This is a genomic window from Saccharopolyspora oryzae, from assembly GCF_027853915.1.
GTDB classification, from domain to species: Bacteria; Actinomycetota; Actinomycetes; order Mycobacteriales; family Pseudonocardiaceae; genus Saccharopolyspora; species Saccharopolyspora oryzae.
The window spans coordinates 1-43,491 of record NZ_JAQGLA010000069.1 but is presented as its reverse complement, the minus strand read 5'-3'; the positions used below and the strand labels follow the sequence as shown (position 1 = coordinate 43,491).

The 43,491-nt window shown below is 70.5% G+C and carries 42 protein-coding genes, 1 tRNA gene, 2 pseudogenes and 1 riboswitch; of the genes and pseudogenes, 25 read left to right on the top strand and 20 right to left on the bottom strand.

What is annotated here, in order from left to right:
- Window positions 1–3: 3 nt before the first annotated feature.
- The gene (locus OU415_RS29160; protein ID WP_270952549.1) at window positions 4–363 is read right to left on the bottom strand and encodes a hypothetical protein; all 360 of its coding nucleotides are present in this window, start codon (window positions 361–363) and stop codon (window positions 4–6) included.
- A gap of 67 nt (window positions 364–430) precedes the next feature.
- Complete coding sequence (locus OU415_RS29155; protein WP_270952548.1) at window positions 431–1,129, bottom strand: class I SAM-dependent DNA methyltransferase; 699 nt, start codon at window positions 1,127–1,129, stop codon at window positions 431–433.
- A 294-nt stretch (window positions 1,130–1,423) separates the two neighbouring features.
- Between OU415_RS29155 and OU415_RS29150 the strand changes: the two genes are divergently transcribed.
- Window positions 1,424–2,050, top strand: a complete 627-nt coding sequence (locus OU415_RS29150) for a LysE family translocator (RefSeq protein ID WP_270952547.1) — start codon at window positions 1,424–1,426, stop codon at window positions 2,048–2,050.
- Between the two features lie 54 nt (window positions 2,051–2,104).
- Here the strand turns inward: OU415_RS29150 and OU415_RS29145 are convergent, their stop codons facing one another.
- Window positions 2,105–2,311, bottom strand: coding sequence for a YbdD/YjiX family protein (locus tag OU415_RS29145; RefSeq protein WP_270952546.1), 207 nt, complete (start codon window positions 2,309–2,311; stop codon window positions 2,105–2,107).
- Window positions 2,308–4,449, bottom strand: a complete 2,142-nt coding sequence (locus OU415_RS29140) for a carbon starvation CstA family protein (protein WP_270952545.1) — start codon at window positions 4,447–4,449, stop codon at window positions 2,308–2,310. Before OU415_RS29140 ends, OU415_RS29145 begins: the two co-directional genes overlap by 4 nt.
- A 368-nt stretch (window positions 4,450–4,817) precedes the next feature.
- On the opposite strand from OU415_RS29140, the gene OU415_RS29135 reads away from it, so the two are divergent.
- The 3 genes from OU415_RS29135 to OU415_RS29125 all read left to right on the top strand — a co-directional run bounded on the left by OU415_RS29135 (window position 4,818) and on the right by OU415_RS29125 (window position 7,146).
- Complete coding sequence (locus tag OU415_RS29135; protein ID WP_270952544.1) at window positions 4,818–5,360, top strand: SigE family RNA polymerase sigma factor; 543 nt, start codon at window positions 4,818–4,820, stop codon at window positions 5,358–5,360.
- Complete coding sequence (locus OU415_RS29130) at window positions 5,357–6,388, top strand: hypothetical protein (protein WP_270952543.1); 1,032 nt, start codon at window positions 5,357–5,359, stop codon at window positions 6,386–6,388. Before OU415_RS29135 ends, OU415_RS29130 begins: the two co-directional genes overlap by 4 nt.
- 107 nt (window positions 6,389–6,495) lie before the next feature.
- Window positions 6,496–7,146, top strand: coding sequence for a hypothetical protein (locus tag OU415_RS29125; RefSeq protein WP_270952542.1), 651 nt, complete (start codon window positions 6,496–6,498; stop codon window positions 7,144–7,146).
- Here the strand turns inward: OU415_RS29125 and OU415_RS29120 are convergent.
- The gene (locus tag OU415_RS29120; protein ID WP_270952541.1) at window positions 7,130–8,371 is read right to left on the bottom strand and encodes a hypothetical protein; all 1,242 of its coding nucleotides are present in this window, start codon (window positions 8,369–8,371) and stop codon (window positions 7,130–7,132) included. The genes OU415_RS29125 and OU415_RS29120 overlap by 17 nt on opposite strands.
- 382 nt (window positions 8,372–8,753) lie before the next feature.
- Between OU415_RS29120 and OU415_RS29115 the strand changes: the two genes are divergently transcribed.
- Together OU415_RS29115 and OU415_RS29110 are read left to right on the top strand one after the other, a co-directional pair.
- Window positions 8,754–9,269, top strand: a complete 516-nt coding sequence (locus OU415_RS29115; protein ID WP_270952540.1) for a DUF3145 domain-containing protein — start codon at window positions 8,754–8,756, stop codon at window positions 9,267–9,269.
- A 58-nt stretch (window positions 9,270–9,327) separates the two neighbouring features.
- Window positions 9,328–9,900 carry a hypothetical protein gene (locus tag OU415_RS29110; RefSeq protein WP_270952539.1) on the top strand — a complete coding sequence of 191 codons (573 nt, stop codon included), beginning with the start codon at window positions 9,328–9,330 and terminating at the stop codon, window positions 9,898–9,900.
- On the opposite strand, the gene OU415_RS29105 is transcribed toward OU415_RS29110, so the two are convergent.
- Window positions 9,838–10,830, bottom strand: coding sequence for an AraC family transcriptional regulator (locus OU415_RS29105; RefSeq protein WP_270952538.1), 993 nt, complete (start codon window positions 10,828–10,830; stop codon window positions 9,838–9,840). The genes OU415_RS29110 and OU415_RS29105 overlap by 63 nt on opposite strands.
- A gap of 46 nt (window positions 10,831–10,876) precedes the next feature.
- Here OU415_RS29105 and OU415_RS29100 point away from each other — a divergent pair.
- A pseudogene (locus OU415_RS29100) lies at window positions 10,877–11,455 on the top strand (SDR family oxidoreductase); the annotation flags it as partial.
- Between the two features lie 96 nt (window positions 11,456–11,551).
- Here OU415_RS29100 and OU415_RS29095 read toward each other — a convergent pair.
- The 5 genes and pseudogenes from OU415_RS29095 to OU415_RS29075 all read right to left on the bottom strand — a co-directional run.
- Window positions 11,552–12,715 (bottom strand): annotated as a pseudogene (locus OU415_RS29095) (beta-ketoacyl-[acyl-carrier-protein] synthase family protein); the annotation flags it as partial.
- Entirely contained in the window at window positions 12,712–12,951 is a 240-nt protein-coding gene (locus OU415_RS29090; protein WP_270952537.1) for an acyl carrier protein, read from the bottom strand. The pseudogene OU415_RS29095 and the gene OU415_RS29090, both read right to left, overlap by 4 nt.
- A gap of 63 nt (window positions 12,952–13,014) precedes the next feature.
- A complete protein-coding gene (locus OU415_RS29085) occupies window positions 13,015–13,995 on the bottom strand; it encodes a beta-ketoacyl-ACP synthase III (RefSeq protein WP_270952536.1) in 981 nt (326 codons plus the stop codon).
- The gene (locus OU415_RS29080) at window positions 13,992–14,912 is read right to left on the bottom strand and encodes an ACP S-malonyltransferase (RefSeq protein WP_270952535.1); all 921 of its coding nucleotides are present in this window, start codon (window positions 14,910–14,912) and stop codon (window positions 13,992–13,994) included. The genes OU415_RS29085 and OU415_RS29080 overlap by 4 nt, the downstream gene beginning before the upstream one ends.
- 195 nt (window positions 14,913–15,107) lie before the next feature.
- Complete coding sequence (locus OU415_RS29075; RefSeq protein ID WP_270952534.1) at window positions 15,108–16,322, bottom strand: PucR family transcriptional regulator; 1,215 nt, start codon at window positions 16,320–16,322, stop codon at window positions 15,108–15,110.
- Between the two features lie 218 nt (window positions 16,323–16,540).
- On the opposite strand from OU415_RS29075, the gene OU415_RS29070 reads away from it, so the two are divergent.
- Window positions 16,541–17,272, top strand: coding sequence for a mechanosensitive ion channel family protein (locus tag OU415_RS29070; RefSeq protein ID WP_270952533.1), 732 nt, complete (start codon window positions 16,541–16,543; stop codon window positions 17,270–17,272).
- A 132-nt stretch (window positions 17,273–17,404) separates the two neighbouring features.
- Complete coding sequence (locus OU415_RS29065; RefSeq protein ID WP_270952532.1) at window positions 17,405–18,298, top strand: peptidoglycan recognition protein family protein; 894 nt, start codon at window positions 17,405–17,407, stop codon at window positions 18,296–18,298.
- Between the two features lie 74 nt (window positions 18,299–18,372).
- Here OU415_RS29065 and OU415_RS29060 read toward each other — a convergent pair whose 3' ends face one another.
- Window positions 18,373–18,606, bottom strand: coding sequence for a DUF3263 domain-containing protein (locus OU415_RS29060; RefSeq protein ID WP_270952531.1), 234 nt, complete (start codon window positions 18,604–18,606; stop codon window positions 18,373–18,375).
- Between the two features lie 79 nt (window positions 18,607–18,685).
- Window positions 18,686–19,867 carry an MFS transporter gene (locus tag OU415_RS29055; protein WP_270952530.1) on the bottom strand — a complete coding sequence of 394 codons (1,182 nt, stop codon included), beginning with the start codon at window positions 19,865–19,867 and terminating at the stop codon, window positions 18,686–18,688.
- 172 nt (window positions 19,868–20,039) lie between these two features.
- A riboswitch (FMN riboswitch) is annotated at window positions 20,040–20,173 on the top strand.
- Window positions 20,174–20,267: 94 nt separating this feature from the next.
- Between OU415_RS29055 and OU415_RS29050 the strand changes: the two genes are divergently transcribed.
- Complete coding sequence (locus tag OU415_RS29050; protein WP_270952529.1) at window positions 20,268–20,915, top strand: nicotinamide mononucleotide transporter family protein; 648 nt, start codon at window positions 20,268–20,270, stop codon at window positions 20,913–20,915.
- Window positions 20,916–21,002: 87 nt separating this feature from the next.
- Complete coding sequence (locus tag OU415_RS29045; protein ID WP_270952528.1) at window positions 21,003–22,274, top strand: M14 family metallopeptidase; 1,272 nt, start codon at window positions 21,003–21,005, stop codon at window positions 22,272–22,274.
- Window positions 22,275–22,387: 113 nt separating this feature from the next.
- On the opposite strand, the gene OU415_RS29040 is transcribed toward OU415_RS29045, so the two are convergent.
- Entirely contained in the window at window positions 22,388–23,431 is a 1,044-nt protein-coding gene (locus tag OU415_RS29040; RefSeq protein WP_270952527.1) for an isocitrate/isopropylmalate dehydrogenase family protein, read from the bottom strand.
- Between the two features lie 39 nt (window positions 23,432–23,470).
- On the opposite strand from OU415_RS29040, the gene OU415_RS29035 reads away from it, so the two are divergent.
- A complete protein-coding gene (locus tag OU415_RS29035; RefSeq protein ID WP_270952553.1) occupies window positions 23,471–23,611 on the top strand; it encodes a hypothetical protein in 141 nt (46 codons plus the stop codon).
- 47 nt (window positions 23,612–23,658) lie between these two features.
- Here OU415_RS29035 and aceE read toward each other — a convergent pair whose 3' ends face one another.
- A complete protein-coding gene (aceE, locus tag OU415_RS29030) occupies window positions 23,659–26,427 on the bottom strand; it encodes a pyruvate dehydrogenase (acetyl-transferring), homodimeric type (RefSeq protein WP_270952526.1) in 2,769 nt (922 codons plus the stop codon).
- A gap of 296 nt (window positions 26,428–26,723) precedes the next feature.
- Between aceE and OU415_RS29025 the strand changes: the two genes are divergently transcribed.
- The 3 genes from OU415_RS29025 to OU415_RS29015 all read left to right on the top strand — a co-directional run bounded on the left by OU415_RS29025 (window position 26,724) and on the right by OU415_RS29015 (window position 27,910).
- Window positions 26,724–27,158 (top strand): DUF3052 domain-containing protein, encoded by a 435-nt coding sequence (locus OU415_RS29025; RefSeq protein WP_270952525.1) that lies wholly within the window; start codon window positions 26,724–26,726, stop codon window positions 27,156–27,158.
- Window positions 27,159–27,270: 112 nt separating this feature from the next.
- Window positions 27,271–27,735 (top strand): peroxiredoxin, encoded by a 465-nt coding sequence (locus tag OU415_RS29020; protein WP_270952524.1) that lies wholly within the window; start codon window positions 27,271–27,273, stop codon window positions 27,733–27,735.
- Window positions 27,736–27,838: 103 nt separating this feature from the next.
- A tRNA-Val gene (locus tag OU415_RS29015) sits at window positions 27,839–27,910 on the top strand.
- Here OU415_RS29015 and OU415_RS38400 read toward each other — a convergent pair.
- Window positions 27,899–28,216, bottom strand: coding sequence for a hypothetical protein (locus OU415_RS38400; protein ID WP_408641929.1), 318 nt, complete (start codon window positions 28,214–28,216; stop codon window positions 27,899–27,901). The two genes, OU415_RS29015 and OU415_RS38400, sit on opposite strands and share 12 nt — an antisense overlap.
- 192 nt (window positions 28,217–28,408) lie before the next feature.
- On the opposite strand from OU415_RS38400, the gene OU415_RS29005 reads away from it, so the two are divergent.
- Window positions 28,409–28,900, top strand: coding sequence for a TspO/MBR family protein (locus OU415_RS29005; RefSeq protein WP_408641928.1), 492 nt, complete (start codon window positions 28,409–28,411; stop codon window positions 28,898–28,900).
- Between the two features lie 9 nt (window positions 28,901–28,909).
- On the opposite strand, the gene OU415_RS29000 is transcribed toward OU415_RS29005, so the two are convergent.
- Window positions 28,910–30,268 carry a cryptochrome/photolyase family protein gene (locus OU415_RS29000; protein WP_270952523.1) on the bottom strand — a complete coding sequence of 453 codons (1,359 nt, stop codon included), beginning with the start codon at window positions 30,266–30,268 and terminating at the stop codon, window positions 28,910–28,912.
- Window positions 30,269–30,420: 152 nt separating this feature from the next.
- On the opposite strand from OU415_RS29000, the gene OU415_RS28995 reads away from it, so the two are divergent.
- Window positions 30,421–31,965, top strand: a complete 1,545-nt coding sequence (locus tag OU415_RS28995) for an SDR family oxidoreductase (protein WP_270952522.1) — start codon at window positions 30,421–30,423, stop codon at window positions 31,963–31,965.
- Here the strand turns inward: OU415_RS28995 and OU415_RS28990 are convergent.
- On the bottom strand, window positions 31,907–32,377 hold the full coding sequence (locus OU415_RS28990) for a YcxB family protein (protein WP_270952521.1): 471 nt from the start codon (window positions 32,375–32,377) through the stop codon (window positions 31,907–31,909). The genes OU415_RS28995 and OU415_RS28990 overlap by 59 nt on opposite strands.
- Window positions 32,378–32,854: 477 nt before the next feature.
- On the opposite strand from OU415_RS28990, the gene OU415_RS28985 reads away from it, so the two are divergent.
- Both OU415_RS28985 and OU415_RS28980 read left to right on the top strand, forming a co-directional pair.
- On the top strand, window positions 32,855–33,580 hold the full coding sequence (locus OU415_RS28985) for a Clp protease N-terminal domain-containing protein (RefSeq protein ID WP_270952551.1): 726 nt from the start codon (window positions 32,855–32,857) through the stop codon (window positions 33,578–33,580).
- 70 nt (window positions 33,581–33,650) lie between these two features.
- A complete protein-coding gene (locus tag OU415_RS28980; RefSeq protein WP_270952520.1) occupies window positions 33,651–34,103 on the top strand; it encodes a GreA/GreB family elongation factor in 453 nt (150 codons plus the stop codon).
- Window positions 34,104–34,323: 220 nt separating this feature from the next.
- Here OU415_RS28980 and OU415_RS28975 read toward each other — a convergent pair whose 3' ends face one another.
- Window positions 34,324–37,749: an indolepyruvate ferredoxin oxidoreductase family protein gene (locus tag OU415_RS28975; RefSeq protein WP_270952519.1), complete on the bottom strand. Its 3,426-nt coding sequence runs from the start codon at window positions 37,747–37,749 to the stop codon at window positions 34,324–34,326.
- A gap of 156 nt (window positions 37,750–37,905) precedes the next feature.
- On the opposite strand from OU415_RS28975, the gene OU415_RS28970 reads away from it, so the two are divergent.
- The 5 genes from OU415_RS28970 to OU415_RS28950 all read left to right on the top strand — a co-directional run bounded on the left by OU415_RS28970 (window position 37,906) and on the right by OU415_RS28950 (window position 41,406).
- Window positions 37,906–38,361, top strand: coding sequence for an Lrp/AsnC family transcriptional regulator (locus OU415_RS28970; RefSeq protein WP_270952518.1), 456 nt, complete (start codon window positions 37,906–37,908; stop codon window positions 38,359–38,361).
- Window positions 38,362–38,533: 172 nt separating this feature from the next.
- Complete coding sequence (locus OU415_RS28965) at window positions 38,534–38,866, top strand: hypothetical protein (protein ID WP_270952517.1); 333 nt, start codon at window positions 38,534–38,536, stop codon at window positions 38,864–38,866.
- Window positions 38,867–38,906: 40 nt separating this feature from the next.
- Window positions 38,907–39,767 carry an arylamine N-acetyltransferase family protein gene (locus OU415_RS28960; RefSeq protein WP_270952516.1) on the top strand — a complete coding sequence of 287 codons (861 nt, stop codon included), beginning with the start codon at window positions 38,907–38,909 and terminating at the stop codon, window positions 39,765–39,767.
- Between the two features lie 34 nt (window positions 39,768–39,801).
- A complete protein-coding gene (locus OU415_RS28955; RefSeq protein WP_270952515.1) occupies window positions 39,802–40,371 on the top strand; it encodes an NADPH-dependent FMN reductase in 570 nt (189 codons plus the stop codon).
- A 78-nt stretch (window positions 40,372–40,449) separates the two neighbouring features.
- Window positions 40,450–41,406 (top strand): DUF3048 domain-containing protein, encoded by a 957-nt coding sequence (locus tag OU415_RS28950; RefSeq protein WP_270952514.1) that lies wholly within the window; start codon window positions 40,450–40,452, stop codon window positions 41,404–41,406.
- A 50-nt stretch (window positions 41,407–41,456) separates the two neighbouring features.
- Here OU415_RS28950 and OU415_RS28945 read toward each other — a convergent pair whose 3' ends face one another.
- A complete protein-coding gene (locus OU415_RS28945) occupies window positions 41,457–42,371 on the bottom strand; it encodes an endonuclease/exonuclease/phosphatase family protein (RefSeq protein ID WP_270952513.1) in 915 nt (304 codons plus the stop codon).
- 160 nt (window positions 42,372–42,531) lie between these two features.
- Here OU415_RS28945 and mshB point away from each other — a divergent pair, with 160 nt between their 5' ends.
- On the top strand, window positions 42,532–43,356 hold the full coding sequence (gene mshB / locus OU415_RS28940) for an N-acetyl-1-D-myo-inositol-2-amino-2-deoxy-alpha-D-glucopyranoside deacetylase (RefSeq protein ID WP_270952550.1): 825 nt from the start codon (window positions 42,532–42,534) through the stop codon (window positions 43,354–43,356).
- Window positions 43,357–43,491: the final 135 nt, after the last annotated feature.

Genomic DNA, 43,491 nt, shown 5'->3' with positions numbered 1-43,491 from the left:
CTGTTACGCACTCACGACCCAGCTGCCGATCTTGCCGAGGCAGATGGGGGTGAGGGCCAGCGTTCCGTCGATCGCGGTCAGCGCAGCCATCCCCACCAGTCCGGCCGGCACCCGTCGGGCCCGGTAGCGGTCGGCGAGCACCAGGTTGAGCCCGGCTCGAACAGCCATCCACGGCCATCGGGGGCGTCCCAGCAGCAGGCCCGGGGCGAGGGCCAGATCGATGATCCCGATTCGCTTGGCGAACTTCGGGTCCAAGCCGAGCGCTTTGCCCGCTGGCCCCGGAGCGGCGGTCAGTCCGACGCCCATGCCCAGGGTCACCACCCCGACGACGTCGGCCAGCCGTTCCACCTCGATGCGTTTCACGGGCACATGATCGTCCGGCCTGGCGTGCGGGGGAAGGTCTGACGTCCTCGATCCGGCGGGACCGAGGTCAGCTGTCCTTGCGCCAGACGTAGGCGGCGGAGATCGGGTGGTTGCGGAAGCGCTCCCACTTCGGCTTCACCTCGAGCCAGGCCTCGTCGATCAGGCCCTCGTGCAGTTCCGCCAACCGCCAGCCGGCCGCCAGCGCGGCGGAGACGTGGTCGCTGATCAGGTGCACGTTCGTGGTGATCGCCAAGGACTCCCCGGCGTCGTTGGTGTAGTGGGTTGGCATCCCGGAAGCCATGATGAAGTGCGGGTGGAACGCGACGAGCACGAACGCGGCCTTCGGCGCCGCGATCCGCCAGGCCTCCCGGTAGAACGGTCCGAGATCGGCCAGGTGCTCGTCGACGAGCGAGGAGATCACCAGGTCGTAGGCGCCCTCGTCGAGCCCGGTGGCGGTGACGTCGGCTTCCGCGAGCCGGTCGTGCGCCCCGCGCCGCTCGGCCAAGGCCAGCATCTCCGGAGTCAGGTCGACGCCGTCGATCGCGGGAACTCCCTTGCCCCGCAACCACTGCCCGGTCCGCCCGGTCCCGCAACCGAGGTCGGCGGCGCGCCCGACGGCGCTCCAGTCCGGATCCCGCAACCGCTCCAGCAGCCGCAGATCCATGACGTCCTCGACGGTGTCCTCGTACTTGCCGACCCACTCCCCGTACCCGGTCCGAACATCGACGGTCCGATACCCGCGCGCGTCAAACCCGCTGAAATCCATGCGCCCGATTATTCAGCCACCCCAGCACCGCCGAAACTGATTTTCCGCCGCCCGATTTCCGCAGGTCAGGCATCGTGAGTGGAGTGGGGTGCCAGAGCACCCCGAAGTACTCACGAACCGGGCCCGCTGTCGGACCGCGGCCTTACGCTGCCGAGGCATTCCAAGTCGGGATGACGGCGTCTCGCAGGTGTGCCGCGGAGCTTCGAGCAGGCGCGCTCCGAGGTGCCGTGCGCTGGAAAGGAAGCCCCAACTGACGCGAACTTCCTCGTCCCTGCCACCGGATCGGAGGCTGAGGTGGATCTAGGAATCCTGCTGGCGTTCACCGGTGCGGCGTTGGTGATCGCACTGGTGCCCGGCCCGGACATGATGTTCATCCTGGCCAACGGGATCTCCTCCGGGCCGCGCGGAGGTGTGGTGGCCGCGGTGGGCATGTCCACCGGCGTGGTCGTGCACACCGCCGCGGCGGCTCTCGGCCTGACGGCGATGTTCCAGGCGGTACCCGCCGCGCTGGAGGTCGTCCGGATCGCCGGGATCGCGTTCCTGCTCTACCTGGCCGTGCAGTCGCTGCGGTCGTCGGCGCTGCCGGACGTGCGGGGAGCGCCGACCAGGTCGATGCGCCGGATCTACGTCCTCGCGGTGCTGACCAACGTGTCCAACCCCAAGGTGATCCTGTTCTACCTGGCGTTCGTCCCGCAGTTCGTCTCGGTGGCGGCGCCCTGGCCGGTCCCGGTGCAGCTGCTCGCCCTGGGCGGGCTGCTCGTCGCGGTGGGCATCTGCGTCGACGCCGGAGTCGGCCTGGCCTCCGGCTGGCTGTCGAGCCTCCTGGTCAGCCGGCCCGGCGTCCAGCGCTGGCTGGACCGAGCAGCAGCCCTCCTCTTCGGCGGCCTCGCCCTCCGCCTGGCCACCGAAGACCTGCGCTGAACACGGCGAAAGGGCACCCCCTGACGGTCAGGAGGTGCCCTTTCGCGCGATCGGTCAGCAGCAGCGGGAGCCGGGGGTGGCGTCCTGGCGATCGACGTGGCGCCGCCAGAACTCCCGCTCGCCGAGCGGTTCTTCGCCGGGGTGGTTGCGGCGGTGGTGGTCGAGGTAGCGCTCGTAGGCGTTCTCGCCGACCACGCCGCGCACGATCTGCCAGGCCGTGCGGGCGGTGCCGCGCAGCTTGGTCAGGACCGTGGTCGTCATGTGCTCGCCCCGGCCTTCTCCGCCTCCAGCTCCTGCTGGATGCGGCGTTCCTCAGCGGTCGGGATCAGACCGGACGGGGCCCACAGCTCCGACTTGACGTACGGGGCCTCGGTGGTCGGCAGCAGCTCGGTCGCGCGCAGCGCCTTGATCCAGACGCGGACCGCGTCCACCAGCACGATCACGATCAGCACCGCGAACAGGACGCTGAGCACCCCGTCCACCGTCGAGTTCACGACGACCTTCTGCATCTCCTCAGCGGTGTGCGCCGTGCCCTTGCTGGTCTCCCCGGCGTCCAGGGCCGCCTGGTAGGCCGCGCGCTGCGCGAAGAAGCCGATCTTCGGGTCGGCGGAGAAGATCTTCTGCCAGCTCGCGGTCAACGTGACCGCCACGTCCCAGGCCAGCGGGATCAGCGTGACCCACGCGTACTTGGCCCGCCCCGCCTTGATCAGCAGGGTGGTGGCCACCGCCAGCGCCACCGCCGCCAGCAGCTGGTTGGCGATGCCGAACAGCGGGAACAGCTGGTTGATGCCGCCCAGCGGGTCGTTCACGCCGGCCCACAGGAAGTAGCCCCAGGCGCCGACGATCACCGCGCTGGCGATCCAGTTGCCCGGCCGCCAGCTCACGTCGCCGAAGCGCTTCCAGACGTTGCCCACGGTGTCCTGCAGCATGAACCGGCCGACCCGGGTGCCGGCGTCCACGGTGGTCAGGATGAACAGCGCCTCGAACATCACCGCGAAGTGGTACCAGAACGCCTTCATCGCGTCCCCGCCGATGACCTGCGAGAACACCTCGGACAGCCCGACGGCCAGGGTCGGTGCGCCGCCGCTGCGGCCGACCAGCGTCTCCTCGTCCACCGCGGCCGCGGCCGCCGCCAGCTGCTCGGGGGTGATCTGGAAGCCCAGCCCGGCCACCGCCTGCGACGCCGACTCCAGGGTCGAGCCGAGGGCGTTGGCGGGCATGTTCATCGCGAAGTACAGGCCCGGGTCGATGATGCAGGCCGCGGCCAGCGCCATGATCGCCACGAACGACTCGGTCAGCATCGCGCCGTAGCCGATGATCCGGACCTGCGACTCCTTCTCCAGCATCTTCGGCGTGGTGCCCGAGGACACCAGAGCGTGGAAGCCGGACAGCGCACCGCAGGCGATCGTGATGAACACGAACGGGAACAGCGAGCCGGTGAACACCGGGCCCTTGCCGTTGAGCGCGAAGTCGGTGATCGCCTCGGTCTTCATCACCGGCAGTGCGATCAGCAGCGACACCGCCAGCATCGCCACGACGCCGACCTTCATGAACGTGCTCAGGTAGTCGCGCGGCGCCAGCAGCATCCACACCGGCAGCACCGAGGCGATGAAGCCGTAGATGATCAGCGCGAAGGTCAGCTCGTTGCCGGAGAGGGTGAAGAACCCGGCCAGCGCCGAGTTGGCCACCCAGCTGCCCGCGACGATGCTCAGCAGCAGCAGGGCGACGCCGATGACCGAGGTCTCGACGATCTTGCCCGGCCGCAGGTAGCGCAGGTAGAAGCCCATGAACAGGGCGATCGGGATGGTCATGCCGATGGAGAAGGTGCCCCACGGGGAGCCCTTCAGCGCGCCGACCACGACCAGCGCCAGCACCGCCAGCAGGATGATCATGATCGCCAGCACCGCGATCAGCGCCGCGACACCGCCCACCGGGCCGATCTCCTCGCGGGCCATCTGCCCGAGGCTGCGGCCGTTGCGGCGGGTGGAGAAGAACAGCACCACCATGTCCTGCACCGCACCGGCGAAGATGACGCCGACGATGATCCAGACGGTGCCCGGCAGGTACCCCATCTGCGCGGCCAGCACCGGGCCGACCAGCGGGCCCGCTCCGGCGATCGCCGCGAAGTGGTGGCCGAACAGCACCCGGCGGTCGGTGGGCTGGAAGTCGGTGCCGTCGTTCAGCCGCTCGGCCGGGGTCGCGCGGGTGTCGTCGGCCTTGAGCACCTTGTAGGTGAGGAACCGGGCGTAGAAGCGGTAACCGATCGCGTAAGAGGCCAGGGCCGCGAAGACCAGCCAGGCCGCGGAGATCTCCTCGCCCCGGCTGAGCGCGATGATGCCCCAGGCGACCGCACCGACGATCGCCACCACCACCCAGATGGCGATCTCCTTGGGAGTCATCCTGCGTTTCCGAGCTGTGCCACCGCTCGGCGCCGTGTTCGTTGCCACCGTCCTCGGACTCCATTCCTGCGATTCCGCCGCGCGAGTGTGAGGTGCGCAGCACGAACGAGGATCTGCGCGCGCGTGCGGAATGTCCAGTCCGTGGCCCGGAAGTAACCAGGATGTAAGCGACGCCTTGTCACCGCGCCCCCGGTGGGGCCTGCGTTGCCCCGTCTGGCGGCGGTGACCTGCGGGAAAGCGCCACGAGATGATCTTCGACGACTGCATCGGTAAACTCCGCCGCCGTTGGGGTGCCGCCGAGTCGGTAACAAGTGGGAACCCGGCCGCAACCATGGAGGGGGTCTTGCGCGTCGTGCAGAGATGTGACGGTGTCGATCGCATTGCCCGTGACCGCCTGGCCGGGCGACGGGCTGGCGGCAATGGATGAACTGACGAGCAAGCTGACCGATCTGTACCAGGAGCATTACAAGCAACTGCTGCGCATCGCCGTTCTGCTGGTGGACGACCGGGCCTCCGCGGAGGACATCGTCCAGGACGCCTACGTGCGGGTGTTCGACTCGCGAGCGCGGCTGCGCGACCCCGACAAGGCGCTGGCGTTCCTGCGGCAGGCGGTGCTCAACCGCGCGCGCTCGATGCTGCGGCGGCGGCTGGTGGCCAAGAAGTACCAGCCCAAGATCGCCACCGAGGACCGGCAGCCGGACGACACCGGGCGAGGCGTCGACCGCGCGGTGCTGGCCGCGGCGCTGGCGAAGCTCCCGCGCCGGCAGCGGGAGGCCGTGGTGCTGCGCTACTACTCGGATCTCAGCGAATCCCGCACCGCCGAAGTGATGGGATGCAGCCAGGGAGCGGTGAAGTCGTACTGCTCGCGGGGCGTTTCACGACTGTCCGAGCTGCTGGGGGAGCGGGTGTGAACGACAGCAACGGCACGCGGGACGTGGATCTGGTGCGCGCGCAGCTGCACCGGCTGGTCGACGACGTCGAGCCCAAGCCCGACGCGCTGCCCAAGATGCTCGCCAGCGCACGACGACGGCAGAAGTCCCCCCGGCGCCCCTGGTTCGCGGCGATCGGCCTGGTCGCCGCGGCGGCGGTGGCGCTCCTCGTGGCGGTGCTGGTCCTGCCGGGGCAGCAGACCACGCAGGTCAGCGCGCACCCGAACAGCTACCTGGCCGCGCCGGAGCCCGGCGTGATCGCCTCGTTCGACATCTTCTCCGGCCGGCAGAACGGCGTGCTCTCCGACGACGTCGCAGGGGCGGATCCGGCGGTGCTGGCCACCGACCGGAACCGGGTGCTCGCCCTGACGTCCACCGCGGACGGAGAACGGCTCGTCGAAGTGGTCCCGGGCGGCGAGCAGCGGGTGCTGCCGGTGCGGATCGGCGACGCGCGGCTGCTGACCGCCGGTGGCGGGAAGATCGCCTACCGGGACGGTGACGCCGTCGTCGTGCTGCGCGGTGAGCAGCAGCAACGCATCGCGCTGCCCGCAGGCACGCGGGTGGACGACCTCGCCCTGTCCGACGACGGCCGGCTGGCCCTGGTGGCCGCGGAACCGGGCCGCGATCAGGCCGGCGTCCTGGTGCTCGCGCCCGGGGCGACCTCGCTGGACGGGCGCGTCGAAGTGGTGCCCGACGGCTGCGGCCCGGTGGCGGTCACCTGGACGGGGCGGGACATCGCCGCGCTCGAGTCGCCGACCTGCGATGCCGGTCAGGCGCGGGTGGCCACCTTCGACGCCAACGGCCGCAAGCTCGGCGCCGGAGTGCCGTTCCACGCCCCTGAGCTGGCCGCGGGTGCTGTCCGGTTGTCCGCCGATCCGCTGGGGCGGTTCCTGGTCTCCACCAGCGGCCACGGGCAGTGGCTGGTCGACGGTTCCGAGGTGCGCCCGATCCCACCGGCGTGCAGCGCCGACGGGGTCTGCGCCGACGGACCGGGCACGTTCTGGAGCTGATCACGCTCCGCGATCCGGACACGCCCCTGATCTGATCAATACCGGCTCGCCCGGTCACCGCTGACCGACCATCGGTCCTGCCGCCGACACCGACGACAGGGGTGGATGTGCAAGCGCGACAAGAGGAACTGGCGCGGTTGTACCGAGCAGCGCTGGACCGCCCCCGGTGGCAGCAGGTGCTCGCGTTCGCCGTGTCGCTGTGGGCGCTGGTCTGGATCCTCGGCCAGTTCGTCCTGGCGGAGGAGAGCCCGAGCGCGCTGGACGTCCTCGGCCACTTCGTCGCGCGGCTGGGCATGACCACCGGTGAGTGGGCCGAGCGCCTGTCGGCGGCGTGGCAGAGCGGTGGTGGCGCGCTCGCGGTGCTCGGCGGTCTGCTGTGGGCGGCGACCACCGAGCGCGGCCAGGTGCCCGCCCTGCTCGGCTGGGTCGCGGTCATGATCGGTGCGGAACGCCTCGGCTACCAGCCCGCGGTGCTGCTGGCCGTGGCGACGATGGTCTGCTTCGTGGTGGTGCTGTGGGTGGCGTCGCTGACCAGCGTTCGGTTCGTGGACCGGCATGCGGTGCTGCTGCCGCGCGACGTCGTGCGCGCCGGGGTCACGGCGGCGGCGCTGTCCGCGGTGGTGCCGCTGTTCGCCCCGGCCTTCTTCCTCAACCGGCTGAGCAGCCCGTACGTCACGAAACCCCCGCACCGCCCCCGCATCCCCGAGCAGACCACGCCCGCGGACGCCCGCGAACCCGAGCTCAGGGGCGGGGAGTGAGGCGCAGGCCGCGCTCGGCCAGGGCGCGCAGACCCACGTCCTCCGGGGAGGAATCGCGGTGCCGCCAGATGGTCTGCACGATCCGGACCTCGTTCCCGCTCTGCTGCACGACCTGCGCGGCGTTGTCGAAGCTCTCCGGTCCGCCCGGCCAACCCCGGCCCTCGGCCACCAGGTCGGTGACCCCGCCGGTGCCGGGTTCGTCGGCCAGCGCCCGGAGCTCGCCGGCGGCCTGCTCGTCCGGCAGCTCGACGATGGTGACCGACACCGCGGCCGGCCGGCCGGACACCTCGGTGTCGAACACCGCGCGGGTCAGGTTCCGGCAGGGCCGCTGCTCGAACCAGCGCTGGACGTCGCCGAAGGCGTGCGGGGCGCAGGTCTTCTCCTGATCGGTCACCTGCTGCGCGAACTCCACCCCGTCGACCCGCTGGACCGCCGCGGCGGGCTGGTGCGGGGCGGCGGTCGAGCCGCCGACGACCCACCACGCGATCAGCGCGCCGCACAGCACGACCAGCACCGCCGCGGCCGCGATCAGGCCGGTGCGACGGGAGGTCGAGCGCGCGGTCGACGGTTCGGTGAGCTTCGGGATCAGCATCGTGTCCGCCGTGGCCAGGTCGGTCTCCGGCGATACCGGGAAGCCCTCCTCGACGAGCTCGTCGAGGCTGAACGGGCTGTTCCCGGCGAGCACCTGCAGCAACTGCTGGGCCGGTTCGACCGGGCAGGACCGCTCGTAGGTGGCCAGCTCGCGGGCGGCGGCCAGGATCGAGGTGGTGTTCGGCGAGACCACCCGGACGCCCCGGTGCAGGTCGGTGGTGGGCTGGGTGACCTGCCCGGCGTACGGGCCGACGACCACGACGGCGGCGACCGGCAGCGGTTCCAAGCCGCGGGACTGCAGGCTCCGCGCCAATGCGGCAGCGGACTCGAGACCTTCCAGCCCGGGGTTGACCGCGCCTTCCGCGCGCACCAGCGGCCAACCGTCCACAGTCCACGGTGTCTGCAGCGGGGCTTCGACCTTCAGCGCCGGTTCGGCCAGATCCACCCCGAGCACCACGACGATGCCGCGCGGCAGCACCACCACCGCGTCCAGCGCGCGGGGAGCACCCGGCGGCCGGGCGCCGAACACCGCGAAACCGCCCAGCACCGAGCTGCCGGCACCCCACGCGGAGATGGCCGCCCGGATGTCGGCGCCGACCTCGGTCGGATCCGTACCGAGCCGCACATGTCGCATGAGGACACCTCCCGTCCCGCAGTCCGGTGAGCACGCACCTGTTCGCGTCCCAGACGTTAGTCGGGCCGTCCCGGGGTTGTCGCGGAGATCCAAGATTCGTCCGATCGAGTGGTATCCGCCACGTGTTCGACGGTGCTCCGGCGCTGCCGCCGAGCGCTGCCGGAACTCGAGGAGACCCCCGGGATCTGCGGTTACGCCTGATCGGAGCAGCGTGCGACGGCCGGACCCCGGCGGCTCGAAGCGCCGCGCCTGCTCAGCCGGACGCGGTCTTCTGGTGGCGCAGCGCACGACGGGCGATGCAGAATGGCGCCGCAATCTGGTGATCGTCGGGTTCGCGAGGTCGTAGGGGAAGACGTCCCTCGTCGAACAGCGGAGGTCAGCAGTGAGCACCCGTGGCAGCGACCGTAACCACACCGCTGGTGTGGTCTACGTCCACTCGTCGCCGTCTGCGGTCTGCCCGCATGTCGAGTGGGCGATCTCTGGCGCACTCGGCATCCGGACGGAACTCCGCTGGACGGCACAACCGGCAGCCCCAGGGCAACTCCGCGCGGAGTGCAACTGGACAGGTGAGCCGGGTACCGGCGCGCGCTTGGTGACCGCGCTGCGAGCGTGGCCGATGCTGCGCTTCGAAATCACCGAAGACCCCAGTCCCGGGATGGACGGGCAGCGCTTCTGCCACGCCCCCGGTCTGGGCCTGTGGCGTGCCAGCACGAGCGCCAACGGCGACATCGTGGTCAGCGAGGACCAGCTGCGCACCCTCGCGGCCAACGCCAAGGGGTCGGAAGCGTTCGCGCACCGCGTGGAGCAGCTCCTGGGCGCGGCGTGGGACGACGCGCTCGAACCGTTCCGCCGGGCCGGGGACGGCGCCCCGGTCACCTGGCTGCACCGCGTCGGCTGAGCGCCGATCTGATCGGAACCGGTCTCGGCCCTGATCGGGTTGTGCGAAGCTTGTGGCCGTGCGTTCTTGGGTGAAGTGGGGTCTTCCTGTCTCTGTTCTCGCGCTGCTGGCCGGTGGTGGCGGCGGGGTGCTGCTCGCCGAGACGTACTACCGCGAGCCGGCACGACCGCAGGCGGAGCAGGGCGAGGACGTCGCCCAGTCGGTCGAGAGCCCGGAGGGCGTGGTCTACATGCCCGGGGCTCTCGAGCACCCCGATCAGCGCGAGGTCCAGCGGTTGCTGGACGACCACTTCCGGTCGATCAACACCCGCAACTACGACCTGTGGAAGTCCACAGTGGTCCGGAGCAAGTGGGACGAGCTGCCCAAGGCCAAGTGGCTCACCGCCTACGGCACCACCGACGACCTCGACATCGCCGTGCACCGGATCGACCCCGGCCCGGACGGATCGCTGCTCGCGCTGCTGACCTTCAAGAGCTACCAGACGCCCGACGCCGCGCCGCCGGACATGCCGGTGGGGTGCCTGGACTGGAACCTGGTGTACCCGATGGTCGTCGACGAGTCCGGCAAGTCACTGCGCCTGGACACCAGCAAGTTGCCCAACAGCGCCCTGCGCAAGCCCTGCGCCGGGTGACCCGCTCCGGCGGTACTCCTGCGGACTGGCGCCGTACCGCCGCTTGAACGCGTTGCTGAGCGCGAACGCGCTGCCGTAGCCGACCTGCCTGGCGACCGCGCCGATCGTCGCGTCCGATTCGCGCAGCAGATCTGCGGCCAGCGCGAGCCGCCAGTTCGTCAGGTACGTCATCGGCGGCTCGCCGACCAGCTCGGTGAAGCGCCGGGCGAAACCCGCTCGCGAGACGCCGCAGCGCGCGGCCAGCCCGGCAACGGTCCACTGGGTCGCCGGGGCGTCGTGCATGAGTTGCAGCGCTCGCCCGGCGATCTGGTCGCACTGCGCGCTGTACCAGGCCGGGGTGCGGTCGGGAGAACCGGCGAACCAGGCCCGCAGCGCGGCGATGAGCAGCAGGTCGAGCAGCCGGTCCAGCACTGCCTCCTGGCCCGGCGCGTTCTTGCCGATCTCCGCGGCGAGCAGGTCGACCAGCGGGGCGGCGAGGGATTCGTGCCGGACCACGGCGAGTTCGGGCAGCTCGGTGAGCACTCGGTCGCTGATCTCGCCGACCACCTGGTAAGTGCCGGTCAGCAGGGTCGTCGTGCCCGCGGTGCCCGCGCCCCAGGTGCGGACGCCGAGGTCGGAGAGCCCGTCGAGCGGTGCGCCGCTCGGGCTGGTGCAGCGCTGGCCCGGGTGGATCACGGCCTGCCACGGGGTTTTCGGATCGTCGGCGACGGTGTAGTGGCCCGGACCGCGCACCAGCGCGACGTCGCCGGGCGAGAGCAGCGCGGGCTCGGATCCGTCCGGCAGCACCCATGCCGAGCCGTGCACCAGTGCGACCAGCGTCAGCGGCGCCCGGTCCTGGATGCGCAGCGACCAGGGCGGTTCCAGGATCGAGCGGAGCAGGAAGGCGCCGTGCGCCCGCGGTCCGTCGAGCAGCCCGGCCAAAGTGTCCACGCCATGACCTTATGGCTCAGCACCCCGGTGCAGGTCCGCAAATTCAATGGAAATTGGAGGTCCGATTTCCATTGAATTTGCGGACCTCCGGAGCGGGGTTGGACGTTCGATTATGGGATCTAGCTCTTCGGCTATGGGGAGTCCAGTCGATCACGACTTTGCTGGGGGCATGTCCGACAACGAACTGAAGTCAGTGCTCGTCCTCGGTGCCACTGGCCGGACCGGTCGCCGGGTCCTCGATCGCCTCTCCGCCCTGGGACGGCCGGTGCGCGCCGGATCCCGCTCCGCCGCACCGGCTTTCGACTGGACGGATCCCGCCGGCTGGCCCGCCGTGCTGGCCGGCGTCGACGCCGCGTACGTGTCCTACCAGCCGGATCTCGCCGTTCCCGGGGCTGCCGAGGTGGTCCGCGAGTTCGCCGAGTTGGCCGTGCGCAGCGGGGTCCGGCGGCTGGTGCTGCTGTCCGGCCGCGGGGAGACCGGTGCGCAGCAGGCCGAGGCGGCGGTCCGCGCATCCGGTGCGGAGTGGACGGTCGTGCGCGCGGCCTGGTTCCAGCAGAACTTCTCCGAGGACTTCCTGGTCGAAGCCGTGCGGGCCGGGGAGGTCGCGCTGCCGGTCGGTGCGGTGGGGGAGCCGTTCGTCGACGCCGACGACATCGCCGACGTCGCGGTCGCGGCGCTCACCGCGGACGGGCACGCCGGGCAGACCTACGAGGTGACCGGGCCGCGGCTTGTCGGCGACCACGTCCACCTCGACCTTCGGGTCGAGCTTCTCGAGGTTCCGAGTAGCCGGGATGACACCGTTCTGCAGCGAGAGGATCGTCGCGATGCTCTCCACCGCTCCGGCGCCGCCGACCAGGTGGCCGAGGGAGCCCTTCGGCGCGGTCACCACGGCGCCGTCACCGATGGCGGCGCGCACCGAGTTGGCCTCGCCGACGTCGCCGACCACGGTCGACGTCGCGTGCGCGTTGACGTGCCCGATGTCCGACGGCTCCAGGCCGCCGGTGCGCATCGCCTTGCGCATCGCCGCGATCTGGCCGCGACCGTCCGGCGGGCTGCCGGTGATGTGGTAGGCGTCGGAGGTGATGCCCACGCCCGCCAGCCGGGCGTAGATCCGCGCGCCGCGCGCCTTGGCGTGCTCCGCGCTCTCCAGGATGACCACCCCGGCGCCCTCGCCCATCACGAACCCGTCGCGGTCGACGTCGAACGGGCGGGAAGCCCGCTCCGGGTCGTCGTTGCGGGTGCTCAGGGTCCGGGCCTGGGCGAACCCGGCGATGGTGACCGGGTGGATGCAGGACTCCGCACCACCGGCGACCACCACGTCGGCGTGCCCCTGCTGGATCATGTCGAAGCCCTTGGCCAGGCCTTCGGCGCCCGAAGCGCAGGCCGACGCGGGGGAGTGCACCCCGGCGCGGGCCCGCAGGTCCAGGCTGACCATCGCGGCCGGACCGTTGGGCATCAGCATCGGGACGGTCAGCGGCGAGACCTTCCGCAGCCCGTACTCCTCCAGCAGGTCGTCCTGCTCGAGGAGGGTCTTCGGGCCGCCGATGCCGGTGCCCAGCGCCACTCCGAAGCGGTCCGGGTCGACGTCCTCGGAGTCGTCGGTGGGCCGCTCGAAACCGGCGTCCGCCCACGCCTCGCGGGCGGCGATGACGGCGATCGCCTCGCAGCGGTCCATCCGCCGCAGCTGCACGCGCGGCAGGACCTCGGACGGATCGACCGCCAGCGGCGCGCCGATCTTGGCGGGCAGCTCGAAGCGGTCGACCCACTCCTCCTCGAGGCGCTTGATGCCGGTCGCGCCGGTCAGCAACCCGTCCCAAGTGGACGCGACGTCGCCGCCCAGCGGCGTCGTCGCGCCCAGCCCGGTGATGACGACTTCGGTCGTCATGCGTTCTTGGCGATGTAGTCCACCGCATCACCGACGGTCTTGAGGTTGGCCAGCTCGTCGTCCGGGATCTTCACGCCGAACTTGTCCTCGGCCTGCACGGCGATCTCGACCATGGACAGCGAGTCGATGTCCAGGTCGTCGACGAAGGACTTGTCGACGGACACGTCAGCGGCGTCGACACCGGCGACCTCTTCGACGATGCCGGCCAGACCCTTGGTGATTTCCTCGTTGGACACGGGTGTTTCCTTCCTGGTACTTGCGTTCCTCACCGCCGGCCTGCGGCCTGCGGCAGCTGGGGGTCAGGGGCAGACGGCGACCTGGGCGGAGTACGACAGCCCGGCCCCGAAGCCCACGAGCAGCATCACGTCCCCGCTGGAGATCTCCCCAGCACCCCGCATGTGGTCGATGGCCAGCGGGATGGACGCGGACGACGTGTTGCCGGAGTAGACGATGTCACGCGCGAGCACGAGGTCTTCACGCGCACCCTGGCTCTGCAGCTTCTTGGCGATGGCCTCCACGATCCGCAGGTTGGCCTGGTGCGGCACCAGGACGTCCACATCGGACAGCTTCAGACCAGCGGCTTCGACCGCGCGAGCGGCGACCGGAGCGATCTGGGTGGTCGCCCACCGGAAGACCGCCTGGCCTTCCTGGTAGATGTACTTGCCGTCGCGCAGGTAGATGGTGTCGACCAGGTCACCGGCGCTGCCCAGCGCGCTGGGGCCGATCTCGGGTTCGTCGGACGGGCCGACCACGGTCGCACCCGCGCCGTCGGCGAAGATGATGCAGTTCCCGCGGTCCTCCCAGTCGATCCACTCCTGGAACCGCTCGGAGCCGATCACCAGCACGTTCCGGGCCGAACCGGCGCGCACCGCGTCCGACGCGACGGACAGCGCGTAGACGAACCCGGCGCAGGCGGCGTTGACGTCGAAGGCGCCCTGGGCCTTGATGCCGATCTGGTCGGCGACCTGGGCCGCGGCGTTGGGGATGCCGCCCGGCATGGTGCAGGTCGCCACGATCACCTGGTCGATGTCGGCGGGCGTGAGACCCGCGTCGGCGACGGCCTTGGAGCCGGCCTCGGCGGCCATGTTCACCACGGTCTGGTTCTCGTCGCCGAGGCGGCGGTGGACGATCCCGACGCGCTGGCGGATCCACTCGTCGTTGGTGTCGACCAGCTTGGCCAGGTCGTGGTTGGTGACGATCCGGTTGCCCTGGGTGCTGCCGAAGCCGAGCAGGCGGGTGCCCGCCGGAGCGGCGTTCTGGGCGATGCGGGGCTTGGTCACTCGTCGCTCCCGAGCAGTTCGGCGACCTTGTCCAGGTCGGCGGGGGTCTTCAGAGCGACGGTCTTGACGCCCTTGAGTTCGCGGCGCACCAGGCCGCTGAGGGTGCCTGCGGGCGGGAGCTCCACGACGGCCTCGACGCCCTGCTCGGCCAGCGTCGCCATGCAGCTGTCCCAGCGGACCGGGCTGGTCACCTGGGAGACCAGGCGGCGCACGATCTCGGCCGCGTCGGTGACCACCGCGCCGTCGGCGTTGGACAGCAGCGGCAGCGCGGCATCGCTCGAGCTGACCTGCTCGGCGTGCTTGGCCAGGGTGTCCTGCGCGGGCGCCATGAAGCGGGTGTGGAAGGCACCGGCGACCGGCAGCGGCCGGACGCGGGCCCCGGCGGGCGGTTCGGCGGCGAGCTGCTCGAGCGCGGACAGGCGGCCGGCGGCCACGATCTGACCTGCGCCGTTGCGGTTGGCCGGGTCCAGGCCGAGGTGCTCCAGGTGGGTCACCACGTCGTCGGCTTCGCCGCCGAGCACGGCGGACATGCCGGTCGGCTCCAGCGCGCATGCCGCGGCCATCTCCCGGCCGCGGACCGCGGCCAGCGCCACGGCGTCATCGGAGCTCAGCGCACCGGCGACCGCTGCGGCGGCCAGCTCGCCGACGGAGTGCCCGGCGACCGGGGTGCCCTCCGGCACGGTCACGCGGCGGCGCAGCTCCTCGGCGGCGATCAGCGACAGCGCCACCACCAGCGGCTGGGTGACCGCGGTGTCCTTGATCTCCTCGGCCTCCGCGGTGGTGCCGAGTCGGATCAGGTCCAGGCCGGTCAGCTCGGACCAGGCGCCGAGGCGTTCGGCGACGCCGTCCAGCTCTAGCCACGGGTTGAACATCCCTGGGGTCTGGGACCCCTGTCCAGGGGCGAGAAGCGCGATCACCCTTGCTACTGAACACGCCGCGGTGCGATCGGAGTGATGCCGGGACGGACGAAGTCCGGAGCGCAAAGTTGTGGGGTGTCTACAAGCGCCGAACGTGCCCGGCCCGGTGCGGGGGTGAATCGTTGTCGGGCGTGTCCGGTCGGTGACTCGCCGGTCAACGGCGGTAAACCCCTGGTACCGGGCGTGACCGCGGTGTCACCAGAGGCCGTGCGCCTTGGCCAGCCTGCCGACCGCCAAGCCCACCCGCAGCACGTGCGCGTCGCGGGCGTTGGAGGGCGTGCGACCGGTGAGTTCCGCCACCCTGCGCAGCCGGTACCGGACGGTGTTGGGGTGCACGTACAGCTGCCGCGCGCAGTTCTCCAGCACGCCGCCGACCTCGAGGTAGGTGTCGACGGTCTCCATCAGGGAACCGCCGGCGTCCACCAGCGGCAGCACGATCCGCTCGACCAGCTGCCGCTCGGCCTCCGGGTCGCCGGCCAGCGCCCGCTCGGGCAGCAGGTCGCCGGAGGGCACCGGGCGCGGTGCGGTCGGCCAGGCCACCACGGCCCGCAGCGCGGACATCGCGTCCGCGGCCGAGCGGTGCGCCTCGGCCAGGCTCGGTGCGGTCGGTCCGACGACCACCGGGCCCTCGTCGAACGCCTCGGACAGCCGCAGCGCCGTCTCCTCGGTGGACCGGCCGTCTTCGGTGCTGCCGAAGACGAGCACCAGCCGGGAGCCCTGCACGCCGAGCAGCACCGGGCAGCCGACCCGCGCCGCGCGGCTGCGCACCTGGTAGACGATGGTCGGCGGGTCGTCGGACGGGGCGTTGCCGACCAGGACGGTCGCCTCCGAGGAGGGCTCCCAGCCCAGCGCAGCGGCCCGCGACAGCAGTGATTCCTCGGCGTCGCCGCGCACGATCCCGTCGACGACCAGCGCCTCCAGCCGCGCGTCCCACGCACCGCGTGCCTCGGCGGCGGCAGCGTAGGAGGTCGCGGCGGCGAAGGCGATCTCGCGGGTGTAGCGCAGGATCGACTCGGTCAGCAGGGTGCGCTCGTACTGCTCGTCGGCCAGCTCCGGGAGCTGCTGCTCGAACACGTCGATCGCAACCCGCACCAGCTCCAGCGTCTGCCGCAGGCTGACCCAGCGGGACAGGTCGCGCGGGGCGGCGCGGAACGCCTCGGCGGTCAGCCGGATCGCCTCGGTCGGGTCCTGCAGCCAGGCCACGAAGTTGGACACGCCGGTCTGGGTCACCAGCAGCACGCTGGCGCGCTGGTCGGCGGGCAACCGGCGGAACCACGGCAGCCGCTGCTCCATCGCGCTGACGCTGGACCCGGCCAGCCCGCCCGAAGCGCGCTCCAGGCGGCGGAGCGTGGCGGCCGAGATCTGCCGCTGCGTACCGGTATCCCGCTCACCTGCGCGTTCGGTACTCATGACTCCAGAATCGCACGCCGTCGATCAGCGGTGGCGGGCACCGGTTCGCCGGTGCGGGCGGGCTCACATCCCCGGCTGCGTTGACCCCGGGTGATTTTCTTTAATCCATTCGGGGAATCAATTCCCCCTTTCGAGTCGGGCTTTCGGTTTGTCGATTCGCCGACTAGAGGAAACGATCACCCACTAACGTCGCCCGTCGGCTTTTCCGAGGTGAAATCGTGGATACCTTGCAAACAGGGCTGGCCCAGGCCTGGGCCGCCATCGCCACATTCGTGCCGAAGCTCTTCATGTTCCTGATCATCCTGCTCATCGGATGGCTGATCGCCAAGGCGATTTCGAAAGCCATTCAGGTGCTCTTCGTGCGGCTCGGGTTCAACCGGCTGCTCAAGCGCGCCGGCCTGGCCGACATGACGGCCAAGTCGCAGGTCGATCTCGGCGGCCTGCTGATCAAGGTCGTCTACTACTTCGTCCTGCTGATCTTCCTGCAGCTCGCGCTCGGCGCCTTCGGCCCGAACCCGGTCAAGGACCTGATCGACCAGATCGTGCTGTTCCTGCCGCGCGTGCTCGTCGCGATCGTGCTGGTGCTGGTGGCCGCCGCGGTCGGCCGCGTGGTCGGCGACCTGGTGCGCGGCGCCCTGGGCGGCCGCCCGATCGGCGGCGTGCTGAGCAAGATCACCTTCGGCTTCATCGTCGCCCTCGGCGTGATCGCCGCGCTGAACCAGATGGGCATCGCGCTCACCGTGACCACCCCGATCCTGGTGACCGTGCTGGCCACCATCGGCGGTGTGATCGTCGTCGGTGTCGGCGGCGGTCTGATCGGCCCGATGCAGCAGCGCTGGGGGAAGTGGCTGAGCGGCGTGGAAGCGCAGTTCGGCACCGCCAACGGCAGCAAGAAGAACGGCGCGGAACCGGCCCCGGAGCCGACGAATCCGCACACCAGCGGACTCTGATCCGCCGGAAAGCCGAATGGTCGGGACTCACCCGTTGGGTGGGTCCCGACCATTTTCACGCACTTGGCCGTGGTCGCCCGGATTCGATGGCGACACCATGGAGGAACGGATCAAGCCAGGAGAGTGATCAGGTTGGCATTGCCCCTCGTCTGGCTGGCGGACGCGCTGCGCGCGGCAGGGCTGACGGTGGTCGAAACCGACGGCTGGCGGGAGCGCACCGCCACCTCGGGGCCGCAGCCGGCACCGGTCGGCGTGCTCGAGCACCACACCGCCACGCCTGCTTCTCGTGAGGACCCAGCACCGAGCGTTCAACTCTGCATCGACGGTCGCCCCGACCTGGCCGGACCGCTCTGCCACGCGGTGATCGGCTTCGACGGGGTGGTGCACATGATCGCCGCCGGCCGCGCCAACCACGCGGGCGAGGCGAAGGCCTCCGGTCCCAACCCGGAAGGCGACGGCAACACCCTCTACGTCGGCTTCGAGTGGGACTACCAGGGCGTCGACCAGGGGCCGAGCCCGGAGCAGTACTCGGCGGCGCTGAAGGCGACCCGCGCGGTGCTCGACCACCTGGGCCGCCCGATGGACGCCGCGCGCGGTCACAAGGAGACCAGCACCACCGGCAAGATCGACCCCGGTCACGTCGACATGGACCGGTTCCGCGCCGATCTCGGGAACAAGGACCAGGAGGACCAGATGACCCCGGACCAGGACGCGATCCTCCGGCGGCTGGAGCAGGAGCTGCTCGGCCCGCGCGGACCGAACGGCGAGATCCAGGGCTGGCACACCGAGGTCGGGCCGCGCACCGTCGTCGCGATGCTCGTCGACCTGGTGAACACCGTGGTGGGCAAGCAGCAGGCGCCGCAGATCCCGGCGCAGGCGGGGGCCGCGGACCCGGAGGCGATCAAGAAGGCGTTCCAGGCGATGCCGCCGGACCAGGCGGCACCGCTGCTGGCGGAGCTGGTCCGGATCCAGCAGGCCCGCCAGCTCACCCCGGAGCAGCACGCCGCCCAGCAACCCCAGCAGTAGGGATCAGGACGAGAGCCCCCGTCGTGCCGACCAGGTGCGGCGGGGCTTCTTCGTTCGGGGAGCCGCTCAGCGGATCAGACGTCGCGGGCGGTGCGGCGCTGGGCTCGCTTGTCCCGCTGGTCCAGCAGCCGCTTGACCAGCGCGGGCTGCTGCTTCAGGGCTTCGGGCTCGTCCAGCAGGCGGTTCAGCCGCTGGTAGTAGCGGTTCGGGGAGAACCCGAAGCGCTCCTGGATGACCCGCTCCTTGTTGCCCTGGTACTGCCAGTGCTCGAGCTCGAACGCGAGGATGGCGTGATCGGTGTCGTTCATCCGGCGTCCCCTCCTCGAGCTGCTGATCGAGTCTACCGGCGCCTGCACGCCTGTTCGATCGGCCATCCGAGGGCGTTGCTCACACCGCCGCTCCCGCACCCCTGCGGCGCATCGAGAGCAGGAGCCCGGCCAGCGCTGATCCGGACAGCAGCACCACCAGCCCGCACACGCCCGGCCAGCCGAAGTGCGCGAAAGCCCGCACCCCGAGCCAAGATCCGGCGCTGCCGCCGAGGTAGGCGCAGGTCATGTAGGCCGTGTTGAGCCTGCTGCGGGCTTCCGGGCGCAACGCGTAGATCCGCACCTGGTTGGCGACCATGCCCGACTGCATCGCGACGTCGAGCACCAGCGTGCCCAGTACGAGGGACACCAGTCCCACCGCCCCGCCGAAGCTGCCGACGGCGAGCAGCGCGGCCGACGTGATCGTGCCGATCGTGCACACCAGGTTGACGGCGTCCGGACCCCGCCGATCCGCTTGGCGACCGGCGATCGGAGTGCAGACCATGGTCGCCGCGCCGACCACCGCGAGCGCTCCGACGGCCGGTGCGCCGAGCCCGTAGACCGGACTGGTGAGCAGCAGGGCCACCCCGGTCCAGACGGCGGTGAAGCTCCCGAACACCATCGCCTGGTAGAAGCAGGAACGCCGCAGTTCGGGCTCGGTGCGGAGCAGCCGCAGCGATTCGCCGAGCAACGCCGGATAGCGCTGCGCCGACGGAGGTTCCGTGCTCGGCAGCGCGCACGCCAGGACGACGGCCACGATCAGGACGAGCGCCGCGGACACCAGGTACGGAGCCCGCCACCCGAGCCACTCGCCGAGCGAACCGCCGAACGCGCGGGATAGCAGCATCCCGCCGATCGACCCGCTCAGCAGCGTCCCGATGACCGCGCCGCGGCGGCGCTCGCCCGCCAAACCGGCGGCGAACGGGCTGATCAGGGGTGCGATCACGTTCGTGGTGCCGATCAGGGCGCTCGCCGCCACGAGCGGTGGCAGCGCGGGAGCCGCTGCGGCGGCCAGCAGGCCGAGGCCGGTGATGGCGAGCAGCGACGTGATCAGCAGCCGGTGCGGGACGCGGTCGCCGAGCGGCACCAGCAGGAAGATGCCGATCGAATAGCCGAACTGCACGGCCGTCGCGACCATGGCAGCCGCGTCGACGGGGACGCCCAGGCCGGTGGCGACCAGGGGGCTGATCGCCTGCGGGAAGTAGATGTTGCCAACGCTGATCCCGCAGGTCAGGGACAGCAGCAGGACGAGAGCGCGGTTCATCGGTCGAGCCCGTGGTCACGTGGGGCGTCGGATCTGCGCACCAGGAGAAGATCCAGGGCGCTTCGGTCGCCGTGCAACCGGTTTTCGCGCCAGGAGCCGATGTGACGCGACGCACGTATTGGCGCGGGAACAGATCAGCAGGCGCACGATGTTGCGCAGAACGAACGAAGTCGTGCGCTCCGGGGCTCGGTGAAAATCCGAACCGGCGGTAACAGTCCGCGAACCGGCGCCTCGCCCCGCGAGGTGTCGGCCGATCCGGTGGAATTCCGGAACCGACGGTGAAAGTCCGGATGAGAGGCAGCGCACGGGTCGACCGGAGTAGGGCTGTCGGTGTCGGCAGGTGTCCGCTCCGGGCTGCCCGCATACCCCGGTGCGCACGTCGCAGGTGGGAGGAGCGGGCGTGCAGGCTGTCGCGGAATGGGTGCTCGGCAACGGGATCACCGTGCTGGGCCAGCAGATCTCGTGGGCGGAACTCGTCGGGCAGCTGTGCGCCCTGGCAGTGGTCTTCCTCGCCCAGCGCAGGACCTTGGCTACCTGGCCGGTGCAGGTCTCGGCGACGGTGCTGCTGTTCGCCGTCTACGCCTCGGCGCACCTGGGCGGGCTGGCCGTCCGGCAGGTGATGATCCTGCTGATCTCGATCTACGGCTGGTGGGCGTGGAACCGCCGCAGCGACCCGGTCTACGGCGTCGTGGTGCGCAAGGCCTCCGCCGTGGAGCGGCTCGTGCTGGTCGGCGCGCTGGCCATCGGCACGTCCGCGTTCGCATTGCTGCTGTCCGCATTGGACGCCTCGTGGGCGCCGTGGCCGGACTCCTGGATCTTCATCGGCACTCTGGTCGCGTTCTGGGCGCAGGGGCGCGGTCTTGTCGAGTTCTGGCTGGTCTGGTTGGCCGTGGACGCGGTGGGCGTCCCGCTGCAGATCGCGTCCGGCCTGCACGTCAGCGCGGCGATCTACGTGGTCTTCGCGGCCCTGGTGATCCACGGTTGGTGGAGCTGGAACCGCACGGCCCGCGTGCAACGCGCTCGGCAGCGCGTCGCCGTGGAGGCCTGAAGGAACACGAAAGTGCCTTCACCGCTTGACTCCTGACGTTCGGCGGTGGTGGATGCGAGTCGTCGCACATCGCCGAAAGGGGTCGAAATGGGGCGTCTCGCGCGCAGCGCGGTGGTTCCGCTGGCGGTCGGTGCTCTGCTGGTGACGCCGGTGGCGTCCGCGCAGGAGCGGACCGCTGCACCGACGACGGGTTTCGAGCAGACCGACGGCAGCCGGTGGACGACACCGGAGGAGGAGACCGAGTTCCTGCAGGCCGTTGACGAGGCCAGCCAGCAGGTTTCGGTCGAGCAGATCGGCAAGACCAAGCAGGACCGCCCGCTGCGGTTGGTCCGCGTCGGCGCTCGGGGAGCGCGCACCGCAGTGCTGTTCACCTGCTCGCAGCACGGCGACGAGCCCTCCGGCCGCGAAGCCTGCCTGGGCACCATCCGCGATCTCGGGCTGTCCGAAGACCCGGAGGTGCGCAAGTTCCTGAGCACCACGAGCGTGCTGTTCGTGCCGAACGCCAACCCGGACGGCAACGTCGCCAACACCCGCGGCAACGCCGACGGCGTGGACATCAACCGCGACCACATCGCGCTGAACACGCCGGAAGCGCAAGCCGTGGCGGAGGTGATCCGCGACGAGCGGCCCGACGTGGTGCACGACCTGCACGAGTACGGCGCCAAGCCGCCTTACTACGTCAAGGACCTCCTCGCGCTGTGGCCGCGCAACCTCAACGCCGCCGAAGGCGTGCACGACGAGTCGGAGCGGTTGTCCGAGGAGTACGTCCGGCCCGCGGTCGAGGACACCGGGTTCTCCACCGGCATCTACGGCATCTGGACGGACCCGGAGACCGGTGAGCCGATCAAGCAGGTCGCCGGCGACGGGCAGGAGCGGATCCTGCGCAACACCATCGGCGTCAAGAACGCCCTCGGCCTGCTGGTGGAAACCCGCGTCGACCCGCTCACCGACGAGGAGAAGACCGATCCGGCGGTCAACAACCGCCGCCGCGTCGACTCCCACCGCACCGGGGTCGCGGCCACGTTGCGGATGATGTCCGAGCGCCGCGGTGAGATCGCGACCGCGACCGCCACCGCCCGGCAAGCGGGTCTGCTCGGCCAGGGGCCGATCTACTTCGACGGTGCGGACAACGAGGCTCCGAGCCAGGTCGACGAGAACCCGCCTTGCGCGTACGGCCTGACGGCGGACCAGTTCGGTGCGGTGCGCGACAAGCTCGACCTGCACGGCGTGCGCAGCACACCCGGCCCGGACGGCGGGCGAGTGGTGCCGATGCGCCAGGAGGCCCGCTCGCTGGTCGCCCTCCTGCTCGACTCCCGCGCGCAGTTCCACATCGCCGAAGGCCGACCGCTGTCCTGCTGAGCCGTCCGGTGCTCCGCCGAGCCGCAGTTTCAATTGAAACTGCGGATCTCGTGAGGGGCCAGGCGCAGTTTCAATTGAAACTGCGGTCCACGGAGTGAGATGGGCGGAGCCGGTCAGAGCCTGCTGATGACGGCTTCGGTGACGCCTTCGGTGCCGCATTCGGGGGTGCCGTCCGGCCGCACCCGCACGGCACCTCCGGCGTATGCGGACTCGACCGCCGCCTCGATCCGCCGTGCGGCGGCGGTGGCCCCGACGTGTTCCAGCAGCATTGCTGCGCTGCGGATTTGCGAGGTCGGGTTGGCCCGGCCGGTTCCGGCGAGCGACGGGGCGCTGCCGTGCACGGGCTCGAAGTAGGCCGCGGTGCCGCCGATGTTGCCCGACGGGCACATGCCCAGCCCGCCGACCGTCGCCGCACCCAGGTCGCTGAGCATGTCGCCGACGAAGTTCTCGGTGACCAGCACGTCGAAGTGCGCCGGATCGGCCACCAGGTCGTGCGCGGCGGCGTCGGTGTAGCGGTGGTCCGCTTCGACGTCCGGGTACTGCACGGCGATCTCGTCGAAGATCGCGCGGAAGAACGCGAAGCTGCGCAGCACGTTGCTCTTGTCCACGCAGGTCACTCGCTGCACGCCGTCCTTCGGCGCACCGGAGCGCTTGCGCGCCAGCTCGAAGGCGAACCGGACGATCCGCTCGACGCCGACGCGGGTCATGAGCAGCTGATCGCTGGCCGCGTGGTCGTTGCGCACCCCGCTGCCGCGCGAGAGGTACAAGCCCTCGGTGTTCTCGCGGACGATCACGTAGTTGATCGGTGAACCGGTCTCCCGCACGCCCGGCAGCAGCCGGACCGGCCGCACGTTGGCGTAGGTGTCCAGCCCGTTGCGCAGCACGCCGCCCAGCACACCGGCCTCCGTGCCGTCCGGATGCCGCACCTCGGGCAACCCGACCGGACCTTTCAGCACGGCGTCGTAGGTGGTCCGGAACCGCTCCAGCGCGCCTTCGGCCAGCGGTGCGCCGGTTTCGGTGAAGGTCCGCGCCCCGCCGGGTTCGTCGACGAACTCGATCGAAATCCCGTCGGCATCCGCCGCGGCGGCCAGGACCTCCCGTGCGCTGCCCACCAGTTCGGGGCCGATTCCGTCGCCGTCGATGCATGCCACCCGCATCCGGGCAGTATGGATCATCCGGACAGCAGTGTTCACCCGGTGGCCATGCGCGAGCTCCGGCCGCGACGGCTCCGACATGACTACCGGGTGCTGCCGTACGTCTCGAAGCCGGGCGCCCCGGCGACGACGGCGGCCAGCTTCGTCACCCAGGACCGGGACCCGGGCCTCCACGCGGTCTGACCCGCGGGGGCACCTCCGCTGCGGAGGTGCCCCCGCGTTCCGCTCGATCAGGCGAGGCCGGAGTCCGACGTCTGCGGTCCGGCGGCCTGGACGTCGTCCAGGCGGTAGCGGCGGGTCGCCTCGACGACCGCGGACCTGTCCACCTGGCCGGTGCGCGCCAGCGCGGCCAGCGTCGCGACCACAGTGGACTCCGCGTCGACCAGGAACACCCGTCGCGCGGCCGGGCGGGTGTCGGAGAACCCGAACCCGTCCGCACCCAGGCTCACCATGTCGCCCGGTACCCACGGCCGGATCAGGTCCGGCACCGCGCGCATCCAGTCGCTGACCGCGACGACCGGCCCTTCGGCCTGCGACAGCGCTCGCGTCACGTGCGGCACCTGCGGTTCGGCCTCCGGGTGCAGCAGGTTGTGCCGGTCGGCGGCCTCGGCTTCGCGCCGCAGCTGCGACCAGGACGTCGCCGACCACACGTCGGCCTGCACGCCCCACTCCTCGGCGAGCATCTGCTGCGCCTTCAGCGCCAGCGGCATGGTCACGCCCGAGGTGAGGATCTGGGCCTTCGGCCCCTCCCCGCCGGGAGCGGCCTGGTAGCGGTACAGGCCGCGCAGCAGTCCGTCGACGTCCAGACCGGACGGCTCGGCCGGCTGCTGGTACGGCTCGTTGTAGATGGTCAGGTAGTAGAAGACGTTCTCGGCGTCCTCGCCGTACATCCGCCGCAGGCCGTCCTTGACGATGTGCGCCACCTCGAACGCCCACGCCGGGTCGTAGGCGACCACCGCCGGGTTCGTCGCCGCGAGCAGCTGCGAGTGCCCGTCGGCGTGCTGCAGGCCCTCACCGGTCAGCGTGGTCCGCCCGGCGGTCGCGCCGAGCACGAACCCGCGGGCCATCTGGTCGGCGGCGGCCCAGAAGCCGTCACCGGTGCGCTGGAAGCCGAACATCGAGTAGAAGATGTAGATCGGGATCATCGGCTCGCCGTGCGTGGCGTAGCTGCTGCCCGCCGCGGTGAACGACGCGGTCGACCCGGCCTCGTTGATGCCCTCGTGCAGGATCTGCCCCTGCTCGCTCTCCCGGTAGGCCAGCATCAGCTGGTAGTCCACCGGCGTGTAGAGCTGGCCGAGCGGGTTGTAGATCTTCTGCGACGGGAACATCGAGTCCATGCCGAACGTGCGCGCCTCGTCCGGGATGATCGGCACGATCCGCGGCCCGATCTCGGGGTCCTTGGCGAGGTCCTTGAGCAGCCGGACGAACGCCATCGTGGTGGCGACCTCCTGCTTGCCCGAACCCCGCTTGATCACCTCGTAGACCTTGTCGCCGGGCAGCACCAGCGGCTTGGCCTTGGTCCGCCGCTCCGGCAGGTACCCGCCCAGCTGGCGGCGCCGGTCCTGCAGGTACTGGACCTCCGGCGCGTCCTGGCCGGGGTGGTAGTACGGCGGCAGGTAGGGGTCGAGCTGGTCGTCGGAGATCGGGATCCGCAGGCTGTCCCGGAACTGCTTCAGGTCGTCCAGGGTCAGCTTCTTCATCTGGTGGGTGGCGTTGCGGCCCTCGAAGTGCGGGCCGAGGCCGTACCCCTTGATCGTCTTGGCCAGGATGACGGTCGGCTGGCCGTGGTGCTCGGTGGCTGCCTTGTACGCCGCGTAGATCTTGCGGTAGTCGTGCCCGCCGCGGCGCAGGCCCCAGATCTCGTCGTCGGAGAGGTGCTTGACCATGTCCTTGGTGCGCGGGTCGCGGCCGAAGAAGTGCTCCCGGACGAACGCCCCGTCGTTGGCCTTGTAGGTCTGGTAGTCGCCGTCCGGGGTGGTGTTCATCAGGTTGACCAGCGCGCCGTCGCGGTCGGCGTGCAGCAGCGCGTCCCACTCGCGGCCCCAGATCACCTTGATCACGTTCCACCCGGCGCCGCGGAAGAACGCCTCCAGCTCCTGGATGATCTTGCCGTTGCCGCGCACCGGCCCGTCCAGCTGCTGCAGGTTGCAGTTGATCACGAAGGTGAGGTTGTCCAGACCGTCGTTGGCGGCCACCTGGAGCAGACCGCGCGATTCGGGCTCGTTCATCTCGCCGTCGCCGAGGAACGCCCACACCCGCTGCTGGCTGGTGTCCTTGATGCCGCGGTCGTGCAGGTAGCGGTCGAACCGGGCCTGGTAGATCGCGTTCATCGGGCCCAGGCCCATGGAAACGGTGGGGAACTCCCAGAAGTCCGGCATCAGCCGCGGGTGCGGGTAGGACGGCAGTCCGCCGCCGGGACCGGCGTGCGAGTACTCCTGGCGGAACCCGTCGAGCTGGTCGGCGGACAGCCGGCCTTCGAGGAACGCGCGGGCGTAGATGCCGGGGGAGGCGTGGCCCTGGATGTAGAGGTGGTCGCCGCCGCCGGGGTGGTCCTTGCCGCGGAAGAACCAGTTGAACCCGACCTCGTAGAGGCTGGCCGAGGACGCGAACGACGAGATGTGGCCGCCCACGCCGACGCCCGGGCGCTGCGCGCGGTGCACCATCATCGCCGCGTTCCACCGCATCCAGGCCCGGTAGCGGCGTTCGGTCTCCTCGTCGCCGGGGAACCAGGGTTCCTGCTCGGTGGCGATGCTGTTGACGTAATCAGTGCTGGTCAGCGACGGGACGCCGACGCCGCTCTCGCGGGCTCGCTGCAGCAGGCGCAGCATCAGGTAGCGCGCTCGTTGCTGCCCGTGGCCCGACAGCACCGAGTCGAAGGACTGCAGCCACTCCTGGGTCTCCTCCGGATCGATGTCCGGCAGGTGGGAGGCGAGACCGTCCCGGATGACCCGAACCCGCTGGGTGGGGGCGGCACCGGAGTCGTTGTTGAGCGGGGACAAAGGGAACTCCTCGACTGCGTCGTGGCGGTGGCGGGGTGTTCGAACAGTGACTTCGAACACTGTCATCGTCCCCCATTTCGGCCACCGATGCGCACACCTGCGGCGGCCGTGCCGCGAACCAGGCTTTTGGTGGTGGATTTCCCGGTCTACAGTCAGTGGCCTGACCGCTGCTGCGGCGTGTCGTGCCGCCAGCAGTTGCGCCGATGGTGGTTCGCAGTGTTCGCTATCGGCCATATCTGGAAGACGTGCGGCACCACGCGGGTGTCGCACCTGTGCATTGGAGGAGTGAGCAAACCGTGGTCGCCGCGGGAGACGCCGGTAAAGGCGAAGCCGACGTCGCCGAGAGGCTCGACATCGAGCCCGAGATGGTTGTTCAGGAAATCGGCTGGGAAGAGGATGTCGACGATGATGTCCGGGCCGCGATCGAGGAACGTTGCGGGAGCGAACTCCTCGACGAGGATGCCGACGAAGTGGTCGATGTCGTGCTGCTGTGGTGGCGCGAAGACGACGGCGACCTGACGGACACGCTTCTCGACGTCATGACGCCGCTGTCCGACGACGGGGTCATCTGGGTGCTGACCCCGAAGACCGGCCGGGATGGATCGGTCGACCCGGCCGACATCACGGAGGCAGCGTCGACGGCGAACCTGGCCCAGACGGCCAACGTGACCGTCAGCGACAGCTGGAAGGCAACGAGGCTGGCCTACCGGTCCAGCAAGGCCAAGCGCTGACGATCGACGAGTTCCAGCACGTGGGCACCGGTGGAATCCATCGGTGCCCACGTGCGTCTCGTCGGTGTAGGTTCGGCGGTGACAAGGTCACGTCGAACAGGAGGGTTCGCCCATGACGGTCGAGGTCGGTGCGCAGGCGCCGGACTTCACTCTGCCGGACTACAACAAGGAAAAGGTCTCGCTGGCCGATTTCCGCGGCAAGAAGAACGTCCTGCTGGTCTTCTACCCGTTCGCGTTCAGCGGGGTGTGCCAGGGCGAGCTCTGCCAGGTCCGGGACGACCTCAGCGATTTCCAGAACGATGACGTCCAGGTGCTGGGCGTGTCGGTCGACTCCCCGTTCGCGCTGAAGGCGTGGGCGGACAAGGAGGGCTACACCTTCCCGCTGCTGTCGGACTTCTGGCCGCACGGTGAGATCGCCAAGGCCTACGGCGTGTTCAACGAGGCGGCCGGCATGGCCAACCGCGGCACGTTCTTGATCGACACCGAGGGCAAGGTCCGCTTCGCCGAGGTGAACCAGCCGGGCGAGGCCCGCGACCAGAACGTCTGGAAGAAGGCTCTGGCCGAACTCACGGCCTGATCCGGTTCTGGAGGTGGCCGACCGGGTGCCCGGATCGCCCGAACCGACGGGTAAGGTGTCGGCGGTGATCAACCGGGCCCCCGGCCCGGCCGGCCACCACCCAGGGCGCATAGCTCAGCGGAAGAGCACTTGCCTTACAAGCAAGGGGTCGTAGGTTCGAACCCTACTGCGCCCACTCCTTCGATCTGGTGTTGATTCGGATCGAGCGCCCCCGCGACTTCTTCCACCGGTTGGGCGCCGATGCCGAGGTCGGGTTGCTCGCCACCCACTGCTCCTGCACCTGGATCCACGAGTACGTCTTCCCGGGCGGGATGCTGCCCTCGCCGGAAGAGGTGGGGGAGCGGTCGCCAGGGGTGATGAGACCGCCTTCGCGCAGCTCTACGACCACATCGCGGACCCGGTGTTCGGCCTGGTGCAGCGCATCGTGCTCGATGCGGCGCAGTCCGAGGGGGTCACGCAGGAGGTGCTGGTGACCTACCACCGCGGGTACACCTACCGGCAGGCCGCGGGGCTGTGCGGGACGGTCTGATCAGCCTGCGCGACTGCTTGGGGTGGCTCGACGAGCACGGATCCGGCGACTGGTGCCTGCGCGGTGGGCGCCTCGACGACGTCGTGATGCCGCTGCCTGCCTGAGCACCCGTCCCGACCGGCATGGATCAGCTGGAGGCAGGACATGTTCGCCGAGATGCGGTGCTCGAAGCGGGAAGCTGTCGCCGCCGCAGCGGTTCTCATCGGCGCAGTGCTGGTGGTCGCGGTGATCGGGTCGATTGCCGCGGCCACGTCCGCCGAGCAGTACGCGTCGCTGCAGCAACCGCCATGGGCCCCGCCTCCGTGGTTGTTCGGCCCGGTGTGGACGGTCCTGTACGCCTTGATGGCGGTCGCCGGGTGGCGTGCTTGGTGCGCCGGGCCGGGCCGGTCGCGAGGCCCCGCCATGGCTTGGTACGGGGTGAACCTGGTGCTCAACGCTGCGTGGACGCCGTTGTTCTTCGTCGCGGGCCAGCGCCCGTCGGCGTTGTTCGAGATCGTCCTGCTCGACGTCGTGATCGTGGTGACTGCGGTGCTGTTCTGGCGGCGAGATCGGTTGGCGGGGGTGCTGCTGTTGCCCTACCTGGCTTGGACGCTGTTCGCCACGGCGCTCAACGCGTCGATCGTGGCGCTGAACTGACCGCTGGCGTCACGGTTGTCCGCGGTCGGCGCGGAACTGCGCGTTGGCCGCGTCGACGTCGACGATCGGGGCGGGATAGCCGAGGCGGTCGAGGTCGGCTGGGTCGATGCGCCGCGGGTCGTGCAGCGCCTTCGCGGGCAGGCTGCGCAGTTCCGGGACGTAGCGGCGGATGTACTCGCCGGTCGGGTCGTACCGCTCGGCTTGGCGGACGGGGTTGAGCACCCGGTTCGGGCGGGTATCGGTGCCGGTGCCCGCCATCCACTGCCAGTTCATGTTGTTGTTGGCGATGTCGCCGTCCACCAGCAGGTCGAGGAAGTGCTGGGCACCCAGGCGCCAGTCGAGGTGGAGCGTCTTGGCCAGGAAGCAGGCCGTGATCATCCGTGCCCTGTTGTGCATCCAGCCCTCCGCCGCGAGCTGGCGCATCCCGGCATCGACGAGGGGAACGCCGGTGCGGCCGTCGCACCACGCCCGGAACGCCTCCGGGTCTTCGCGCCACCGATCGCCCCTCGGGCGGTAGTCGCGGTGGCTGGACGCGGGGCGAGCGGCGAGCACCTGGTGGTGGAAGTCCCGCCAGGCGAGCTGGCGGACGAAGGCGCGCTCGGGTTCGCTGTTCCCGGCCCGGTCGACGAGTTCGACCGGGGATACGCAGCCGAAGTGCAGGTACGGCGACAGCCGCGACGTCGCGTCGCCGGCGAGGTCGTCGTGTCCGCTCTCGTACTCCGCGATCCCGTCGGCGAACCACTGCCGCGCGAGCTGCCGACCCGCGGACTCGCCGCCGGTCGGCAGCTCCGGCGACAGCTCCCCGGGGCAGAGCTCCTCGCGGGCGGGCAGTTTGCCGGTCCGCAGCCGAGGCATCCGCAGCGCCTCGGGCATGGCCGCGACGCGTCGCATCGGCGCGGCGGCCCAGCGGCGGAAGTACGGGGTGAACACAGCGAAGTGGTCTTTGCCGCCCGGGACGAGGTCGCCCGGTGGGTGCGCGGTCACCACGGCGTCGTGGACGTGCAGCGCGCACTCGCGGGTGCGCAGAGCCTCTCGCAGGCTGTCCTCGCGGGCTTGCGCGTAGGCGCTGACGTCGGCGGCCACGTGGACTTCGGTCGCGCCCACCTCGTCGGCCAGCCCCGCGACCTCGGTTGCGGGAGTGCCGGTTCGCACGACGAGACCGCCGCCGAGCTCACCGAGCGAAGTGCGCAGGTCTCGGAGGCAGTCCAGCAGGAAAGCGGTGCGGTTCGGCCGGGTGAAGGGGCCGCGCAGCACTGCTTCGTCGAGCACGAACAGAGGGATCACCCGATCAGCCCGTGCGGCGTGCTGCAGGACCGGGTTGTCGTGGACCCGCAGATCGCGGGTGAACAGGCAGATCGACGTGCGCAACGATTTCGCCCTCGTCTCACGGGAATTCGGTCGAGGCTATCAGCGGGCGAAGTCGCGAACCCCCTTCGGACAACGGCGTGCCGGACTCCGCTCAACCCGATCGTGGAACGGGGTTCCGCTTGCCCGGTGCGGAAACGGGGTACCCAGCGCGGATGGGAACCGGGGGATCGAAGTTGTGCTTGGTGACCGGCGCCACCGGCTACGTGGGTGGGCGGCTCGTGCCGCGTTTGCTGGTCGGCGGGTACCGGGTGCGTTGCTTGGTCCGGACGCCGGAGAAGCTCCGCGACGTGCCGTGGCGCGACCAGGTCGAGGTGGTGCGCGGAGACCTGCTGGACGCCGATGAGGTGCGGGCGGCCTGCGAAGGCGTGGACGTCCTGTACTACCTCGTGCATTCCTTGCAGCAGAAGGGTTTCGGCGATCTGGACCGGCGTGCGGCGTCCATCGCGGGGCGGGCTGCGCAGCAGGCCGGGGTGTCGCGGATCGTCTACCTCGGCGGAGTTCATCCCGCCACCGGGCAGTTGTCGGAGCACCTGCGGTCGCGCGCCGAGGTGGGGGAGACGCTGCTGAGCAGCGGCGTGCCGACTGCGGTCCTGCAGGCTGCGGTGATCATCGGTTCCGGTTCGGCCAGCTTCGAGATGTTGCGGTACCTCACCGAGCGCCTGCCTGCGATGGTCACGCCGCGCTGGGTGAGCAACCGCGTCCAGCCGGTCGCCGTGCGGGACGTGCTGCACTACCTGGTCGCGGCGGCGGATCTGCCCGCCGAGGTCAACCGGTCCTTCGACATCGGCGGTCCGGACGTCCTCACCTACGCGGAGATGATGCGCACCTACGCCGCGGTGGCCGGACTTCCGCGGCGGCTGATGGTGCCGGTCAGCGTCCTGTCGCCCAAGCTCAGCTCGCTGTGGATCAACATCGTGACCCCGGTGCCGCGCAGCATCGGCATGCCGCTGATCGAGTCGCTGGTCAGCGAGGCCGTCTGCGCCGAGCACGACATCGACGACCACATCGCGCGCCCCGAGGGAGGGCTGACCCGCTTCCGCGATGCGGTCGCGTTGGCGCTGCGCAAGATCCAGCGCGGTGAGGTCGAGACGCGGTGGTCGGACGCGTCACCGGTCAGCGCCCCGTGGGAGCCGATCCCGTCCGACCCGGAGTGGTCCGGTGGCACCGTCTACCGGGATGTGCGCGAGCGCATCACCAGCGAGTCCCCGGAGGCCGTCTGGCGCGTTGTCGAAGGCATCGGCGGCCGCAACGGTTGGTACTCGTTCCCGCTCGCCTGGGCGGTGCGGGGGTGGATCGACCGGCTGCTGGGCGGCGTCGGCCTGCGCCGCGGACGGCGTGATCAGGAGCGGCTGCGCACGGGCGATGCGCTGGACTGGTGGCGGGTCGAGGAGCTGGCGGAGGGCCGTTTCCTCCGGCTGCGCGCCGAGATGAAGGTGCCGGGCCGGGCTTGGCTGGAGCTGTCCGTCGAGCCTGCGCAGGGCGGTACGCGCTACCGGCAGCGCGCGGTGTTCATCCCCCGCGGCCTGCTGGGGCACCTCTACTGGTGGGCGGCGGCGCCGTTCCACGGCTTGGTCTTCGGCGGCATGGTGCGCAGGATTCTCGGTGCTGCCGCTCGAAGTGCGTCCAGCGCCGTCGGGACTACTTCGACAGGTGGGCCGCGAAAGCGGCGAACTCCTCCCGCTGTTCGGGGGTCATGAGTTCTTTCGGGATCGTCAGGGCTTGGGCTTTGCCGAACATCGCGTACCAGGCTTCCGGGGTTTCGACTATCCGGTTCAGGCCTTGCCAGCGGAAGCGGGATTCCGCCAGGGGGTAGGTGATCTGGGCCCATTCGTCGGTCAGGGACAGGTGGTAGCCCTGCTTGATCACTTCGGACTGCATGCGCATTCCCGAGGCCACCGTGATCGGGACGACCGCGAACAGCAGCACCAGGCCGCCGGCGAGGATGCCGTATCCGGCGGATGACGTCGGGTCGAGCGCGAGGACCGCGGCGCCGAGGACGAGGACGACCACGCCCAGGATGCGGAAGGGCTTCATCTGGCGGTTGGCGAGGAAGCGCAACGTGCGTCGCAGGCGCTGTTCGTCGTAGGGCACCGAGGTCGAGATCTGCATCAGTGGATCTTAGAGCTCGTTCGGGCGCGGCAGCGCGGGTTTTCGCTGGATGCAAGCGCTTCGCGACCGGGTGCTGCGCGTGCGGGTGCCGGTGCGCGGATGATGTGGGCATGGGTCAGCGGGACGAGCTCGTCGAGGTTGCGGGGGCGTTGGAGCGGCTTGCTGCCGCTTCCACTGGTGGGGACTGGCGTGTTGGCGGGTTGCTCGCCACGCGGCCGGAGGTGGTCGCCGATCTCGGTGGCGGTTCGACCGAGCACGTCGCCGAGGCGCGGGCCAGGAGCGCTCGGTGGATCGCTGCTTTCTCGCCGGCTCTCGCGGCGCCGCTCGCCGACTGGCTGCGGTCGGCTGCTGAGCAGGAACCCGTCGATCCTGCTGCTCTTGCGTTCGCTCGGACGTTGGCGGAGCGACTCCCCGCACGATCGTCAACTTGTGGTTGACGACAAGAGAGCGTCAACCTATGGTTGACGTATGGATGAGATGAAGATTTCCAACCACGTTTCGCTGGACGAGTTGATCAACGCCATCAAGAAGGTGCACGGCGACGCGCTCGAACAGCTCTCCAGCGCCGTTGTCGCCGGGGAGCACCTCGGGGAGGTCGCCGACCACCTGATCGGGCACTTCGTCGACCAGGCCCGGCGGTCCGGGGCCTCGTGGACCGACATCGGCAAGAGCATGGGCGTCAGCAAGCAGGCCGCGCAGAAGCGGTTCGTGCCGAAGGGGCCCGGTGAGGTCTCCGACCTCGACCCCAGCCAGGGGTTCAGCCGGTTCACCCCGCGCGCCCGCAACGTCGTGGTGCTGGCGCAGAACGAGGCCCGCGCGGCCGAGAACGCCGAGATCCAGCCGGAGCACCTGGTGCTCGGAGTGCTGGGGGAGCCCGACGGGCTCGGCGCCAAGGCCATCGTCGCGCAGGGCGTTTCGCTCGACGCCGTTCGAGAGGCGGTGGTCGAGTCGCTCCCCGCCGCGGCCGATGAGATGCCGGCGCTCGTCCCGTTCGACGGGGCGGCGAAGAAGGTGCTGGAGCTGACCTTCCGGGAAGCGCTGCGGCTCGGGCACAACTACGTCGGCACCGAGCACATCCTGCTGGCGCTGCTGGAGAACGAGGCCGGGACCGGCGTGCTCTCCGGGTTCGGGATCGAGAAGGCCGCCTGCGAGGAGAACATCGCGGCCAACCTGGCCGAGATCACCGGGAAGCTCGCGGAGTGACCTGATCGAGTTGTGCTGCCAGCCGCCGAAGTTGAGCATGAGCTGCGGAAACTTCGGGGGAGGAGCGGCGATGGCCGGTGCGGAATCGACCACGCGAGAGCGGCTGGCGGAGGAGATCCGCTCGCTGCGGGAGCGGCGGAAGCGGCTGGTGGACGAGCTGGTGCAGAGCGCCGGCCCGGGCGACAGCGGCGACTCGTCGCAGGAGCTGCAGGGCGGGGACGAGATCGTCGCGATCGACGACCGCATCGCCGAACTGGAGAACCTGCTCGCCGGTGGGATCGAGGTGCAGGGCGTGGCCCCGGGGACCGAAGTGGTGCTGCGCTCGGCCGACGGTTCGACCCAGACCTACAAGGTCGTGGCGATCCCCGAGGAAGTCCTGGCCGGAGAGGAGGACATCACGGTGACCTCCGAAAGCCCGCTGGGACTGGCGCTGGTGCACAGCCAGCAGGGCGAGACGGTCCGGTATCCGACGCCCGACGGCCAAGCCGAGGTCGAAGTCCTCAGCATCCGCCGACCGAGCTGACGACCGAGGGGCCGGGGCTCCGACCGCGATTTCAATGGAATTTCGAGGTCAAATTTCCATTGAAATCGCACCAATCCCCCCGCACCCGGGCATGTCGGGCGCCCGACACGCCGGGGTCCCGACACGCCCGGGTGTGCAGTTTCAATTGAAACTGCGGAACCCAGGCACGGCGGATCACAGTTTCCATTGAAACTGCGGGACCCCGGCCCCTCGGCGCGGGTCAGAGCGCGGCGACCCGCTCGGACGTCGGGGACTTGAGGAGTTCGGCCTGCTTCTCGCGGTAGTCCTGCACGTTGGACAGCTTGATGTCCTCGTAGCCGCGGATCACGTCCGGCAGCTCGGCCAGCTCCAGCAGGGCCGGGTGGTCGGTGGCCATGGCCTGCTCGACGACACCGCGGTACTGCTCGACCAGTTCGCGCTCCACGCGGCGGACCTTGGCGTAGCCGAACGGGTCCAGGCGGGTGCCGCGCACCTTGCGCATCGTGCGCAGCAGCCGGAGTACCTGGCGGAACCACGGGCCGAGGCTGATCTTGCGGTTCATGCCCAGCGCGCGCAGCACCGGCGGGTGCAGGCGGAACGAATAGCGGGAACCCGCGCCGAACTGGGCTTCGACGTCCGCCAGCAGGCGCTCGTCCAGCGACAGCCGGGCCACCTCGTACTCGTCCTTGTAAGCCATCAGCTTGTGCAGGTTGCGGGCCACCGCCTCGGCCACCGCGGTAGTGCTCTCGCGCCGCACCCGCTCGACGAACTCCGCGTAGCTCCGGGCGTACTCCTCGTCCTGGTAGTCGACGAGGTCCGGGATCCGGATGTCCAGCAGGCGGGCCAGTTCCGAGCCCTCGGCCGCCTTCACGATCGCCCGCACCCGCTGCGCGGCCGGGCTCGGCGCCGGTGCTTCGACCGGGGCCGGGGCGATCTCGGCCTGCAGCGCGTCCGGGTCGGCGATGGCCTGGCGGCCGCGGCGGAACGCCTGGATGTTGGCCGCCACCGCGGCGCCGTTGAGCTCGATCGCCTGCTCGATGCTCTCGGCCGACAGCTGCAGCGCGCCGCACTGGTAGGCCGCGCCGAGCTGGAGGATGTTGGCGAACTGGTCGTCGTCGAACAGCTCCTCCGCCAGGCCGCGCGCGTCCAGGTAGTAGGCCCGGGCGGTGGCGTCGTCGAGGGTCGAGCGGATGCCGGACTGCTGCGGGAACGAGACCTCGGTGTCCACCACCATCCGGCCGGTCGGGACCTCGGTCGTGGACACCACCGCGGTCGTGCGGTCCGCGTCGGCCGCGGCCAGGTGCACCGGGTCGGCGGCAACCAGCAGGTCGCAGCCCAGGTAGAGGTCGCACTCGCCGGCGGCCAGCTTCGCCGCCTGCTCGACCACCGCCGAGGTGATCTTGAGGTCGGAGACGACCGCGCCGCCCTTCTGCGCGAGACCGATCTGGTCCAGAGTGCGCACCTGGCGGCCGTCGATCACCGCGGCGGTGGCCAGGATCTGGGTCACCGTGACAACGCCGGTGCCGCCAACGCCGGTGATGCGGACGGTGAAGTCGTCGTCGCCGCGCTGCGGTTCGGGCAGCTCGCCGGTCGTCAGCTCGCTGATCTCGCGGCGCTTCTTGCGACCGCTGGGCACCACCGTCAGGAACGACGGGCAGTCGCCGGACAGGCAGGAGTAGTCGACGTTGCAGGACGACTGGTGGATCCGGGTCTTGCGGCCGAACTCGGTGGACACCGGCTGCACCGACAGGCAGTTGGACTTCGCGCCGCAGTCCCCGCAGCCCTCGCACACCCGCTCGTTGATCAGCACCTTCTCCGGCGGGGTCTCCTGCTTGCCGCGACGGCGCTTGCGGCGCTTCTCCGCCGCGCACTCCTGGTCGTGGATGAGCACCGTGACGCCCGGTACCTTCGCCAGTTCCGCTTGCGCGTCGAGCATTTCGTCGCGGTGGCGGACGGTCACGCCGCGGGGGAGCTTGCCGGTCAACCGCTTCGGCGCATCGCTGGTGACGACGACCTTCGAAGCGCCTTCCAGCAGCAGGAGTTCGGCGATCTTGCCGACCGGCAGCGCGCCGACCGCGTCCTGCCCGCCGGTCATCGCCACCGCGGAGTTGTGCAGCAGCTTGTAGGTGATGTTCACGCCGGCCGCGGCCGCCGCGCGCACGGCCAGGCTGCCGGAGTGGGTGAAGGTGCCGTCACCGATGTTCTGCACGAAGTGCTCGGTGCCGACGAACGGCGCCATGCCGATCCACTGCGCGCCCTCGCCGCCCATCTGCGTGATGCCGACGACGTCGCCGACCTGGTCGGGGTCCATGAACAGCGCCATCGTGTGGCAGCCGATGCCCGCGCCCACCACGGTCCCGTCGGGCACCTTGGTCGAGGAGTTGTGCGGGCAGCCGGAGCAGAAGTACGGCGTGCGGGCCAGCAGCGGGACCGAGATCCGCTCGCGGCGGCGGCGCTGGCGCCAGGCGTCGATCTGCGGGATTTCGCCGTGCGCGGTCAGCCGGTCGGCAAGGCCGCGGGCGATCTTGTCCGGGTCGAGTTCGCCGAGCTCGGTGAACAGGGTCCGCCCGTCGGGCGTCTTCTTGCCGTGCACCCGCGGCGCGTCCGGACAGCCGTAGAGCACCTCCTTGATCACCGGCTCCAGGAACGCCCGCTTCTCCTCGACGACCACGATCTCGGTCAGGCCCTCGGCGAACTCCCGGACGATGGTGGGCTCCACCGGGTGGATCGCGCCGAGCTTGAGCAGCCGGATGCCGAAGCGCGCGAGGTCCTGCTCCTCGAGGCCGATGGTGCGCAGCGCCTGGCGGAGGTCCAAGTAGGACTTCCCGGCGGTCACGATGCCGATCCGGTCGGAGCTGCTGGAGTGCGTGATCCGGTTGACGCCGCTGGCCCGCAGGTACTCCAGCGCCAGCGGGACCCGCACGTTGTACAGGCTGCTCTCCAGGCCGGCGAGCTCGGCGCCCAGCAGTCGCGCGCTGGGGCGGTGCGAGTAGGCCTCCGGGCGCATTTCGGGCGGGGTCCAGTCCGGGGTGACGACCGCGGTCCCGGCCGCGTCGGCGACGTTGGCGACCACCTTCAGCGCCGACCACAGGCCGCTCGCCCGGGACAGCTCGACCGCGTGCCGCCCGAAGTCCAGCAGGTCCTGGGAATCCGCCGGGAAGAACGTGGGGATCTGCAGGTCGGCGAGGGCGGCTTCGGAGTGGGCCGGAACGGTGGAGGACTTCGCGTTCGGGTCGTCGCCGACCAGCGCGACCGCACCGCCGCGGGGGTCGGTGCCTGCCATGTTGGCGTGCCGCAGCGCGTCACCGGCCCGGTCCAGGCCGGGGGCCTTGCCGTACCAGACGCCGAGGACGCCGTCCGGGCGCTGCGTGCCGAGCCGCTCGGCGAGCTGGCTGCCCAGCACCGAGGTCGCGGCCAGTTCCTCGTTCAGGCCGGGGCGGTGCACCACGTCGTGCTCGGCGAGCAGCTTCGCGCGGCGGGCCAGCTCCAGGTCGAACCCGGCCAGCGGCGAACCCTCGTAGCCGGAGACGAACGCGGCGGTGTTGGAGCCCGCGCGGCGGTCCAGGCGGATCCGGTCGAACAGCATCCGCACCAGGGCCTGCACCCCGGTCACGTAGACCGTGCCCGCATCCCGGAGGTAGCGGTCGTCCAGCGTGAACGCGGCCATGTCGAACTCCTTCTCACCGGGGTGCGTCGTGATCGACGCCACTTCAACCCAAAACCGCGTGACGCACAACACTGCGACCCGAAACGGTGACGACCATGCAAACTTCGGTCGATACAAGCCTTCCGCACCGCTGAATTTTGCGTACCATCCGTGCGCATGGCCGATCAGACGCTCGATGCGACGGATCACGAGATCCTGGCGCTGCTGCGTGAGGACGCTCGCCGCACCCTGTCGGACATCGCCACGCGGGTGACCCTGTCGACGGCGGCGGTGAAGCGCCGGATCGACCGGCTGCAGGAGCTCGGCGTGATCCTCGGCTACACCGTCCAGCTCGACCACGCCAAGCTCGGCTGGCCGGTGGAGGCCTTCATCGAGCTGCGCTTCCTGGGCACCAGCAACGTGGACGAGATCGTCCAGACCACCACCCGGATGCCGGAGGCGCAGGCGGTGTTCACCATCGCGGGCGATCCGGACGCGCTGGTCTGGATGCGGGTGCGGGACATGGCGCACCTGCAGCGCACCATCGACGAGATCCGCCGCAGCCACCGCGTGACCAGCACCAAGACGCTGATCGCCCTCGACTCCTGGCAGCGCGGCGTCAAGAGCCCGTGAGCCTTTTCCGGGGCCATGGCACCAGAAAGTGCTCACGGCCTGTGACCTGCGAAAATGTGGACCAGCGACGAGTTCTGGGACTGGGTGCGGTCGGCGGTGGGAACCGGATCGGGCTTCGGGGCGCTGATCGTTCCAGCAGGACAAACCGGTCCGGGCGCGCGATGCTGGGCCCATGGTCGGTGATCTGGAGTTGGCCGTGGTTCCGGCGCTGCTGCCCGCTGGGCCGCCGGGCGTCGAGATCCGGCTGGACGGGCTCGTCGTGGGCGAGCTGGAGCTGCGGGTCTGCCACGATTGCCGGGTCGTCGTGCTCGAGCACGTTCGCATCGACCGGCGGTGCCGCCGGCGCGGGCTGGCGACCCTGGCCGTCGGCCTGATGCGCAGTTCGTGGTCGGACTACCGGTGGAGCGCTGGTCCGTTCGAGCCGACCACCGAGGCGCTCGGCTTCTGGCACTCCCTGGACGACCTGCGCGCCGAACCCGACGAGTGCGAGCACCTGCGCAACTGACGCTTGACCTCCAGCGGGCTCGAGCTTGCAGGTTGGGTGCATGGGAAAGCACGCGAATGACGAATGGCGGATCGGCGACGTCGACCTCGACGACTACTTGGCGCGGATCGGGCACCCGGCGGTCGCGGGGCCGTCGGCGGAGGTGCTGCGCTCGTTGCACGAGGCGCACGTCCAGGCCATCCCGTTCGAGAACCTCGACGTCGTCCTGGGGCGGTATCCCGCGGTCGAACTGGCCGCCATCAACGACAAGCTCGTCCACCGGAAGCGCGGCGGGTACTGCTTCGAGCACGCGCTGCTGTTCGCCGCGGTGCTGGAGAGGCTGGGTTTCGACGTCGAGCGGCGGATGGCGCGGGTCCACGCCGAGGGCTCCGGCTACCGGACGCACATGATGCTGCGCGTCCGGGTGGACGGCGCGGACTACCTGGCGGACGTGGGCTTCGGCGCGGGAATGCTGTCGCCGATGCCGCTCGAGGACGGCGCGGAGGTGGATCAGGCCGGTTGGCGGCACCGGATCGTCCGTCGGGGTCCACTGTGGAGCTTGCAGAAGGCCGGGGAGTCCGGGTGGGAGGAGTTGCACGCCTCCGACGCGCAGCCGCAGCGGCTCTCGGACTACGAGGTGGCGAACCACTACGTCGCGACGCACCCGAAGTCGCCGTTCGTCGGCAAGCCGGTGGTGTTCCGGTTGGCGCCCGGGGTGAGCCGCAAGCTGGTCGGCGACGAGCTCACCGCGGAGCACGCGTCGGGCGAGGTCGAGGTCGAGGAGGTGGCGCCCGACCAGCTCGGGGACGTGCTGCGGGGGCTGGGGATCTCGTTGCCGGAGGAGGACGTCGAGGTGCTCCGGCGGGCTTCGGAATCCACAGTGGAGAAGGAGTTGACCTCAAGTAATGTCGAGGTTCCATGATGGTCGGGACAGCTCGATCCACATGGAGGACACGATGGCGGAGACCCGACTGCGCGTGGGCATCATCGTCGGCAGCACCCGGGAGGGGCGGTTCGCCCGGACCGTGGCCGACTGGTTCGCCGGGCAGGCCCGGCAGCACCCGGAACTGCAGGTCGACCTCATCGACCTGGCCGAGGCCGACCTGCCCGCGGTGATGCCTTCGGTGAAAACCCCGCAGGTGCGCGATTTCACCGCTCGGCTGGACGCCGCCGACGGCTTCGTGGTGATCACGCCGGAGTACAACCACGGCTACCCGGCGCCGTTGAAGGCGGCCATCGACCTGGCGAACGCGGAGTGGCACACCAAACCCGTCGGATTCGTCAGCTACGGCGGGATTTCCGGTGGGTTGCGGGCGGTGGAGCAGCTGCGGCAAGTCTTCGCCGAACTGCACGCGGTGACCGTCCGCGAAACGGTCAGCTTCCACGGTGCCGGCGCGTGCTTCGACGCGGCGGGGAACCCCGAGGACACCACCGGTCCGGCGGCTGCGGCGAAGGCGCTGCTGGACCAGCTCGTGTGGTGGGCGCGGGCGAGCGCGGAGGCGCGGATCCGGCGTCCGTACCGCTGAACTGCGCCAGTCGGCCCCTTGTCGCCGCCGCGGTGGCGGGCGAAGCTACACCCCGGGATGCCCGCCGGGGGAGGGGCGATGTGGTGGTTGCGCGCGTTGGGCACGTTGGTCGCCACCGTCGTCGTGCTGCTCGGCGGATTGGCCCTGCAACCAGCGGGGACGAGCTCGGTGCCGATCGCACGACCGCAGCCGCCACCTGAACCACCACCGCCCGCGCCGCCGCCGGTCGGACCGCCGGTGCTCGCGGTGAAGGTGGACAACTCGCCACCGGCCCGCCCGCCGACCGGCATCGGCGCGGCCGACGTCGTGTACGTCGAACCCGTGGAAGCCGGAATCAGCAGGCTGATAGCGGTTTTCGGCACGCGGAAGCCGCCCGTGGTCGGGCCGGTGCGCAGCGCTCGGCAGACCGATCTGCGCCTGTTGCCGCAGTTCGGACGTCCGGCGCTGGCGTTCTCCGGCGCGGCGCCGGAACTCCTGCCGGAGATCGACCGGGCACCGGTGATCAGCGCCTCGCAGGCATCGGTGCCCGGTGCCTTCTTCCGGGGTCCGGGGCAGGCGCCGCACAACCTGTACGTGCGGCCGCCCGCGCTGCCGCCGGGCGAGGGGTGGTCGCCGAGCGCCGCGTTGACCTTCGGGCCGGCTCCGAGCGGTGGAGTTCCGACGAACGGCGAGGACGTCGCATACCGGTCGGCGCGGGTGGGTTTCAGCTGGTCGCCGGGGGATCAGCGGTGGTTGGTGTCGATGGACGGCCGCCCGCACGTGGCGACCGACAGCGGACGCCTCGCGGCGAGCACCGTTGTGCTGCAAGAAGTTCCGGTGTCGGACTCGCCGTTCCAAGACGTGGTCGGCAACGTCTCGCCGTTCGCGGAGACCGTCGGATCGGGCCGCGCCGTGGTCCTCCGCGACGGCCAGGCCTTCGAAGCCCGCTGGAACCGCCCCGCCCCGGAAGTCGGCACCACCTACACAACGCCGACCGGAACCCCGATCCCCTTCGCACCGGGCCAGGTCTGGATCGCCCTCGTTCCGGCGCCGTAGACCCGTGAGCACTTTCTGTTGCTATAGCACCAGAAAGTGCTCACGGGGCATCAGGTGAGGTCGACCAGGGCCTGGACCGGGAGGTGGTCGGAGGGGAAGTAGCCGTCGCGGCGGAAGTCGTTGATCGCCGCTCGACGCACCGAGACCTTGTCGTTGTGCAGGATCCAGTCGATGCGGTCCTTGCCCTCGACCGGATCCTTGTACCCGGCGAAGGTGCCCCAGGCCGGGGTGAGCTGCCGGTCCGCGGTCGTCCAGGTGTCGGCCAGGCCGCCGCCGGTGAGGATCCGGTAGGACTCCGAGCTGCCCGCCGCGGTGTTGAAGTCGCCGGTGAGCACCACCGGCAGCCCGGCGTCGAACCCGGCGATGCGCTCGCCCACCAGCTGCGCGCTGCGCTGGCGGGACGGCTCCGACTGGTGGTCGAAGTGGGTGTTGACGTGGGTGAACTCGCGACCGCTGCGGCGGTCGTGGAAGCGCACCCAGGTGACCATCCGGATCACGTTGTTGCCCCAGGACTTCGAGCCGATCATCGATGGGGTGTCCGAGAGCCAGAAGTGGTCGTAGTCCAGTGGTTCCAGGCGGCGGGCGTCGTAGTAGATCGACATGAACTCGCCGCGGCCACCGCCCTCGCGCCCCAGCCCGATCCAGTCGTAGAACGGCGGGACGTCCTGCAGGACGTCCTTGACCTGGTTGAACATCGCTTCCTGCACGCCCAGCACGGTGGGCTGCTCGATGCCGATCAGCTCGGCGAGGATCGGGCGGCGGATGCGCCACGAATCCGGGTCCGGCGGAGCGGCCTTCGTGTCGGTGCGGATGTTGAAGGTCATCACGTGCAGCTGCTGGCCTTCGGCCGGGCCGATCAGCGCCCCGCCCGCCGGTGCGGCCGCCGCCTGACCGGTGCCGAACGCACCGGCGACCGCAGCGGCTCCGGCCAGTCCGAGCACACCTCGTCGGGAAACTCCTGACACAACGCCTCCTTCGTCTGCGCCTGAAGATCTTCACGCGGGGCGGTGGGGTTTTCGTTGACCGGAGGGCGAACATCGTCCGAATTTCCCGATTGCCCGGACGTTTCGAGCCGGCTGTCGGTGGGGGTGGCTAGGCTCGGTAGATATGAACGATCGTCGTCTTCTGCTGGTGCACGCCCATCCCGATGACGAGGCCACCGCCACCGGCGCCACCATGGCCCGCTACTGCGCGGAAGGCGCCTCGGTTTCGCTGGTGACCTGCACCAGCGGTGAACTCGGCGAGGTCATCGCCGACGACCTCGCGCACCTGCGCGGGAACCCCGACGCGCTGGGGGAGTACCGGCGCGGTGAGATCAGCGCGGCGCTGGCCGAGTTCGGCGAGGTCCGGCACCACTGGCTCGGCGGCCCGGGCCGCTTCCGGGACAGCGGGATGGCCGGTGAGGACGGCAACACCGCGTCCGGTGCGTTCGCCGCGGCGGATCCGGCCGAGGTCACCCGCGCCATGGTCGAGATCCTGCGCGCCGAGCGGCCGCACGTGGTGGTCACCTACGACGAGCACGGCGGTTACGGGCACCCGGACCACATCGCCGCGCACCGCGCCGTCATGACCTCTCTCGACCCGGCCGCCGACCCGGACTACGCCCCGGAACTCGGCGAACCGTGGGAGGTGCCGAAGGTGTACTGGACGACGCTGCCGCGCTCGATCCTCAAGCGGGTCGAGGAAGCGGGCGTCGAGGGCTTCGAGCCGTACACGGTGCCGGACGAGGAGCTGACCGCGATGGTCGACGGCCGCGACTTCCACTCGGCCAAGATCGCCGCGCTGCGCCACTACCGCAGCCAGGTCAACCTCGACGACGGCGAGTTCTTCGCCCAGCTGGTCCTGCGCCCGGAGTTCGCCCTGGAGCACTACCTCCTGGTCCGGGGCGACCGGGGACCCGGCGTCGGCCCCAACAACTGGGAGCCGGACCTCTTCGCCGGCCTCTCCTGACGGTTCGTCCGGGCCCGTGTTCCCGCAATTTCAATGGAAATCGGACGTCTGATTTCCATTGAAATTGCGGAAGTTCTCCCCAGGCCGGGCCAGTTGTCCACAGCCGTCGGCGGGGGGGGGGCCCCCCCCCCCCCC

Bases quoted from the DNA above. Each gene is read 5' to 3' on its own strand.
- OU415_RS29155 (WP_270952548.1), bottom strand. From the start codon at position 1,129: ATGGATTTCAGCGGGTTTGACGCGCGCGGGTATCGGACCGTCGATGTT.
- OU415_RS29145 (WP_270952546.1), bottom strand. From the start codon at position 2,311: ATGACGACCACGGTCCTGACCAAGCTGCGCGGCACCGCCCGCACGGCC.
- OU415_RS29140 (WP_270952545.1), bottom strand. From the start codon at position 4,449: ATGACTCCCAAGGAGATCGCCATCTGGGTGGTGGTGGCGATCGTCGGT.
- OU415_RS29120 (WP_270952541.1), bottom strand. From the start codon at position 8,371: ATGCGACATGTGCGGCTCGGTACGGATCCGACCGAGGTCGGCGCCGAC.
- OU415_RS29075 (WP_270952534.1), bottom strand. From the start codon at position 16,322: ATGAGTACCGAACGCGCAGGTGAGCGGGATACCGGTACGCAGCGGCAG.
- OU415_RS29060 (WP_270952531.1), bottom strand. From the start codon at position 18,606: ATGAACGACACCGATCACGCCATCCTCGCGTTCGAGCTCGAGCACTGG.
- OU415_RS29055 (WP_270952530.1), bottom strand. From the start codon at position 19,867: ATGAACCGCGCTCTCGTCCTGCTGCTGTCCCTGACCTGCGGGATCAGC.
- OU415_RS29045 (WP_270952528.1), top strand. From the start codon at position 21,003: ATGGGGCGTCTCGCGCGCAGCGCGGTGGTTCCGCTGGCGGTCGGTGCT.
- OU415_RS29040 (WP_270952527.1), bottom strand. From the start codon at position 23,431: ATGCGGGTGGCATGCATCGACGGCGACGGAATCGGCCCCGAACTGGTG.
- OU415_RS29020 (WP_270952524.1), top strand. From the start codon at position 27,271: ATGACGGTCGAGGTCGGTGCGCAGGCGCCGGACTTCACTCTGCCGGAC.
- OU415_RS29005 (WP_408641928.1), top strand. From the start codon at position 28,409: ATGTTCGCCGAGATGCGGTGCTCGAAGCGGGAAGCTGTCGCCGCCGCA.
- OU415_RS28995 (WP_270952522.1), top strand. From the start codon at position 30,421: ATGGGAACCGGGGGATCGAAGTTGTGCTTGGTGACCGGCGCCACCGGC.
- OU415_RS28990 (WP_270952521.1), bottom strand. From the start codon at position 32,377: ATGCAGATCTCGACCTCGGTGCCCTACGACGAACAGCGCCTGCGACGC.
- OU415_RS28985 (WP_270952551.1), top strand. From the start codon at position 32,855: ATGAAGATTTCCAACCACGTTTCGCTGGACGAGTTGATCAACGCCATC.
- OU415_RS28980 (WP_270952520.1), top strand. From the start codon at position 33,651: ATGGCCGGTGCGGAATCGACCACGCGAGAGCGGCTGGCGGAGGAGATC.
- OU415_RS28975 (WP_270952519.1), bottom strand. From the start codon at position 37,749: ATGGCCGCGTTCACGCTGGACGACCGCTACCTCCGGGATGCGGGCACG.
- OU415_RS28970 (WP_270952518.1), top strand. From the start codon at position 37,906: ATGGCCGATCAGACGCTCGATGCGACGGATCACGAGATCCTGGCGCTG.
- OU415_RS28965 (WP_270952517.1), top strand. From the start codon at position 38,534: ATGGTCGGTGATCTGGAGTTGGCCGTGGTTCCGGCGCTGCTGCCCGCT.
- OU415_RS28960 (WP_270952516.1), top strand. From the start codon at position 38,907: ATGGGAAAGCACGCGAATGACGAATGGCGGATCGGCGACGTCGACCTC.
- OU415_RS28955 (WP_270952515.1), top strand. From the start codon at position 39,802: ATGGCGGAGACCCGACTGCGCGTGGGCATCATCGTCGGCAGCACCCGG.
- OU415_RS28950 (WP_270952514.1), top strand. From the start codon at position 40,450: ATGTGGTGGTTGCGCGCGTTGGGCACGTTGGTCGCCACCGTCGTCGTG.